This is a genomic window from Micromonospora acroterricola, from assembly GCF_003172955.1.
GTDB classification, from domain to species: Bacteria; Actinomycetota; Actinomycetes; order Mycobacteriales; family Micromonosporaceae; genus Micromonospora; species Micromonospora acroterricola.
Genome location: NZ_QGKR01000186.1, coordinates 114,034 through 154,661, shown reverse-complemented (window position 1 = coordinate 154,661; position 40,628 = coordinate 114,034). Strand labels below are relative to the sequence as shown.

At 68.8% G+C, this 40,628-nt stretch carries 29 protein-coding genes, 1 tRNA gene and 4 pseudogenes (1 of these 34 running past the window's edge); 21 read left to right on the top strand and 13 right to left on the bottom strand.

Annotated elements, in window-relative coordinates; all coding sequences use genetic code 11:
• A pseudogene (locus DKT68_RS13960) lies at positions 1-1,160 on the bottom strand (fibronectin type III domain-containing protein); the annotation flags it as partial.
• A 153-nt stretch (positions 1,161-1,313) separates the two neighbouring features.
• Positions 1,314-4,184 carry a tetratricopeptide repeat protein gene (locus DKT68_RS31970; protein WP_236646883.1) on the bottom strand — a complete coding sequence of 957 codons (2,871 nt, stop codon included), beginning with the start codon at positions 4,182-4,184 and terminating at the stop codon, positions 1,314-1,316.
• A 234-nt stretch (positions 4,185-4,418) separates the two neighbouring features.
• Here DKT68_RS31970 and DKT68_RS13945 point away from each other — a divergent pair.
• The 4 genes from DKT68_RS13945 to DKT68_RS13925 all read left to right on the top strand — a co-directional run bounded on the left by DKT68_RS13945 (position 4,419) and on the right by DKT68_RS13925 (position 9,266).
• Positions 4,419-4,502: transfer RNA gene (locus DKT68_RS13945), tRNA-Leu, on the top strand.
• A 107-nt stretch (positions 4,503-4,609) separates the two neighbouring features.
• On the top strand, positions 4,610-5,098 hold the full coding sequence (locus DKT68_RS31965; protein ID WP_236646882.1) for a hypothetical protein: 489 nt from the start codon (positions 4,610-4,612) through the stop codon (positions 5,096-5,098).
• Positions 5,099-5,984: 886 nt separating this feature from the next.
• A complete protein-coding gene (locus tag DKT68_RS13930) occupies positions 5,985-7,958 on the top strand; it encodes an alpha-L-rhamnosidase C-terminal domain-containing protein (protein ID WP_161556663.1) in 1,974 nt (657 codons plus the stop codon).
• 312 nt (positions 7,959-8,270) lie between these two features.
• The gene (locus tag DKT68_RS13925; RefSeq protein ID WP_236646881.1) at positions 8,271-9,266 is read left to right on the top strand and encodes an alpha/beta hydrolase family protein; all 996 of its coding nucleotides are present in this window, start codon (positions 8,271-8,273) and stop codon (positions 9,264-9,266) included.
• 318 nt (positions 9,267-9,584) lie between these two features.
• On the opposite strand, the gene DKT68_RS13920 is transcribed toward DKT68_RS13925, so the two are convergent.
• On the bottom strand, positions 9,585-10,445 hold the full coding sequence (locus DKT68_RS13920) for an alpha/beta hydrolase (RefSeq protein WP_109817833.1): 861 nt from the start codon (positions 10,443-10,445) through the stop codon (positions 9,585-9,587).
• Positions 10,446-10,483: 38 nt separating this feature from the next.
• On the opposite strand from DKT68_RS13920, the gene DKT68_RS30910 reads away from it, so the two are divergent.
• A complete protein-coding gene (locus tag DKT68_RS30910; RefSeq protein ID WP_146218363.1) occupies positions 10,484-10,888 on the top strand; it encodes a hypothetical protein in 405 nt (134 codons plus the stop codon).
• On the opposite strand, the gene DKT68_RS13915 is transcribed toward DKT68_RS30910, so the two are convergent.
• On the bottom strand, positions 10,857-11,882 hold the full coding sequence (locus DKT68_RS13915; RefSeq protein ID WP_109817821.1) for a LacI family DNA-binding transcriptional regulator: 1,026 nt from the start codon (positions 11,880-11,882) through the stop codon (positions 10,857-10,859). The genes DKT68_RS30910 and DKT68_RS13915 overlap by 32 nt on opposite strands.
• A 244-nt stretch (positions 11,883-12,126) precedes the next feature.
• Between DKT68_RS13915 and DKT68_RS13910 the strand changes: the two genes are divergently transcribed.
• From DKT68_RS13910 to DKT68_RS31460, 9 genes are all read left to right on the top strand, one after another.
• On the top strand, positions 12,127-13,062 hold the full coding sequence (locus DKT68_RS13910; RefSeq protein WP_109817820.1) for a carbohydrate ABC transporter permease: 936 nt from the start codon (positions 12,127-12,129) through the stop codon (positions 13,060-13,062).
• Entirely contained in the window at positions 13,059-13,880 is an 822-nt protein-coding gene (locus DKT68_RS13905; RefSeq protein ID WP_109817819.1) for a carbohydrate ABC transporter permease, read from the top strand. The genes DKT68_RS13910 and DKT68_RS13905 overlap by 4 nt, the downstream gene beginning before the upstream one ends.
• Entirely contained in the window at positions 13,877-16,513 is a 2,637-nt protein-coding gene (locus tag DKT68_RS13900) for an alpha-L-rhamnosidase (protein WP_109817818.1), read from the top strand. The genes DKT68_RS13905 and DKT68_RS13900 overlap by 4 nt, the downstream gene beginning before the upstream one ends.
• A gap of 45 nt (positions 16,514-16,558) precedes the next feature.
• Positions 16,559-17,794, top strand: a complete 1,236-nt coding sequence (locus tag DKT68_RS13895) for an ABC transporter substrate-binding protein (RefSeq protein WP_236646879.1) — start codon at positions 16,559-16,561, stop codon at positions 17,792-17,794.
• Positions 17,795-17,859: 65 nt separating this feature from the next.
• Positions 17,860-19,065, top strand: coding sequence for a glycoside hydrolase family 1 protein (locus tag DKT68_RS13890; protein WP_109817816.1), 1,206 nt, complete (start codon positions 17,860-17,862; stop codon positions 19,063-19,065).
• Positions 19,062-21,242 carry a glycoside hydrolase family 3 C-terminal domain-containing protein gene (locus tag DKT68_RS13885; RefSeq protein WP_109817815.1) on the top strand — a complete coding sequence of 727 codons (2,181 nt, stop codon included), beginning with the start codon at positions 19,062-19,064 and terminating at the stop codon, positions 21,240-21,242. The genes DKT68_RS13890 and DKT68_RS13885 overlap by 4 nt, the downstream gene beginning before the upstream one ends.
• A gap of 213 nt (positions 21,243-21,455) precedes the next feature.
• Entirely contained in the window at positions 21,456-24,491 is a 3,036-nt protein-coding gene (locus DKT68_RS13880) for an alpha-L-rhamnosidase (protein WP_236646878.1), read from the top strand.
• 57 nt (positions 24,492-24,548) lie between these two features.
• Complete coding sequence (locus DKT68_RS13875) at positions 24,549-26,159, top strand: carboxylesterase/lipase family protein (protein WP_109817813.1); 1,611 nt, start codon at positions 24,549-24,551, stop codon at positions 26,157-26,159.
• A gap of 55 nt (positions 26,160-26,214) precedes the next feature.
• On the top strand, positions 26,215-26,364 hold the full coding sequence (locus tag DKT68_RS31460; RefSeq protein ID WP_201749023.1) for a hypothetical protein: 150 nt from the start codon (positions 26,215-26,217) through the stop codon (positions 26,362-26,364).
• Between the two features lie 13 nt (positions 26,365-26,377).
• Here DKT68_RS31460 and DKT68_RS31960 read toward each other — a convergent pair.
• The 3 genes and pseudogenes from DKT68_RS31960 to DKT68_RS13860 all read right to left on the bottom strand — a co-directional run.
• A pseudogene (locus tag DKT68_RS31960) lies at positions 26,378-26,692 on the bottom strand (transposase); the annotation flags it as partial.
• Between the two features lie 298 nt (positions 26,693-26,990).
• Positions 26,991-27,839, bottom strand: a complete 849-nt coding sequence (locus DKT68_RS13865; protein WP_109817812.1) for a helix-turn-helix domain-containing protein — start codon at positions 27,837-27,839, stop codon at positions 26,991-26,993.
• The gene (locus DKT68_RS13860; RefSeq protein WP_201749022.1) at positions 27,836-28,258 is read right to left on the bottom strand and encodes an SRPBCC family protein; all 423 of its coding nucleotides are present in this window, start codon (positions 28,256-28,258) and stop codon (positions 27,836-27,838) included. The genes DKT68_RS13865 and DKT68_RS13860 overlap by 4 nt, the downstream gene beginning before the upstream one ends.
• A 503-nt stretch (positions 28,259-28,761) precedes the next feature.
• Here DKT68_RS13860 and DKT68_RS32685 point away from each other — a divergent pair.
• Positions 28,762-29,249: pseudogene (locus DKT68_RS32685) on the top strand (SpoIIE family protein phosphatase).
• Between the two features lie 119 nt (positions 29,250-29,368).
• On the opposite strand, the gene DKT68_RS13845 reads toward DKT68_RS32685, so the two are convergent.
• The 3 genes and pseudogenes from DKT68_RS13845 to DKT68_RS13835 all read right to left on the bottom strand — a co-directional run bounded on the left by DKT68_RS13845 (position 29,369) and on the right by DKT68_RS13835 (position 31,758).
• On the bottom strand, positions 29,369-29,617 hold the full coding sequence (locus tag DKT68_RS13845) for a hypothetical protein (RefSeq protein ID WP_109817808.1): 249 nt from the start codon (positions 29,615-29,617) through the stop codon (positions 29,369-29,371).
• 289 nt (positions 29,618-29,906) lie between these two features.
• A pseudogene (locus tag DKT68_RS13840) lies at positions 29,907-30,178 on the bottom strand (transposase); the annotation flags it as partial.
• A gap of 281 nt (positions 30,179-30,459) precedes the next feature.
• Positions 30,460-31,758: a PP2C family protein-serine/threonine phosphatase gene (locus DKT68_RS13835; protein ID WP_236646877.1), complete on the bottom strand. Its 1,299-nt coding sequence runs from the start codon at positions 31,756-31,758 to the stop codon at positions 30,460-30,462.
• Between the two features lie 235 nt (positions 31,759-31,993).
• Here DKT68_RS13835 and DKT68_RS32400 point away from each other — a divergent pair, with 235 nt between their 5' ends.
• The 4 genes from DKT68_RS32400 to DKT68_RS13820 all read left to right on the top strand — a co-directional run bounded on the left by DKT68_RS32400 (position 31,994) and on the right by DKT68_RS13820 (position 34,694).
• Positions 31,994-32,119, top strand: coding sequence for a hypothetical protein (locus DKT68_RS32400; protein ID WP_269089853.1), 126 nt, complete (start codon positions 31,994-31,996; stop codon positions 32,117-32,119).
• Positions 32,079-32,555, top strand: a complete 477-nt coding sequence (locus tag DKT68_RS13830; protein ID WP_456238185.1) for a recombinase family protein — start codon at positions 32,079-32,081, stop codon at positions 32,553-32,555. The genes DKT68_RS32400 and DKT68_RS13830 overlap by 41 nt, the downstream gene beginning before the upstream one ends.
• 29 nt (positions 32,556-32,584) lie before the next feature.
• Entirely contained in the window at positions 32,585-32,857 is a 273-nt protein-coding gene (locus DKT68_RS13825; RefSeq protein WP_146218362.1) for a hypothetical protein, read from the top strand.
• Positions 32,858-34,421: 1,564 nt separating this feature from the next.
• A complete protein-coding gene (locus tag DKT68_RS13820) occupies positions 34,422-34,694 on the top strand; it encodes a hypothetical protein (RefSeq protein WP_109817806.1) in 273 nt (90 codons plus the stop codon).
• 287 nt (positions 34,695-34,981) lie between these two features.
• Here the strand turns inward: DKT68_RS13820 and DKT68_RS13815 are convergent, their stop codons facing one another.
• The 3 genes from DKT68_RS13815 to DKT68_RS13805 all read right to left on the bottom strand — a co-directional run bounded on the left by DKT68_RS13815 (position 34,982) and on the right by DKT68_RS13805 (position 37,139).
• Positions 34,982-35,632, bottom strand: a complete 651-nt coding sequence (locus tag DKT68_RS13815) for an arsenate reductase ArsC (RefSeq protein WP_109817805.1) — start codon at positions 35,630-35,632, stop codon at positions 34,982-34,984.
• A gap of 74 nt (positions 35,633-35,706) precedes the next feature.
• Positions 35,707-36,783 carry an ACR3 family arsenite efflux transporter gene (arsB, locus tag DKT68_RS13810; protein WP_109817804.1) on the bottom strand — a complete coding sequence of 359 codons (1,077 nt, stop codon included), beginning with the start codon at positions 36,781-36,783 and terminating at the stop codon, positions 35,707-35,709.
• Positions 36,780-37,139, bottom strand: coding sequence for an ArsR/SmtB family transcription factor (locus DKT68_RS13805; protein ID WP_109817803.1), 360 nt, complete (start codon positions 37,137-37,139; stop codon positions 36,780-36,782). The genes arsB and DKT68_RS13805 overlap by 4 nt, the downstream gene beginning before the upstream one ends.
• Before the next feature lie 201 nt (positions 37,140-37,340).
• Here DKT68_RS13805 and DKT68_RS13800 point away from each other — a divergent pair, with 201 nt between their 5' ends.
• Both DKT68_RS13800 and DKT68_RS13795 read left to right on the top strand, forming a co-directional pair.
• Entirely contained in the window at positions 37,341-39,440 is a 2,100-nt protein-coding gene (locus DKT68_RS13800) for a PhoX family protein (protein WP_109817802.1), read from the top strand.
• Positions 39,441-39,753: 313 nt separating this feature from the next.
• Positions 39,754-40,628, top strand: partial view of a PstS family phosphate ABC transporter substrate-binding protein gene (locus tag DKT68_RS13795; RefSeq protein WP_330848938.1) — the 5' portion only. Its footprint extends 91 nt past the window's final position; the window shows 875 of its 966 coding nt (coding positions 1-875); the start codon lies at positions 39,754-39,756; its stop codon lies beyond the right edge, outside the window.

Below are 40,628 nucleotides of genomic sequence, written 5' to 3'. Positions count from 1 at the left end.
TACTTGTTGACCTCGCGCACCTGGTGCTTGTCGTCCACCACCCGGGCCGTCGCCGCGTCCGGGGAGTTGATGAAGAGGTGGTTCTCCCGCACCTCCAGCTCCAGCGGCCCGTTCGCCCGACCGCGGATGGTGTCGACCAGTTGGCCGCCCGCGTCGAAGGAGTAGATGGTGCCGGTGGCCTCGTCGGCGCAGTAGAAGCGGTCCGCCCAGGCCACCGCCGGGCTGAGCCCGTCGCCGTCGCCCGGCACGGTGAACGCCCGCTCCTCGCCGCTGTCACCCACCACCAGCACCCGCCGCTCGGCGGACACGGTGACCGGGACCCGCGGTCCGCTGGTGCGGGCTGGCAGCGCCGCCGGGCCGCTCAGCGTCAACGGCGTGAGGTGGACCTCGCCACGCCGCACCCGCACCAGCTTGCCCGCCGTGCGGTCGAGCACCGCCACCCCGTCGTCCAGGGTGGAGACCACCAGCTCGTGGCTGGCATCGGCCACGTCGTACGTCTCAACCCGCTCCGGGCTGAGCCCGCCGCCCGCGGGCGCGGCCGAGGCCGGCGCGGACGGCAGCTTCGCGGCCGTGACGGCCGACACGGTGCCCTCGCTGGGCACCGCGATCCAGAGCCGGCCCTCGCCGTCGAAGGTGCCGCCGGTGATGCCCGGCGGATAGCGGACCGGCTCGCCGACCGGGGCCAGCGACCGCGGGTCGAGCTGACGCACGATGCCCTGCACGGCGTCGACGACGAACGCCGCGTCCTCGTGCAGGGCGACGCTCACGCCCAGGCCCGGGGTGGTCCGGGTGGTCGCGGTGAGCTGAAGGGTGGCCAGATCCAGTGAGCTGACCTGCCCGGTCTGCAGGTCACGCAGGATCAGCAGCCGGTCGGTCTGGGTGACCTGCATCGGATGCCGACGGGCCCCGGGGACCTCGGTGCGGGTGTCGACCCGCGCGGTGACACCGTTGACCCGGGCCAGCTCGCTGCGCGCCGCGCTCCACAACCAGGAACTCGCGTCGTAGTTGGCCACGGCGTTGTCCGCCGCGCCCAGCCCGAGGACGGTCAGCCCCATCGCGGCCAGCAGCGCGGTCACCGTGCCCACGGTCACCAGCCCGCCGCGCAGCCGGGACCGGGAACGGGGAGCGTCGGTGTGCGCGGCGTCGTCGATGCTGGCCACAGCCGGCTGCCTCCCCTGAGTCGTGGCAGGTGGCGCGCGCCTCGCGGCGACCCCTCCCCTGAGCCGGGTGCCATCATATGGCGCGGTCGGTGCCGGGGGAACCCGCACGGTCACCCCTGTGGATACTGAGCGTGTGCGGTGTGGACGCCCAGCTCAGCTCGGCGGAGTGGCGCGTTCGCGCTCAGTGCAGACCTGCCCCGAGGTGGCGAAGCTGTCGGTGGAGTAGACCGCCAGCACGGTGAAGCAGTAGTCCACTCGCGAATTCAGCCCGTTGACCGTGTAGCTCGTCCGTCCCGGGTCCACGGTGGCCATCACCCCCAGCGCCTGCCCGGCCCGGCCACCGGCGACCATGAACGGAACCGCGCCCCCGGACGGGTCCGTCCAGGTCAAGGTGATCGTGACAGAGTCGTCCCGCAGCTTCAGGTCCCCGGGTGGAGGCCCGGCCGCCGTCGGCGCCGCCGTCGCCGTCGGCGCGGTCCCGGTCGCCGGGGGCGGGTCGTCGCGGTTGAGCACCACCACCCCCAGGCCGGCCACCGCCACCACGGCCACCCCGGCCGCCACCGCGGCGCCGATCAGCGTCGCCCGGCCGCGGCTGGGCGAGGCTTCGTCGGCGTACGTCGGCCGGTACCCGTCGGGTTGGTGGTGCTGGCCCGGGTGCACCTCCTGGCCCGGGTGGTACTGCTGGGCCGGGTACCGCTCGGGAACCGGCTGGGACGCCAGCTCGGTCGGCGGCGGGTAGGCGGGGGCCACGAACGGACCCGGAGGCTGCGGGGTTGGTATCGGGTACCCACCGGTCGGCGTCGCGGGACCGGTGACCGCCGGCGGGGCCGGGTGAGCCGGCGTCGCGACGGGGCTCGACTGTCGATCGGCCGGCTCCGGCTGGGCCTTGTCCGGCTGGCCGAGGTTCGCATCGAGCCTGCCCGGATCGCTGCTGGCCGGTCCGGCTGGCGGGAACACCTCGGTGGTCTGGGTCGTCGTCATTCCCGTCCGCTGCGCCGGAGGGCTCGGCGGCACCGCCGCAGCCGTCAACCCGCCCGGCTCGGCCCAGGGCTCCTCCATCGATGATCGGCCCGTCGGGTCGTTACCGGCCGTGGGTAGCACCTGCGGCGGCGCGGTGCTGCTCCACGGTGGCGCGGTCAACCCCCACGGCGGCGCGCTCACCGGCGGCGCGGACTCGGGTTGGTTGTGACCAGGTGGTGCGGAGACCGGGTAGGGGTGGCCGGGTGGCCCGGAGACGGGCTGGTCGTAACCGGGCGGTGCGGAGACCGGGTAGGGGTGGCCGGGTGGCCCGGAGACGGGCTGGTCGTAACCGGGCGGTGCGGAGACCGGGTAGGGCTGGCTCGGTGGTGCGGAAACGGGCTGGCCGTAGCCGGGTGGCCCGGACACCGGGTAGGGCTGGCTCGGTGGTGCCGAGACGGGCTGGCCGTAGCTGGGCGGCGCGGATACCGGATAGGGGTGGCTCGGTGCTCCGGATACCGGGTACGGGTGGCTCGGCGGCGCCGAGACGGGCTGGCCGCGGCCAGGCGGTCCGGACACGGGGGAGTGGTGGCTGGGTGGTGCGGAGACGGGCTGGCCGCGGCCAGGTGGCCCCGACACCGGGAAAGGTTGGGCCGACGGCACGGAGGCGGACCCGGGTTGGATCACCGGGTCGGGACGGCGGGGCGGGCTGCCGAGCTGCGCCGGTGTGCCGGCCGACACCGGCGGCCCGGGGACCGGCTGTGGTGCAGAAGGCGGGCCGTTCACCGGGTCGCTGGGTGGTGCGCTCACCGGGTGCATCGGCCCGGGAGGGGTACTCGTCGAGGTCGGCCCGTCCGGCGCTGTCGCCGCTCCGCCCGACGCGGTGGTCGGCCCGCTCGCGCTGGTCGGCGTGCTCGCGGCCCGAACCGTTTCCTCGGCCAACAGCGGCTCAATCTGCTGTACCTGGATCGTCGGGGTGTCCCACCGGGGAGCCGGAACCGGCACCGCCGTAGCTGGCGGCGGGGCGGCCGACACCGGGAGGGCCGCGGTCGGCGAGGCTGGCGCGTCGACGGCCGGCGGGGGTGGTTGGTCGCCCGCCCGCTGGCGTGGCGGTACGACTGATCCGGACGGTGGCCGCGGAGGTTGCTCCTGTTCGGCCAGGCGGGTGGGCTCTCCCTGGCCTTCGATTGGCGGTCGAGGAGATGTCACCGCCGGTCGAGCCGGCTGCGGTTGCTGCGCCTCCGTGCGCTGGCGTGGAGGCACGGGCGGGGGCGGTGGACCGGGCTGCGGTGCCGCCGGCGTGACGGGGGACGGCACCGGCCGGGCCGGCGTCACCGGGGGAGCGGGAGCCGGCGGCGTGCCGGCGTCGGCGGGCGGTGCCGGTGGGGCGGGTACGCGTACCGCCAGAGGGGTTGACTGAGGCGTTGCCGGCGGTGGCGGTGGAGCCCAGGGCGACGCGGCGGGTGGTGGGCTGCCCGCCGACGGCCGCATCGCGGCCAGCGTCGCCAGGGACAGCGTCGGACCGGACAGGGCGGCCCGCGCCCCGGCATCGTCCGCCGGAACAGGATCGGTGGACCGGTCGTCCGGCGCTGGGCGGGGTGTCGGTGGCGATGGGTGCCGCACTGCCGGCGCAGCGGGAGCGGCGTCGCCGAGGTAGTGGCGGGCGGCGCGTACCGCGGGGTGGTCCTCGCCGAGCACGGCGGGCCCGGCGGTGGCGACGCGGGTGTAGTTCCGCCGGGCCTCGTGCCGGTTGCCCAGCTCCTCGGCGACCTCGGCGAGCTCGAAGGCGAGCGCGAGCAGCACGGGATCGGAGTGCTCCCAGCGCCGCTCGCCCGCGGCGAACGCCTCCTCCAGCACCCGGCGGGCGGCGAGCGGATCGTCCGCCTCGCGGTGCAGGCGGGCCAGCAGGTGCGCGGTGTGCAGCACCTCGGGGTGGTCCTCGCCGTAGGGCGGACGGGCGGACTCGACGACCTCCGCGAGCAGCTGCCGGGCGGCGCTGAGGTCGCCCGCGGCGCGCAGGGCGAGAGCCCGGTGCTGGGCGGCTGCCAGAGGAGAGGGATGGGACACGTGGCAATGCTGCCGTCAGATGGCCGTCCGACGCTACCCGGACACGCCTTCGGCGGTACGTCGGTGACCCCTCGCGAGGCGGTCTGAGCAGCGGCGGGAACACCTCCACGGAGGGGCTCGACGGCGATGTGCATGATCCACGAGTGGCGTGTACAGTAACTCCCCGTGCGGCCCCCCGGGCCGGCCATCGGGTGTCAAGATCATCCAGGTCGGCGAGGTAGGCTGAACGAGCAAGTCCGGGTGGCGGAATGGCAGACGCGCTAGCTTGAGGTGCTAGTGCCCGTATAGGGCGTGGGGGTTCAAGTCCCCCCTCGGACACAAATTTGAAGCATCCCTGCTGTATTTGACGTACTGGTGGTCAAGCCCGCTTGACCACGCGGAAGGTATCTCCGCGACAGTCTCGACGGATGCGACGCTCGGCGGCGGTGACCGCCGTGGCTGATATGACCGTTGCTCCTCTTATTCCACCGTTGACGCCTCCCGCGCAGAGCAAGGGGACGGACCGGCGGCTAGGCACGCTGCGGCGCCCACCATTGCCCCTGCCTGACCTTCCAGCAGCCCGGAAAAGCGCGTCGGTCTACGGCCTGGCTGCTATTGATGTCAGTGGCCGGATCGCTGATCGAATGATCGTCCGCGCTCTCGGATCGGGCTGCGGTACGCGCCTTCAAATCCGCGAGAGCGCCGGCCTCATTGTCGTCCGTCGGGACCCGCAGGGCGTCTTTACCCTGACAGGGCAAGGTCATCTACATCTGCCGGCAGCCGCCCGGAAATGGTGCGGCCTCCAGCCTGGCGACCGGTTGCTGCTGGCGGCGGACCTCATTGCCGGCGTGCTTATCGTGCATCCACCCGCAACCTTGGACGCGGTGGTCGCTCAGATACACGCTGCTGCTCTCGGCGGTGAGCAGCATGAGTGACACGGCGAGCCAGGCTGAGTTGGACGCCGCTCGGTTGTTGCTCGCGAGGATGGGAATATCCCCCGGTGACCTCATTGAGGCGGCGACGAAGCGCCCGCAGGCGCCGACGTTCGCAGATTACGTACCAATCGTGTCGGCGGCGGTCAGCGATGGAACGCGGCGTGCCTACGGATCGTATTGGAAGCGGGTCTTGGAACAGTGGGGGCAGAGGCGACTCAATGGACTCGTGCGTGATGGTTCGGAAACGGGTAGGCAACCTTGACGGAACACTGAAGCGGCTCGTATTCTGTGCGCAGCGAGTGCATTGAAAGGTTTCAAAGTCACTCTCAAGTCTCCCGCCTTCCTCCACGAGGCACGTGTACGTGGGCACACGTCATCCGGGAGGGCACCGCTCGAACTGTTCCATCCGGTTCCTGGTGCTCGTCGCACCGCACCTTCAGGGGGCCGACGTGGGCAGGCAACGTCGCATACCGCTTCGCTCTTGACCAACGGGAGCGGGGACCAGAGTCAGATCCAGTAGGAAATCGCGGCGATGGCCGCTGCCCCGTCTCACCAACCACCACCGTCACCACGCACCAGCATGCGGGGCACACGAACACCACTGTCGTCAGGGGACGGTCTCGGGCGCCAACTCCGACGTCTGAGCCAGTCACAGACAGCGCCCCGAACACCAATACCTTGTCCGATGACATCGCTGGCAGGCACCGGCATCGGACAAGGTCGCTGCACCCAAAACGGCTCGGGCCGTGGCGCTGGCGAGCCAGGCGACCGCAGAGCAGCTAACCCGAGACCCCTCTAGGCAAGCCACAACCAGAGGAGGATCCAGATGCACCGTGAGAGTAGCCCACCATCTGCGCCCAAGCAGCGAAGGGCCACTCGCTGGTCAGTGTGGGCGCTGGTCGTCGCGACGATCTTCGCGGTCGTCACGACGAGCCTGCCGAGCACTGCGGCGTGGGCCGCATTGCCGACCTGGCCGTCCAACCCGAACTGGCAGGCCCTCGTGCCCGGGCCGACAACCGACAACCCCGAGGCCGTCCGCATCACGCGGACGGCAGGAACGGTCACCAATGCCGCCGGGCTGACTGCCACGGGCAGCGGCTCGACCGTGCTGACCACCTCCTCCGGCGGGACGCCGGCGACCGTGGTCCTCGACTTCGGCAGGAACGTGAGCGGCACACCGTTCGTTACCGTCTCGGCCTCGAGCGGCGGTTCCGCCAGGACGGTGCGGATCGCGACCAGTGAGGCGCTGCCCTTCCTCACGGCCAACAGCACCGGCATCTACAACAACGACCACGGTTCGGTCATCTCCCTGAACGTGACCAGCGCGCGGACCTATACCGGCGCACTGCGCGGCGGCTTCCGCTACGCCGCGATCCAGCTGACGAGTGCCGGGTCCGTGACGCTGACCGGTGCTGGCGTCAACTTCAAGGCCTACCGCGCCACGCCAGCCCAGTACAAGGGTTGGTTCATGTCCAGCGACGACCAGCTCAACCGCATGTGGTACGCCGGGGCCTACACCGCCCAACTCGACATGGTCCCGGCCGGTGTCGCGTCGTGCTTCAACGTCCCGGTCATCTTCGACGGCGCAAAGCGGGACCGTGCCATCTGGTCCGGTGATCTGCTGATCAGCGATCCGGTGGCGCAGCTGTCGCTCGGCTCGAACGCCGCCCCGTACATCAAGGGCTCGATCAACAGCATCTTCAACCTGCAGGACTCCAACGGTCGGCTCACCAGTGCGGTGGGCTTCCGCGGATGCGGAAAGTTCGACTACGCGGTGACCTACTCGGCCTACTCGGCGATCATCGCCATCCAGTACTACCGCTACACCAAAGACACGGCGTTCATCACCGGTCTGCGAACGAGGCTGGAGAACGCCGCCGCTTACCACCACACGCGGGTCAACTCCAACGGACTGGTGGTCACCAACGACAACGACTACTGGCAGACCACCCAGAGCGGCGAGGTCACCGAGTACAGCCTCGCCTACTACGAGCTGTTGCAAAACATGATCTGGATGGAGGGCAAGGTCGGCACCACAGCCAAGGTGACCGAGTACACCAACAAGGCGAACGCGCTCAAGAACGCGATCAACAGCCGTCTGTTCAACACGTCCGCCGGTCTGTACGTCCACACCAACACCCGTACCACTGTGTATCCGTTGGACGCCAACATGAACGCGGTCCGCCTCGGGGTGGCGCCTGCCGACAAGGTTCAGGGCATTCTGAACTACTTCAGGTCACGCTGGCTGGCACGGGGCAGCCAGATCAGCCAGCCCTCCCCGAGCATGGCCGACCCTTACGGTCACACGATCGAACCGCTCAACAACACGTGGGAGGTCATGGCCCGTTTCGGCAGCGGTGACACCTCCTCCGCGTTCGACCTGCTCAGGCGTCTGTGGGGCCTGCAGGTGGACACCGCAGGTTCCTACTACACGGGCACGTTCTGGGAGTTCGTGAACAGCAACGGCCTTCCGGACCGAGGGTTCGACAGTCTAGCGCACGCCTGGGCCGCAGGCCCCACGCAGGTGCTCTCCGAGAACGTCCTCGGGGTCACGGCGGTGAACCCCGGTTACACGACGTGGCAGGTCAAACCGCAGAAGGCCGACGTGACGTGGGCCCAGGGGCAGGTGCCCACACCAAGTAGTTCGATTGCGGTGAAGTGGGCGCAGGACAGTGCCGGACAGTTCCAGATCGAGGTCACCGCTCCGGCGGGCACGAGTGGTCAGGTGTGGGTGCCGCTGGCGTCGTCGTCGGCGACCAGTAGCGCGTTGACGTCGGGTGCCACGTTCGTGCAACGCAACGGCCTCTACGACATCTACAACGTGGGTGCCGGCACGTTCCGGTTCGGAGCCACCGCCTGACGAACAGCCGTCTCCCGGCGCAGGTGCGGGAAGCAATGCCGCTTCCGCAGTGACGGGTGGGTCTCGACGGCAGCCGGCTGCCGCCGAGACCCACCCATGACAGCCATGCGTGGGTGAGCCGCGCCCGCGGCAGGTCCGGGGCGAGATTGAGCGGTGTGAGGAACGTTGCCCATAGGAGCTCCGGCACCCGCAGACCCGGCGAGGTTGTCTCACCGGCCTCCTCCGATTCAAACGACCCCTTGCCTGCCCATTGACCCGGCTAGATATCGACGGATATCTTTCTGCTGTCATGGGGAACGTTACTCGTTCAACATGAAACGTTTCATGTTGAACCAGAAAGGAACGCGCATGTCGAACGACGGAGAAGCGAGACGGTCCGACCGCAAGTCCACCGCCCTCCGCATCCGGGGGGCCGTATCGGCCGCCGTGATCGCCTTCGCTGCGGTTGCCGCCACCGCAGTGGCGGGTCCAGCGTCCGCCGCCGCCAACCCCTACGAGCGGGGTCCAGCTCCCACGGCGGCCAGCATCGCCGCCACCACCGGTCCCTTCGCCGTCGCCTCGGTCTCGGTGCCCCGCGGCAACGGGTTCGGGGGAGGAGTCATCTACTACCCGACGAGCACCAGTCAGGGAACCTTCGGGGGGGTCGCGATCTCACCCGGCCTCAACGGCACCTGGGCTGGCATCGCCTGGCTAGGCCCGAGACTGGCCTCCCAGGGCTTCGTCATCTTCGGGATCGAGACGAACAACCTCAACGACAGTCCCGCCAGCCGCGGAACGCAGCTGCTGGCGGCACTGGACTTCCTGACCCGGAGTAGCTCGGTACGCACCCGGGTCGACGCCAGCCGGCTCGCGGTGGCGGGGCATTCCATGGGCGGAGGCGGAGCCCTGAGCGCGGCTCTGCAGCGACCCTCGCTCCAAGCCGCGATCGGCAACGCGCCACACCTGCCCTCCGGCAGCCTGGCCACCGACCGGGTGCCGACGCTGATCTACGCCATGCAGAACGACACCTTGGTGACGCCGTCGCGTCTGACGAGTCTCTACAACAGCATGCCGGCCACGACCGAGCGGGCCTACATCGAAGTCGCCGGAGCGGGGCACAACTACATCGGGCAACCAAGCACCACGCTCGCCCGCACGATGATCCCCTGGCTGAAGATCTTCGTCGACAACGACGCCCGCTACAGTCAGTTCCTCTGTCCCTTGAGCAACCAGTCCGGCATCTCGCAGTATCGCAACAGTTGCCCGTTGATCTCGACCACGACGCTGTCCACCGGTGTCGACAGCACCTCGGGGCTGGCTGTCAGATGAATGAGATGCCAGGCCGCCCGGGCTGAGGCTGCCGCACGCCGGCCTTGATCGTCTCCCGCTGCCGATTTTCAGAAGGCGCCGCTGTCGTCGAACGGCAGCGGCGCCGGCCTGCTCTCGCGCAGCCTCGCTACCGGCTCGGCGACAACCGAAAGGTGGCTGAAGCCCGGACGTAGGCGGCGCAGTCCCGCGGCGAACTCCGAGGTCAAGGATCTCCAAGCTGCGGAGCCGAGCAGCGTGCCCGGTGGCAGACGCCGCCGCGGGGACTACGGCGAAGCTGTCGTCAGCGGGCGGCGAGGGTGGCGGAAAGCGTCACCTGGGTTATGGGCAGATTGTGGATCGGGTCAGCCACTCCGCGATCCGGGTGATGCTGCGCAGCGCCGCCGGATCGTCCGGATCGTTGAGGTGGCCGTGGCTGGTGCCGGGCTCACGCATCACGATGACTTCGACGCCCGCGGCCGCGAGTTCGACGCCGAACTGCTGCCCGGACGCCCGAAGGCTGTCGGAGTCGCAGTTGAGGATGAAGGCCGGCGGCAGCCCGGACAGGTCGTGACCGCCGGGAAACGCGTAAGCCTCGGCCAGGGCGCCCGGCTCTTGCACATAGGCCAGATTCATCGCCGCGATCTGCTCCGCGCCGAAGTTGAACGGCGGCGGCAGGGCTCGCACTTTGGCGACCAGCTCCGTCGGCACCGGCGGCAGTGCGGCGTGAAGCACTGGGTAGGCCAGCATCAACGCACGTGGAAGTGGGCGGCCGGTGTCACGCAGGCGCAGGGCCGCGCCCGCGGCCAGGTTGCCGCCCGCGCTGGCGCCGCCGAGGGCCCAGTTGGCGGCGGGGACAGTGGGGTCGGAGGTCGTGGCCCAAGTGAAGGCCGCGGTCACCTCTTCGGACGCGACGGGGTAAGGGAAGCGCCGCACCTCCGGCATCCCGGTGCTCTCGCCGTCCGGAAGCGGCGAGAGCCGGTAGTCCACCGTGACGACCACGAGTCCCCGTTGCGCGAGCTGTCGAGCGACCCAGTCGTTCTCGGGCATGTCGAGGTCGCCTCCGGCGAAGCCGCCCCCGTGTGCCCAAACCAAACCCAGTCGGGGACTGACTGACCGCTCACCTGCCGTGGGTGCGTAGACGCGTACCGGTATCTCACCGTGCGGGCCGACAATCTTTCGTTCCGTCGTTGAAACATTCACCACGCGGGTGCCTTTCGAGGTCGCATCGCTGATGGTTCGTGCTGGACGAGGTCGGGTGCCTTGACCCCGACCTGCATCGATGCGTGTGGTCGTCTCAAACCCGGAAAGCCCTGGCCGCCTCGGCGATGGCTCTTGCCGCGCTCGTCGCCGCCGTGCCGAACCCAGCGACGACCGGACGCGCCTACATCGAGGTCACCGGTGCGGGCCACAACTACATCGGGCAGCCGAGCACGATCCTCGCCCGCACGATGATCCCGTGGCTGAAGATCTTCGTCGACGACGGTGCCGTGGCCCTGCCACCCTCCACGATTCCTGAGCGTCGGCCGCCGTCGCGTCAACGGCGGGGGCATCGTGAGCTCGCGCATCGGGATCAGCACGCTCGACGATCGTGGAATCTCTTCGATCTGGAGGTTAGGGAATCGGTGCGGTGGTGCGCCGAGTGATCAGGGTGGGTGAGAGCTTGATCTGGGCGGTCGGCCTGCCTCGGCTGGCGACGCGATCGAGCAGCAGCCGGACCGCGTTGAGGCCCATCTGGTGTCCGGCCTGGTCCACGGTGGTCAGGGAGATCGGGCCGAAGGCGGCGAACATGGTGTCGTCGTACCCGGCGACGGAGATGTCCTGGGGCGCGGACAGCCCGGCCTCGGTGAGGGCGTCAAGCACCCCCATGGCGACGATGTCGGCGCCGGCGAAAATGGCGGTTGGGCGCTGCGGACGGGCCAGGAGCTGCTGGGCTCCGAGGTATCCGCCTTGCTGCGTGTAGGTCGTGGAGGCGATGTCGATGTAGTCGCCGAGTCCGTGGGCCTGCATGGCGTGGCGGTAGCCGTCAGCGCGTTGGGCGTTCGGCATTTCCTTGAGGCGTACGGGATTCTTCTCGGCGTGCTCGATGTGGGCGATGCGCCGGTGGCCGAGCGCGACGAGGTGGTCGACGACGAGCCCGGCGCCGGCGAAGTCGTCGTCAGTGACCGTGTCGTAGTCGGGGGAGTGCCCGTGCCGGCCGACTACCACCGTGGGCACGGCGCGGGCGACCTTTTGCAGGTGGCGGCGTGAGGAGATCGGGGCGATGAGGATGATGCCGTCCATGCTCCGGTCGATCATCGCCTCGGTGATGCGAACTTCGCCCGCCTCGTCGTTGCAGCAGGCGGCCATGAGCACCTGGTAGTCGGTGCCACCGAGGTGTTCGGTGACGCCGTCGAGGATGTCGGCGAAGAACGGGTTGCGCATCTCGGGCAGCATCACACCGATCGTGTACGTCTGCCCACGCAGGCCCCGGGCTGCGGCCGAGGGCCGGTAGCCGAGCTCCTCGATGGCCGCGCGGACCTTGATCTGCATCTCCGGGCTGGCGCCGTACGCGTTGCGCATGACCTTGGAGACGGCAGTGGTGGACACCCCGGCGTGCCGGGCGACGTCGATGATCGTGACGCGGCGGGATGGGTGCATACGAGCTCCTAAGCGCGAGAAACGTTACCCACCTTAGATCAGACCCGGCGCTAGCAGGAACCTGCGTGACCCTTGAATAACGTTGATCAGGGATGGTCTTGACGAGGTTGGCATCTGCTCGTAGTGTCGGCGAAACATCGTGGAAAACGTTACTCACGTCACACGGCATAACCCTCCCCTGCTCTCCTTCGAAGGCAGCCCCGTCAGCAACTGTAAATGAAACGATTCAGTCAAGTGGGTTCTCGTGACAGCTGATCTCAAGGTTCGCCCTCCCGGCCGGGCCGTCTCCGCTGCGCCGCCACTGCGGCGTAGCCGGGTCGCGCCGCCGTGGTGGTTCGTCCTGCCGGCGCTTCTGCTCTTCGCGTTCGTGGTGCTGGTGCCCAGCGCCCGCGGCGTCTACTACGCCTTCACCGACTGGGACGGCCTCGACCCGGACTTCGCGTTCATCGGCCTGCGTAACTTCATCGACATCCTCGACGACGGTGACGCGTTGCAGGCGGTGTGGCACACGCTGCTGATCGCGGTCGCCGTCACTGTCATCCAGAACGGGATTGGCCTGCTGCTTGCCCTCGGCGTCAACAGCATGATCAAGACGCGGAACTTCCTGCGGGTGCTGCTGTTCGCCCCCGCGGTGATCACCCCGATCGTCACCGCCTACCTGTGGCGTAATTTGCTTGGTCCCGACGGCGCGGTTAACAGCCTGCTCGGCACGGTCGGACTGAACAGTTGGCAGCAGGACTGGCTCGGCGACCCCGATCTCGCGCTCTGGATGGTTGTCCTCGTCGTGGTGTGGCAGTTCTCGGGCTACTCGATGGTCATCTTCCTGGCCGGCCTGCAGTCGATTCCTCGTGAGATCTACGAGGCCGCCGCGATCGACGGCACCGCCCCCGTGCGCCGCTTCTGGTCGATCGTCCGGCCCCTACTGGCGCCCGCCATCACCATCAATCTGATGCTGTCGATCATCGGCGGGATCAAGCTGTTCGACCAGGTCTACGCGCTCACCGGTGGTGGTCCGGGGCACGCCACCGACACCATCTCGACGTTGATCTACAAGGACGCCTTCACCCTCGGCGATTTCGGCTACAGCATCGCCCTCGCCGTCGTGCTCACCGTCATCGTCGCGGTCGTCTCTGCCGGTCAGTTCACCGTGCTCAACCGCAACGAGAAGGCGGCGTCATGAACCGCTACACGAAACGTACCTTTGTCCTCGAGATGGTGATGGTCGCGGTCGGCATCGTCTTCGCCTTCCCGGTGTACGTGCTGGTCAACCTGGCCATCCGGCAGCCCTCGGATACGTCGTCGCCGATCCGCCCGACGACTTCGCCGACGTTCGACAACTTCACCGGCGCGTGGCGCGAGGCCGGTCTCGGCGGCGCGCTGATCAACAGTGTGCTGGTCACCACCGTCAGCGTGTTCATCGTGCTGGCCGTGTCCGCCCTCGCCGCGTACCCGTTGGCGAGGAGCGCGGCCCGCTGGTCGCGCGGCACCTTTCTGCTGATCATGCTCGGTCTGATCCTGCCGTTCCAGCTGGCCTCGCTGCCGCTCTACCAGACGATCCGGGACCTCGGACTGCTCGGCTCGATCTGGTCGCTCGTACTCTTCTACGCCGGCTTGCAGGTGCCGTTCACGACCTTCCTGTACGTGGGTTTCCTGCGCGCCCTGCCACGCGACTTCGAGGATGCCGCCTCGATCGACGGAGCCAGCCCCTTCAAGACGTTCCGTTACGTCGTGCTGCCCATGCTCAAGCCCATCACGGTCACCGCGCTGGTGCTCAACGCCGTGGCGGTGTGGAACGACTTCTTCACACCGCTGCTCTATCTGAGCGGCAGCGACCAGCAGACCGTGCCGGTGGCCGTCGCGGGCTTCGTCGGCCAGTTCGTCTCGGACTGGAACCTCATCTTCGCCGCCCTGCTGATCAGCATCGTGCCGGTCCTGGCGGTCTACCTCGCGCTGCAGCGCAGCATCATCAACGGCTTCGCGGGAGGGCTGAAGGGATGACTCCGTACGGCTTGACGACCGAACAGCGCACCGAGCCGCTCGGCCTGGGTGAAACCCGCCCGCGCCTTTCCTGGAAACTGCGCAGCGACCGTCGTGGCGCCGCTCAGACCGCGTTCCGGATCACCGCCGCCCTGCGCGAGCAGGACCTGGACGAGCCCAGCCGGCTGATTTGGGACAGCGGGCGTCGAATGAGCGACGACACGCTGCTCGTCGCCTGGGACGGCCCGGCCTTGCAGTCGGCCACCCGCTACCACTGGCGCATCGAGACCTGGGACGAGTTCGGCGCAATGTCCGGTGCCGCACAGACCTGGTTCGAGACCGGACTGCTGCATCGCGACGACTGGAGCGCCGTCTGGATCGGCCGCGACCCGGTCAACCTGCCATTGGTCGACCCACCCACCGACGAGGAACGGTCCTTCCCCGATCCCGCCGGAGCGCCCCTCTACCTACGGCAGTCGTTCGACATCTCGGCGCAGCCGGTACGGGCTCGCCTGTACGCCACCGCGCGCGGCGTCTACGAGCCCAGCCTCAACGGGCAGCGGGTCGGCGACCTCGAACTCGCTCCGGGCTGGACCGAATATCACCGTCGTCTGCAGTACCAGACGTACGACGTCACGAAGCAGGTGCACGCCGGGACCAACGTCCTGGCCGCGATCGTCGCCGACGGCTGGTGGAGCGGCCACGTCGGCTTCGACCCGAGCCGCCCCGCCCGGCACTACGGCGTCACGCCCGCCTTTCTGGCTCAACTCGTCCTGGACTTCGCCGACGGATCCCGGCAGGTGATCGTCACCGACGGCGGATGGGGCGAGCGGCCGGGCCCGATCCGCGCGGCCGACCTGCTGATGGGACAGTTCGTCGACGCCCGCCGGTCCTCGTGGGACGACGACGGCTTCCAGCCCGTCGCCGTGCTCGACACGGAGCCCGGCCCACTGGTCGCCGAACCTGACGATCCGATACGCATCACCGCTGAGCTGCCCGCGACAATCGTGGACCACCGTGAGGACCGCGTCATCGTCGACTTCGGCCAGAATCTGGTCGGTCGCGTGCGGCTGCGCGTCCGCGGCGCCGAACCGGGCCGGCGGATCGTGCTGCGCCACGCCGAGGTCCTCGCCGACGGCGAGCTCTACCTGGACAACCTGCGCCGAGCCGCGGCCACCGACACGTACGTCACCGCCGGCGGCGACGAGACGTTCGAGCCGCAGTTCACCTTCCACGGCTTCCGCTACGCCGAGATCAGCGGCTACCCGGGTGAGCTGGACCCAGGTGACGTGAGCGCCCGGGTGCTGCACAACGACACCTCCTTCACCGGTCGGTTCACCTGCTCCGACCCGATGGCCGAGCAGTTGCAGGCCAACATCGTGTGGGGGCAGCGGGGCAACTTCCTCGCGGTGCCCACCGACTGCCCGCAGCGCGACGAGCGGCTCGGCTGGCTCGCCGACGCCCAGGTCTTCGCGCCCACCGCGACCCGCAACGCCGACGTGTCCGCGTTCTTCGCCCGCTGGCTGCGCGACGTGGTCGACGGGCAGGACGCCGACGGCGCCTTCCGGGACGTCGCACCGATCATGGTGCTCGACCGTGAAGGTGCCCCGGCCTGGGGCGACGCCGGCGTCATCATCCCCTGGCTGCTGTGGCGGACCTACGGCGACCGGCGGACGCTCGAGCGCAGCTTCGACTCGATGGCCGCCTGGGTCGAGCACATCAGGCGACACAACCCCGATCTGCTGTGGCGGCACCGCACCGGCAACTCGTACGGCGACTGGCTGCAGGTCGACGCCGAAACCCCACGCGACGTCTTGTCCACCGCCTACTTCGCCTACAGCACCCGAATCGTCGCCGACGCCGCCGACGTGCTCGGGCGGACCGAGGCGGGCGAGTACCGGGCCCTGCACGACAAGATCCGCTCAGCCTTCATCGACGCGTACGTCGGCCACGACGGCACCGTCGAAGGCGGCACCCAGACCGCGTACCTGCTGGCCCTGGGTTTTGACCTGCTGCCGGAAGAGCTGATAGCCGCAGCGGCCGATCACCTGGCGGCCGACGTGGAGAAGCGCGGAAACCGGCTCACCACCGGGTTCGTCGGGGTGCCGCTGCTGTGCCCGGTACTGACCGAGCACGGCCGCGAGGACCTCGCCTACGCGTTGCTGCACCAGCAGGAATTCCCTTCCTGGGGATACTCCATCCGGCACGGCGCCACCACGATCTGGGAACGCTGGGACGGCTGGACCGAGCACGGCGGGTTCCAGTCCGCCGCGATGAACTCCTTCAACCACTACAGCCTCGGCAGCGTCGGTGACTGGCTTTTCGGCCGCGTCGCCGGCATCGACCAGGCACCCGGCTCGGTCGCCTACAAAGAGCTCCTGCTGCGGCCCACACCCGGCGGCACGCTCACCTGGGCGCGCGCCGAGCAGGAGACCGCCCGAGGGCTGGTCCGTTGCGGGTGGAACCTCGACGGCGGCCAGCTCACCGTCGAGGTGACGGTGCCGCCCGGCAGCACCGCCGTTCTCGAGATTCCCACCCCCGACCCGGGCAGCGTCTGTCACAACGACGCTCCCGTCACGGCCGTGCCGTCCGCCCGTGGGGCCACCCTGCGCCTGACGTCCGGCCGGTACACGTTCACCGCCACCTCTTATTGATCTCCAACCGCAGGAGCGATCATGAAGGCTCGTAGATTCGCGGCAGTGGTTTCCGCCTTAACGGCGGTCAGTTTGGCCGCGGCGTGCAGCAGCGGCACCAACGCCAGCGGCGACGACATGAAGACGTTGACCCTCGCCTCGGTCGACCAGGGCTCCATCGAGGACGTTGTCAAGGCCTTCGAGGCGGCCAACCCCGGTGTGAAGGTCAACTTCACGACCAGCGGCGCCGATCAGTACCAGGCCCAGATCCGTACCCAACTGTCCTCCGGCACGGCGCCCGACGTGATGACCGTGTGGCCGGGCAACGGCAACCCCGGTGCGACGTTCGTTCTGTCCAAGCCGGGCTATCTGCTTGATCTGTCCGACCAACCGTGGGCGTCAAAACTGCCCGAATCGTTCAAGCAGGTCGCCCAGTACGAGGGCAAGACCTACAACGCTCTGTTCGGTCTCAATGGCATCGGCGCGGTCTACAACGACGAAGCCCTGAGTAAGTCGGGCCTGAAGGCGCCGACCACCTGGACCGATCTGATGAGCTTTTGCCGCGACGCGGCGAGCAAGGGAACCCCCGCGTACGCGCTGGGCATCCAGGACAACTGGGTCACCCAGCTCGTGCTCTACGCCCTCGCCGCCACCGTCGTCTTCGGCCAGGACAAGGACTTCAACACCAAACTCGCGGCCGGGCAGACCACGTTCGCAGGCTCCGCCTGGACCCAGGCGATGGCCAAGTACACCGAGATGAACACGGCCGGCTGCTTCCAGAAGAACCCCCTGGGCACCAGCTACGAGGCCAGCCAGACCCTGGCCGCGACCGGCAAAACCCTCGGCATCATCCAGGGCAACTGGGTCATCGGCCTACTCAAGGGCAAGAACCCGAACGGCACGTTCACGATGACCGCACTGCCGGCCACCGACGACCCCGCCACCTTCCTCGTGCCAGCCGCCGCTGGCGCCGGCTACGGCGTCAACGCCAAGGCCAAGAACAAGGAACTGGCGCTCAAGTTCATCACCTACGTGATGTCACCCGAGGGCATGAAGCTGTTCAACGAGAAGCAGGGCAGCCTCCCGACCCTGCCCGAGGCCGGCACCATCGTCGACCCCGGACTCAAGCAGCTAACCACCTTCGTCGCGGAGAACAAGACCGTGCCGTTCCCGGACCAGTTGTGGCCCAACGCGAAGGTGCAGCAGACCATGCTCAGCGGCCTGCAGGAGGTCTTCAGCAACCAGGCCACCGCGGACGACGTGCTCAAGGACATGGACACCGAATACAAGAAGGGCGAGTAGCCACCACGCGGCCTCCGTGCCCCGCCCCGGCACGGAGGCCGCCGGCCCCTCTCGAAAGGACACCCGTGACCGACTTCCCGGATGACTTCCTCTGGGGCAGCGCCACCGCAGCCCACCAGGTCGAAGGCGGCAACACCAACAACGACTGGTGGGACTTCGAACACGACCCGACCAGCGCGGCCGTCGAATCCTCCGGCGACGGCATCGATCACTTCCACCGCTACTCGGAGGACTTCGCCCTGCTGTCCTCGCTCGCCCACAATGCGCACCGCCTCTCGCTGGAATGGTCACGCATCGAACCGGCACCCGGTGAGTTCAGCCAGGCCGCCATCGCCCATTACCGGCGGGTCCTCACCGCCCTGCGCGACGAAGGTTTGACCGCTTTCGTGACACTGCACCACTTCACGTTGCCGCGCTGGTTCGCAGCCCGCGGTGGCTGGCTCGCCCCGGACGCCGCCGCGACGTTCGCCCGCTACAGTGCCCGCGTCGCAGCCGAGCTGGGCGAGCTGATGCCGTACGTCTGCACCGTCAACGAACCGCAGATGGTGGCCCTGCACGGCTACCTCGAGGGCTACCACCCACCCGGCATCGCCAACCCGGTCCTCTGGAAACGGGTCGGCGGAGCGCTGTTCGGCGCCCACTTCGAGTGCGTGCGGGCCGTCCGCAAGGAGGCCGACAGCCTCACCGGCCTGGCGCTGCAGTTGCCGCTGCTCGCCCCGGCCCGCGACGACGAGGCCTGCCACACGCTCCACGAGCTGATGCAGCACGAGATCGTCGACCGCTATCTCGACGGGCTCACCGGACCGGACCGTGGCGACTGGCTCGGCGTGCAGTACTACCGCAAGCAGTGGGTCGACCCGTCCTCACCCACCTGGTTCGGCCTGCCGCCCGAGGGCACGCCGACGACGCAGATGGGCTGGGCCGTGTACCCCGACGGTCTGCGCCAGATGCTGCACCGGGCCGCCCGCACCGGCCTGCCGCTGTACGTGACCGAGAACGGCATCGCCACCACCGACGACTCCGAACGCGTCGCCTACCTGCACAGCCACCTCGCCGCAGTCGCGCAGGCCCTGGCCGAAGGCGTCGACGTGCGCGGCTACCTGCACTGGTCGGCCTTTGACAACTTCGAGTGGAGCGAAGGCTATCGACCCACGTTCGGGCTGGTAGCCGTCGACCGGAACAACGACTTCACCCGCCACCCCAAGCCCAGCGCCCATGCCTTCGCCCGCGTCGCCAGCACGGGCGGGCTCGACCTGGAGGCGCTCCGATGACCCTGCTGTCACAGCTGACCGTCGAAGAGAAGGCTTCGCTCTGCCTCGGCTCGACCTTCTGGCAGACCGCGCCGATTCCGCGCCTCGGCCTCCCCGAGGTCATGGTGGCCGATGGCCCGCACGGCCTGCGCCGCCAACCGGAAGGTAACCAGACCAGCATCTCCGGCAGCCTACCCGCCACCTGCTTTCCGACCGCGTCGGCGCTCGGCTCCTCCTGGGACCCCGATCTCGTACGCCGGGTGGGGGAGGCGATCGGGGCGGAGGCGCGCGCCCAGGGCGTCGCCGTGGTGCTCGGGCCGGGCGTGAACATCAAGCGGTCCCCGCTGTGCGGTCGCAACTTCGAGTACTTCGCCGAGGACCCGTTGCTGACCGGGGTGCTCGGCGAGGCGTATGTCGAGGGGATCCAGAGCCAGGGCGTGGGGGCGTGCGTCAAGCACTTCGCCGCGAACAATCAGGAGACCGACCGGCTGCGGGTGAGCGCCGATGTCGATGAGCGGACGCTGCGCGAGATTTACCTGCCGCATTTCGAACGCATCGTCACCCGTGCCCGGCCGTGGATGGTGATGTGCGCCTACAACCGGGTCAACGGCGTGCATGCCGCGCAGAACCCGTGGCTGCTCACTGACGTGCTGCGCGATGAGTGGGGTTTCGACGGTGTCGTCGTCTCCGACTGGGGCGCCGTGTACGACCGGGTCGCGGCGCTGGACGCTGGCCTCGACCTTGAGATGCCCCCGAACCTCGGCGTCAGCGACACCGCGCTGGTGGCCGCGGTCCGCGACGGCTCCCTCGACGAGGCCGTCCTGGACCGCGCCGTCGAACGTGTGCTACGCCTGGTCGAGCGGGCGCCGAAGGACGTGCAGCCCGCCGAGTTCGACGCGGCAGCACACCACGCGCTGGCGCGCGAGGTGGCCGCCGACTGCGCGGTGCTGCTGAAGAACAACGGCGGCCTGCTACCGCTTCAACCGTCCGAAGATGACATCGTCGCCGTGATCGGTGAGTTCGCCCGAAGCCCGCGCTTCCAGGGGGCCGGCAGCTCACAAGTCAATCCCACCCGCGTCGACATCCCCCTCGACGAGCTGCGCGCGGCCGGGATGCGGGTGGAGTTCGCCGCCGGCGACGACCCGGCCGAGGCCGTGGCTCTGGCCCGCCGCGCCAGCACCGTGGTGCTCTTCCTCGGGCTGGCCGCCGGCGACGAGTCCGAGGGCGCCGATCGCGAGCACCTCGACCTTCCGGCCGCCCAGACTGCGCTCGTGGAACAGCTCGCCGAGGCGAACCCCCGACTCGTCGTGGTCCTGTCCAACGGCTCGGCCGTCCGGATGACCCCGTGGGACAAGCACGTTCCCGCGATCCTGGAAACCTGGCTCTCCGGCCAGGCCGCCGGCGGCGCCATCGCCGATCTGCTACTCGGGGCCGCGAATCCAAGCGGACGTCTCGCCGAGACCCTGCCGCTGCGCCTGCAGGACGTCCCGTCCTACCTGAACTTCCCCGGCGAGCAGGGCCATGTCCGTTACGGCGAGGGCGTCTTCGTCGGCTACCGCGGCTACGACGCCGTCGGCCGGGAGGTCGCCTACCCATTCGGGCACGGCCTGTCCTACACAACCTTCGAATACCGGGACCTCGTCGCCGGGCCCGGTATCGCGACCCTCACGGTCATCAACACCGGTGGCCGGCGCGGCAAGGAAGTCGTTCAGCTCTACATTGCCGCGCCAAGCAGCCGGGTGGCCCGTCCGTTGCGCGAGCTCAAGGCGTTCGCCAAGGTCGACCTCGCACCCGGCGAAGCAACCATCGTGACCTTCATGCTCGACGAGCGGGATCTGTCGTACTGGTCTCCCGCCGATCGGCGCTGGGTTCTCGAAGGCGGCACGATCGAGATCAGCGTGGGCGCATCGTCGCGGGATCTACGCGCCACCGCCACCCTCGACGTGCCGGCGCCGCCGATCAGGGCCGCACTCGACACCAACGCGACCCTGCGCGAGTGGCTCGCCGACCCCGAAGGCTCCGCCGCGCTGCGCGAAGCGGTCGGCGTCGGCCCGGACGGCACACCCAACGGCATCCTCGGCGACGACGACACCCTGACCGTCCTCGGTGACTTCCCCCTGCACGTCCTCACCGTCTTCCCCGGCCTCGGCATCGACCGATCCGTCCTCGACAAGGCGACCGCAGGCCTGCCGTCCTGAGGAGGTCTCCGTGAACCCGTAATCGCTCAACTCTCTGCTCGACGTCGCATCCCCGATCCCCCAACCAGGACTGTTCGTCACCAACGACAGAGAAGGAATCTGATGCCCCCGATCAGAAAAACCGCGGCTTTCCTGACGACAGCGTTACTGCTCACCCTCGGAGCCGCCGTGCCGGCCAACGCCCACTCCGGATCCGCAGGCGACGTCCGCGTCGTGCAACTCAGTGTCGACGGCCGCTACGACTCGCCGCTCGGCCTCGACACCATCCGTCCTACCCTCGGTTGGCAGATGGCCGATACCGGCAGCTGCAAGCAGCGGGTCTGCGCCGCCGACCGGCAGACCGCGTATGAGGTGCAGGCTGCCGCCACCGTCGCCGACCTGCACACCGGTCGCCTGGTGTGGCGCACCGGTAAGGTCTCCGGCGACAGCCAACAGGTTCGCTTCGGTCGGGACCTGCGCTCCCGCGACACCGTCGCCTGGCGCGTACGGGTCTGGGACGCCCACCGAAAGCAGTCCGCCTGGTCCGCCCCGTCCACATGGAGCACCGGTCTGCTCAACCCGTCCGACTGGGGCACGGCGCGCTGGATCGACTACCCCGACCGGGCCGAAAACCAGCCGATGCCGATCTTCGCCCGCCAGTTCGCGGTGCCGAAGCACAAGAAGGTCGCCGACGCCCGCCTCTACCTCTCCGGTGTCGGCCTGCACCACGCCACCGTCAACGGCCGGGAGATCACCGACGAGGTCCTCGCCCCGGGCAACTCCAACTACCAGCTCTCCAGCGAGTACCGCACCTATGACCTGACGTCCACGCTGCGCTCAGGCGCCAACGCGCTCGGGGTCGAGCTCGGCAACGGCCCGGCCTACGTGCGCCGCAGCGTCACCAACCCGGCCGTCGGGCGCACATCCCCGTACTCCTGGTGGCAGAGCCAGCTCAAGGGCAGCGGCACACTGGCTGCCGACGTCTCGGCCGGAAACACGGTCATCGAGGTCAGCGACGTCACCGGTTATCACGTCGGCGGCACGGTCAACGTCGACACCGGGGAAGGGGGCGACCGGCTCGAGTCGCGAACCATCACCGCGATCGGGACCACGAGCATCACCTTCACGCCGGCGCTCACCGTGGCGCACACCGCTGGGGCGAAGGTCACCGGCTCGGGTAACAGCATCGCCGCCAGCGACGCCTCCGCCGGGGCGGCCGTCACCCCGCGGTTCATCGGCCGCCTGGAGATCCGTTACCGCGACGGCAGCCGCGAGACGATCGTGACCGACCGGTCCTGGCGTACGGCGCTGGGCCCGCTGGTCACCGACGCCTGGTATTCCGGCTCCGACTACGACGCCCGCCGCGAGCAGCCCGGCTGGAACACCCCGGGCGCCGACCTCGGCCCGTCCGCGTCCCGCCGCGACGGCACGGCGACCGGCTGGATCGCGGCCGGGATCGCACCGCCGCCGAATCTGGCCACGAAGCTGGTCGCCCGCACCGCTGAGCCGATCACGGTGCAGGAGGAGTTCACGCCGGTCTCGGTCACCAACCCGACGCCCGGCACCTGGGTGTTCGACTTCGGGCAGAACATCGTCGGCTGGCCCCGCCTCAAGCTCGACCGCCTCCCGGCCGGTACGACGGTGAAGGTGGCGCCCGCCGAGTCGCTCAAACCCGACGGCACGGTCGACCAGGCGTCGCTGATGGGCGGCGGGGGATCTCGCGGCGTCGACCTGTTCAACACCTACACCACCGCCGGCGGCCGCTCTGAGTCGTGGCACCCGAACTTCAACTACTTTGGCATGCAGTGGGTCCAGGTCACCGGCCTGCCTGAGGGTTTCACCCCCACCAAGGATCTGATCACCGGAGTACGCCTGCAGGCCGACACCCCGGTCGCCGGCACCTTCTCGTCGTCCAACGACCGCGTCAACCGGATCCATACGATGTCGCGGTACTCGTTCGCCGCGAACATCATGAGCGTGTTCACCGACTGCCCCGGCCGCGAGAAGCTGTCCTACCCGGCGGACTACACGATGCCGATGGGCGCGATTCACCGCGACTTCCAGCTCAACGCCTTCATGCGCACGACCATGCGGCACCTCGTGGAGGGTCAGTCCCTGGCCGACACCCCGATGGCGGGCAACGTCGCTCTGAAGACTCCGGTCTACGACTGGGGTTACAGCGGCCGATTCGGCGACGAGATCAACTGGGGCAACGCGATCGTGCTGGTCCCGTCGATCCTGCACCAGCTCTACGGCGACACCGCCACCATGAGCGCGTCCTACGACCGGCTTGTGCTCTTCGTCGACTACATCCAGCGGCAGAAGGTGGTGGACGGGTACTTCGTCGATGCGGCCCTGGCCGACTGGGTCGGTGCCGAGACAACCTCCGGCCGCATCACCGGCACCTGGGGCTACTACCTGACGATCCAGTCGATGGCCCAGATCGCCACGCTGACCGGCCATGCCGCCGATGCCACCCGGTACACGGCGCTCGCCGACGAGATCAAGGCGGCGTTCAACCGGGCATTCTTCAACGAGTCGCTCGGTCGCTACACCAACGCCGGCAGCGCCGGCACCGAAGGCGCCACCCAGGCCGCGCAGGCCCTTGCCCTCGATGCGGGCCTGGTGCCGGCCGACAGCCGGGGCAGGGTCCTCGACGCGCTGGTCGAGCTGATCTACGCCTTCCACCCGAACGGTACCGGCCCGCACTTCAGCGGCGGCACCATCGGCATGGGTCCGATCGTGCGGGCGCTGATGAACGGCGACCGCGACGACGTGCTGTGGGAGGCGCTGCAACAGGACGACCAGCCCAGCTACGGCTACTTCATGCAGTCGACCCCGGCCAACCCGGGCGGCATGACCACCATGGGCGAGCGCTGGAACCGCGGCGACTCCAAGAACCACATGATCCTGGCCCAGATCGAGGAGTGGTTCCACGCCGGCATCGCCGGCATCCAGGCGGCCCCGGGCTCGACGGCGTACGACCGACTGGTCTTCAGGCCGAAACCCGTGGGCGACCTGACGAAGGCGAGCGGCTCCTATCAGACCCCGGCCGGGTGGGCCCGATCGGCCTGGACCAAGACGGACGGTCGCTTCTCGCTGTCGGTCACCGTTCCCGCCAACACCCAAGCCGAGGTGTGGGTGCCGGCGGCGGACAAGCGCCTCGTCGCGGCTTCGAACCGCGCGCTGTTCCAGCGCTCCGAAGGTACGTACGTCGTCTATACCGTCCCGTCCGGGTCGCACTCCTTCACGGTGCGCACCGGTTCCTGATACCCATGCGCCGCCCGGGGCTCCGATGCCCCGGGCGGCGCCGAACCGGGAGGTCTGATGAGTTCGGGAATGACCCGCAGAACACTGCTCGGCGGTTCGCTGTCCGCGGTCGCCGCGATGAGTCTGCCGTTGCCGGCACACGCCGGCGGACACGGGAGAAGCGACGAGGCGGCAACCCGATACGGCAAGGTGCGCGGAAAACGCGAAGACGGCATCGTCAAGTTCCTCGGCGTGCCCTACGCCCAACCACCGCTCGGCGCGCTGAGGTTCAAGTCCCCGAAGCCCCCCGCACGGTGGTCCGGCGTTCGCGACGCCGTCAGTTTCCCCAACCCGGCGTTCCAGGTGGTGGGCAGTGAGATGGGACCGACCGGGAACGGCCGCATGCCCGCACCGTCCGAGGACTGCCTGTACCTCAACATCTGGACCCCCGGCGCCGACCGCAAGCGGCGGCCAGTGATGTTCTACAACCACGGCGGCGGCTACATGATCGGCTCGGCCTCGGCCACGGGCCAGGACGGCACCCGTCTCGCGCAGCTCCACGACGTGGTGGTGGTCGAGTCCAACCACCGGCTGGGCCTGCTGGGCTATTTGTTCCTCAGCGATCTCGCCGACGGTGACTACGCCGCGAACCAGGGAATGCTCGACATCTTCGCGGCGTTGCGCTGGACCAGCGAGAACATCGGCAACTTCGGCGGCGACCCGGACAACATCATGATCTGGGGCGAGAGCGGCGGCGGTGCCAAGACCGCCGCCATCTACACCATGCCGACGGCAGCCCGGCTGTTCCACAAGGCCTCGATCGAAAGCGCCGCCCCGCTGCGCTTCCCCACCCGCGACGGCGCCACCGCACGCGCCGAGCGCACGCTTCACCTGCTGGGGCTGAGCAGAAGCGACATCCCGAAGCTCTCCGACATCCCGGCCGCGCGCCTGCTCGAGATCCAGGTGTCCGAGGCCGCGAACGGCGTCGCACCCTGGGGTGACCCCGACCCGCTACCCGGGTTCGGCGCCTTCGTCGACGGAGGTGTCATCCCACGGCACCCCTTCGACGACGGCGCCCCGCCGTGGTCGGGCGACAAACCGTTGATGGTCGGCACCTGCCGCGACGAGACGGTGTTCTTCAGCCTCTTCGGGCCGCCCGACGTCTTCCGCATCGACGAGGCCGGCCTGCGTAGCCGGCTCAGCGGCACCTACCAGGGCGCCGAACTCGACCAGATCATCGCGACTTTCCGTACGTCGCGACCGGAAGCGACACCGGCCCAGCTCTACTTCGCTATCACCACATCACCGATCTGGCGTGACGCGATCAAGATCGCCGAGGCTAAAGCGGCGCAGCACACCGCACCGGTGTTCATGTACCAGCTCGCGTACCAGGATCCAACCGTGGTGCCGGGCACCGTGTTCCCGCTCGGCTCGCCGCACGCCTCGGACATCCCGATGAAATTCGCCAACGTCGGCACCGACCAGTTGCCGGGCAAGCGGGCGACCGCCTGGCACATGAGCGCTCTATGGGCCGGCTTCGCCCACCACGGCCACCCCACCGCGAGGGGCGTGCCGAGATGGCCTGCCTACACGCCGAAGGACCGGGCCACCATGTGGATCGACGCTGACTGCCGGATTGCCTACGACCCAGACAGAGAGGAAAGGCTCTTCTGGCAGCGCCGGGACTGAACAGCGAGGTACCGACCGATGAGTGTCACTGGCTGCGCCACACCACCGCACCTGGGTGGAACGCCACTTCGGCTACGGCATCGCCCGCGTCTACGCCGGCCACACCGACAGCCCTGGATCCTCCACCACCACCTACATCAAAGCTGACCTGCACGACGCGTCGACGCCGGCTGAACTTTGGCCCTGGCACACATTCTGTGAGTGATCTTGGTGGTAGCTCACGGGGTGGCGAGGACGCGTTTGCGTAGGAGGTCGAGATTCGCGCGGCCGTACATCTGTCGTTTGATGGCTTTGATGCGGTTGACGTGGCCTTCGACGGGGCCTGAGCTCCAGGGTTGGGTGAGGCCGGCGACGACGGCGTCGCGGTCGCTGATCAGGCCGGCGGCGAAGCCGCGGACTTCGGGGTACCCGGCGTGCCGGGCACGGTCGGTCCAAGCGTCGAGGTGCTGTCCGGTGCCCTGGTGGCGAACCAGCGCGGCAAACCCGCGAGCAAGGTCGGCAATGGTGTCGAGGTCTGGGCAGCGGCTGCGGGCGCCACCCGGCCGGGCACGACGAGGTCAATGCCCACACGTGCAGCCCATCACGTCCGGGGAGCGGTTGCCGGCCGAACTCGTGAGCGTGCAGAAATACGGGCTCGTGTGCGACTGCGGCTAGTGGGTCCTGCGATCTCACTGTCGCGCCCCGGTGCGGGAGCCGGACCGAGTGCCGAAAAGTCGTCGTTGACGTCCGGATGCCTCCTACACACACCGACAAGGGCCGTGCTTTGGCACCCCCGCAGGATGTTTGCGATGAACGGCCAGATGCCGAATGAGTTCCTCAGCGCCCCGACTGTCAGCGGGCTTCGCTGAACCGGGACGCACGCATGAGATCGAGTTGGTCGGCGCCGCGGGTCCCCGGGGCCGCCGTGTAGGTGACGATGCGCAGGTCGACTCCCGGCAAGGTCAGCACGTCGCAGTCCAGGGTGACGTCGCCAAGCTCGGGATGGCTAATCGTCTTCAGGTCCCCAGTCAGCTGCTCCATGCCCGCCACGGCCCACAGTTCACCGAAGAACGGCGAGACCGTCCGCAACCCGTCCACGAGCGCGGCCAGCTCCGGGTCGGCCGGATAGCGGGCGACCGCTTCGCGCAGGTCCGCGACGATCGCCGTCTCGAACGCGTACGGTCCGGCCGCCGATGAGACGGGGCGCAGGTGCCAGCGACCCTCTCCCGTGCCGAAGAGTGCGCGTGCGAGGTTGCGTTCGACGGGCGGCAGGCCGGACGGGTCGCCGTGCAGAGCCGTCCACATGTCGTTCCACCACAGCAGGCTCCAGTCGGCGGCGAACACGCCGATCGGGAGGTCACCGAGGCGGGCGACGAGGCGGCGGATGCTCGGCGGCACGTGAGTGCCGACGGCGTGGTCGCGCGGGGCGAGCAGGCCGGCGGCGCGGAAGAGCTGATCGCGTTCGGCCGCGGTGAGCCGCAGCGCGCGGGCGATGGCCGAGACCACCTGCCCGGAGGGACTCGTGGCCCGGCCCTGCTCCAAGCGCAGCACGTACTCGACGGACAAGCCGGCGAGCTCGGCGAGTTCCTCGCGGCGCAGGCCGGGGGCGCGGCGGCGGGCCGACCGGGCGTAGCCGGCATCGGCCGGGTCGAGGCGGTCGCGCCAGCTTCGTAGCAAGGCGCCGAAGCTCAGGTCGCTCACTCCTCTATGATGCCACCGGGCATTTCCTGCACCACCGTCACCATCCTGGTGAGTGCAGCGCGCATGTAGCGGGTCCAGAGCAGCTTGAACGGCCCCGCGACGATCCAGCGGCGGCCTGGCAGCGGCCGGAAGTCGTACGTCCACCGGATCGAAGTGCCGGTGCCATCGGGCAGGAACGACCACTCGCCGCGCACCCCGGAGATCAGCTTGGCCAGCACGTTGGTGAAGCCGCTCAGCTCATAGGCAAACCCGTGCCCCTCCGCGATCTCGGTGAGCCGCTCGTGGGCCTTGGAGCCGTCGGTGAACCAGGTCTGGCGCGACGTCCCCGGCCGGTCCCAGGTACCGGTTTGGTCGCGCACTTCCGCGACGCCGGGGAACGGTCCCCACGGCTTGAACACCTGGGCGAGGTCGATCGGCACGATGACCTGGTAGGTGTACGCGGGGCTGGACGTTGTACGGGCGAAGACGGTGATCGGAACACTCGTTCTGGTCATGCCACGAGCATCGCGGCCAGCGCCTGCCCGAGGCAGACACCTGTCAGTACATACCCTCACATACCCACGCGGTCTCGTCGTGTTCGCCGCCCATCCGCTCTCGAATGCCGCGCGGGGGCAGGTGACAGACCCCGTCCGTGAAAGCCTTCGCGTGCCCTGGGAACGCGTCGATCACAGCGCCCCCTCGGACATCAGTTGGTGGGCGCCATGCAATGAGGGTTTTATCGACGTAGCGCCGAGATCGCCTTTACCGCTGGAGACCCGGTAATGGCTCGCGAGGCGTCGGCGGCATATGGCGGCGTGTTGCTGGAAATTTGGAATTGGGCGAAGGCTGCCGCCGTACTACGGGCGGGCCTTCCCGTTTGGCGGGCTTTAAGCAGAGACGAAATGCTGGTGCAGACACTAGCGAATATCGGTACCGCTCATCTATGGGCTGGACGATGGCGCTCGGCGGAAGCCTATCTGCTGAACGCCCAGCGCTTGGCCGTACGCCGGCAGATGTCGTCGGGCAGGGCGTGGCCGCCTCGGCGACTATGGGGCAGCTGCGCGGGCTGCTACGGGAACGCCATGCCGCCACCGCGGACGTTGCCGCGGCGATGTCCGCGCTGAACGCCGCCGCCACCGAGACACGGGGGGGCGGGCGGCCACCGTCTGCGTGGTGCTGCTCGACCCGGACAGCGGGGCAGTGGAGTACTGCACCGCTGGTCATCCACCGTCGCTGGTGGTGTCCACCTTGGGTCCTGCCAGGTACCTGCCGGCGACCGGCGCGGGACTGATCGGCGTCGGTGGAACGTTCACCGCCGCGTCCATCGGGAGGGACGGAGTCGCCGACGGCGAACTGGTGCTGCTCTACACCGACGGGCATCCTGGAACGTCCCGGCCGGGACCTGTCGGGCAGCACGGTCGAGCTCGCTGAGGCCGCGGCCGACATCGCCGCGGAACCGGCGTTCCAGGGTGACAGCGACTTTCCCGCCGAGCGCGTGTGCGCGCAGACGCTGGAACTGCTGACCCGGGCCACCGGGCATGCCGACGACATCACCCTGCGCGCAACGCGTCGCGCCGCCACCGCCGCCGGAGCTTTCCGTGGTGGGCCGAGCACGAGTCGCTGGCGTCGATGCGGGAGCGGGTGCGGGCGTGGTCGATGACGTTGGTGGCCAGCTCCACGACCGCGTGCAGGAGGGCGGCGTCGGACCCGCCGACATGCGAATCGCTCAGCCACCGGCCTGACGGCAGCCCACGTAGGCGATCACCACGCTGGTCCCGGACGCCGTCGGTGCGGTCCACTGCGGTGAGCTGACGTGAGCCCTCCGCCTGCAACCGTCCCCGGCCAGTCAGATCTACACTGTGCGGCTGACCTACCGGCACGGCCGATGCCCCGAGGTGATGGTCACCGACCCGCCGCTCGCCCCGCAGTCAGGGGCAGCCGCACCCACGTCTACGCCGGCGACGAGCTCTGCCTGTACTACCCACCAAGATCGCCGGAAACACCCTTAGCGAGACAGGCCCGGACTGTTGCGTGATTGGGCGAGCCAGCGCGGGGCTGTCTCACGTTTGGTGGTGACGGAGGGTTCTGCTATTCGATGAGGATGCGGTGGCGAAGCAGGGTGAAGCCCGCTCGTCCGTGCATTTGGCGTGCGATTTCGTTTGGTCCTGGTGTTGACGCCTTCCGTGGGGCCGTTGCTACGGAAGCGTGAGCGCTGCGTTCAGGGCGTCGCGGTCCCGTTCCAGGCCGCGGGTGAAGGCGTGCAGATGAGGTGGGTCGGCCGCGCGGACCTGAACGATCCAAAGCGATTGCCGGTCGGCGTTTCCCGGCTGAGGCCTCAGGAGTTCGGCGAAGCGCCCGACAAGGGCCCGTCTGGCAGATCACGCCGACCGGTGGTCGCAGGCCAACTGCGCCGTCTCACCCACGACCGAGTAAGCGGCCGGTAGTCGCGTGCGGTGCTCCGGGTGAGGCGGCTGCGGGGTGCACCGCACTCGGCGAGGACCCGCGAGCGACGCCCTACCTCGGTCGCGGCACCTGCCTCGCGCCCGTTGTAGACGGGTTCCGGTGGTCCTGGCGGAATAACCAACGCATACGGCTGACCTGCTAGAGGTTCGGTCTTGGCAGCGCATTCGTGGTGCGTCTCTTACCACGTTCCCGTTGCCTGAGCTGGTCGTTCGACCGGTGAGGCGGGTGGTGTGCTGGCCCGGTGGGGGTCGGCGCCGGCTGCGGTGCGGCGGGTGTCGCCGTGCCCTGCGTGCCAGTCGAGGACGAGTAGGCAGGCGTCGTCGGGCAGGACGGGGCCGGCCGCTTCGAGGACGAGGTCGCCGAGGAGGCGGACGACCTCCCGCGGGTGCAGTGCGCTCAGGTGCGGCAGTCGTGCGGGCAGGTCCAGGGCGGCGGCGCTGCGTTCGAGCATGCCGTCGGTGAGGAGCACGAGCCGGTCGCCGGGCTGCAACTCGATCTCGGCGGTCTGGTAGGGCTTGTCACGCAGTATCCCGAAGGGTCGGTTGGCGGGCAGCGCCACGGGCTGCGCCGTGTGGTCGCGGACCAGCAGCGGGGTGGGGTGTCCGGCGTTGACGACGGTGAGAATTCCGGTGGCCAGGTCCAGGCGGCCGAGCAGCCCGGTGGCGAAGGGCGAGCCGGCCGGGGCGTTGGCGATGAGTGCCTCGTCCGCGGCCTGTGCCTGTTCGAGCAGGGTGCCGCCCCGACGGCGGGCGTTGCGGAGCCCGCTGACGCACAGGGTCGCGGTGAGCGCGCTGTGCACACCGTGCCCGACCGCGTCGGTGATGCTCAGGTGCAGCAGGTCGCGGGCCACACTGTAGTCGAAGGTGTCGCCGCCGATGCTGGCTGCCGGCTCCAGCCATCCCGCCAGGGTGAACGAGTCAGCCTCGCAGGTGAACGATGCGGGCAACAGCCGCCGTTGGATCTCCGCGGCGAGGGTAAACGGAACGGTCCGCTGTCCCCATTCGAACAGGTCGGTGTGTCGGCGGTTGGCGATCACCACGAACGCCAGCGTGTGCGCGGCACGCGACACTCGCTGCACGATCGCGTCGGTCGGTGCGGCCGGCAGAGCGATCTCCAACAATCCGATGGCTTCGCCGCGCTGGGTGACCGGTGCCCGCACCACGAACATGTCATCGACATGCTCGACCAGCACGTGCTGCGCGCGTAGTGCCTGTTCCTGCGGGCCGCCGTCGAAGGGCAGCACCATCGCCATGTCGTTGTCCTGCCGGCGGCCGCCGGGCAGGTCACCGATCGGGACGTGGACCAGACGGACCAGGGCACGGCCGCTCATGTCCGCCACGAGGAACGACACCCACGACGCGTCGAGGTTCACCCCGATGCTGCGGGTCACCGCCTGCACGGCGTCGACGGGGGCGGCTTGCTCCACCGCGAACAGCACGTCGTTAAGGTCCACGCCGCTCATCTCGTTGTCGCTCACTCGGCGGAGCATAAACGGGAGTAGGGGATAGCGGTGGCACCGCAGCCCACGTCGCTGATCATGACCTGGGGCGGCGAACCGGTCTGGAGGCACCTGTGCCGAGTGTCCCGTTAGGGATCGTCCACCGGACACCCGCCAGGGCGGTCGGCCCGCCCGTCGCGCCGCTGGTCGGCGAGTCCCGTAAGACCTGCCCCGTGACGTGCCCGGTGGGCGGGCCAAACGGTACAGTGGCGCCGTGAAGGGTCTCAAGATCGGTAACGCCCGGGTGTCCACCGACGAGCAGGATCTGAATGCACGACTGGCCGCGCTCGCCGAGTTTGGTGTGTCGGAACCGACCGAATTTACGTCGACAAGGGCCTGACCGGAACCAACCGGGCCCGGCCGAGCCGGGCCGGGATCAGTTGGTCGTGACGAAGCTGAAGCGCCTCGCCCGCTCTGTCCGCGACGCGCACGATGACATCGCCCAGGAGTTGACCGCCCGGCAGGTCAAGCTCAATCTTGGCGGGTCCATCCACGACCCGACCGACGCGATGGGCAAACTGCTGTTCACCACCCTGGCGATCATCGCCGAGCTCGAGGCGGACCTGACCCGGCTACGGACCCGCGAAGACATGAAGATCGCCAAAGCCAAGGGCCGGCTGCGGCGCAAGGCACCCAGGCTGAGCGTGAGGCAGGAAGCGCACATGGTCGCCCTGCACCGTGCGGGCGAACACACCGGCGCCGAGTTGGCCGAGCTGTTCGGCGTGGCCCGCTCGACGGTGTATCGGGCGATCGACCGGGCCGCGGCTCCGTTATGACGTCCGCGTCTGCGGGTAGGAGCGAGCGGGTGGCAGGTCAGCAGTTCAGCGGCCCGGAGTCGGCGCGTACCGCTGCGGTGATGCGGTCGACGGCGCGGCAGTTGCGCCGCGTCGCGGCCGGGATGTATGCCAGCGCGGCGGCGGCGCGCAGCGAGACAGCAGCGGCACGGTTGCGGGCTCTGGGCGACTCGGTGCTGGTGCAGGCGGACGCCATCACGCAGCGTGCCGACCAGTTGGCGCGGCAGGTCCAGGACGGCACGGACAGGCCGTCGCCGGCTGCCGACGACGACACTCTGCCTTGACCTGGAAAGCACCAGGGGCGATCGGGGCCCATTAGTGCTGGCGCGAGTCGGGGTGTGGTGGTTACCGGGGTTGGCGCGACTGGTGGTGGGTGGTGCAGGGCTTCCTCGAGTTGGTCTTCGAGGATGATGATGCGGCGGGCTGATGCCACGTCGGTGCCCTGGTCAGGCGCGTGCGGCGAGGTTGACCCATGAACACCTCCATCACGAGGGCCCCGGCGCTGCAAGCGCCGGGGCCCAAGGGTTGCGGGTCTAAACACCATCTACCGACAGGAACGTCGGATTGTCGTTTCCGCACCAGCCCAAGGTTCGGGCGGTATCCGCGTCCGGCCCGTCAGTGCGGCCAGTGGCGGGCGATCCAACGGTGCGCGGCCCTCCCTTTCCTCTGCTACCACTTTCACTTACCTCGTTCCGGTCCGCCGGTGACTGAACCCCACGCGACTTCATGGCCCCGAACACGTGCGACGAACGTCCTCACCTGCGGCGAAGCCCCGAACCTAACATCGGCCCCGCCACCTGGTGCACCCGGAATTACGCACAAACAACCCGGGATACCGCAAACTTTCCTGTCTATTGCGACATGCCTCGCACGTCAAACCACGACGTGCCGGAGCCGGGTCGTCGCTGGTCCGGCTCCTTCGCCTCAGCAGGGCGGTTCTCGTCAGCGTCTATTGTGTTGCTTCATTCTCGACCAAAGAACTTAACCGACGAGGGCAAGCATGTCTAGTAACTCGGACACAAATTTCCTGAACGTCGGCGCCCAGCGTTGGGAGCCCCTCTCGACGTCGTCACCGTCGAGGTCGAACGCGTCTGACCGCACCCCACCAGGTCACCGCGGCGGCCTGCCCACCTGAGACCGATCGCCGCGGCGGCGTCTGTGTCGCCCTCGGCGGCACCCCACCTGATCTCTGGTCGCCCGTTCGTTAGCAACGCCCCGTTGTGCCGCAACAGCCGGCCCTTGCACAGGCCCCAGAAATCCGGCGCTGAGCGCCCGGGCTAGCGACGCTTAGCTTCGTGGGCGGGTGCAGTCCTTGCGTGGGGGCGGTCGGTTCGTGGGTGGCGCCGTCCGATCGGCGGGCGCGGGGCCCTGGCTGACCGTGTGCCCGTTGCGGCCAGCCGAGGTCGTCCAGCCGCCGCGTCGATCGGCCAGGGGCGTGCGTCGCTCGTCGAGCAACCGCCACAACGAGACGCCACAGTCGGTGCAGCGGCCGCGTTGAACCCAGACGCCGCAGGGGTGGGCTGATTCGCCGGTTATGAGCACCACGGCACCACATAATGCACATCCGACGGCACGGGACGCGCTCACCTGGCCACCGTAGGCCTCTGCCACGCGGAGCGCGACCCGAGTGGCATCGATACGCGACGAGGACAGGAAGTCCCCGACGGCAATGGTGTCGCCTGCGTCCTGCAAGATCTGGCCTGACGACCTAGACGGCGTGAGCGCGTTACGTCGCCCTGCGGCTCAGCGCGGCGGCCAATGCGCGTCATAGGCTGGGCGGGCAACCGCCGCCGCTGCCGCTAGAAAGGTAGTCGCCCGCTCAGAGCGTACGACGAAAGGCCTTCACAGATGACTGCCACCGGCCACGAGGTCGCCGAGACGCTCAACCGCGCCTTCGACGAACCGTCCATGACGATGCCGATCCTGCTCGCCGATGTGGTCCCCGCATTGGCGGAATTCGACCAAGACGCCACCACCGCGGCGGACCCGGAGGGCTACCGCGACCGGATCGTCCTGCACGACGGCAGCATCATCCTCTACGACAGCCGTACCGAACGGTGGACGCTCAGCAGCACCGAGGAAGTCGCCGCATCCGACCAGCGACGTACCGCATCGTCCTGAGCAATCACCCGGCAAGCCGGCCCTTCACCGTCACAGAACCCGCGTCGAAGCCGAATGCCCGCAGCAGCTGCACGCCGTGCTCGTTGAGCTTAGCCAGCTCCTCACCGTCGACGTCGACCGTGATGGTCCCGAAGAAGTTGACGTTCTCGCTGTGCGCCGCGGAGATGTGCGCCAGCAGCTTGTCGAGAATGGTGCGGCCGGCGGCGCGGGGGCGGTGTCGGCCGGCATGCTACCGGTCAGGCTGCCCCGAGCATCGAGTCTCGGCAGGCGTCGTGCGATCGCCGGGATCAACCCATGGTCAGGGTGAGATCGTCGACCAGCGCTCGGACGCGGGCGTCGATGTCGTCGCGGACGGTCCGAACGAACGGCAGGTCCCTTCCGGCGGGGTCGGGGATGTCCCAGTCGAGGTAACGCTTGCCAGCGAGGACTGGGCAGGCGTCTCCGCAGCCCATCGTCACGATCACGTCGCTCGCGCCGAGGACGTCCGGCGTCAGGGGTTTGGGGTACGCCCGGTTGATGTCGATGCCCCACTCGCCGAGCGCCTCGAAGACGTTCTGGTCCAGCCCGTCCGCCGGGTGCGAACCAGCGCACCGTACGTGCACCCTGCCTTGCGCGTACCGGTCGGCGAGCGCGGCGGCGAGTTGGGAACGGCCGGCGTTGTAGGCGCAGAGGAAAAGCACCTCGGGTACCGGCTTGTCGATGCTGCCCTCGACCTGCGCCAGGGCGGTGAGTCGTTCGGTGGCGAAGTTCTCCGTCAGTGCTGGCAGGTGGGCCTGGAGGCGGACGGTGCGGTGTAGGTACATGTAGGACTCGAAGACGTACCGTTCGACGGTCTCGGGGCCGAATACGCCGGTGAACCGGCTGGAGAGCCGTTTGGCGATCTGCCCGAGCACGTAGTCGACATCCCGGGTGTCCATTGCGTCGAACGGTCCGTCCATCACGTCGTCCTTACCGTGCCAACCGCTGCGCGGCGAGCTGAGGCGATCGGCCGGCGGCTACTTCCTGCGCACCGCTAGTCATTGGTGACCTGGGTGGGGAAGAACCGGCGGCGGGCGGCGAGGCTGACGTAGACGAGGGCGACCAGGACCGGTACCTCGATCAGTGGTCCGACGACTCCGGCGAGGGCTTGGCCGCTGGTGACGCCGAACACGCCGATCGCGACGGCGATGGCGAGTTCGAAGTTGTTGCCGGCGGCGGTGAAGGCGAGCGTGGTGGTGCGTTCGTAGTTCAGGCCGATGGCCCGACCGATGGCGAACGAGCCGAACCACATGATCGCGAAGTACGCGAGCAGGGGGAGCGCGATGCGGGCGACGTCCCAGGGTTGGGCGGTGATCGCTTCGCCCTGCAGGGCGAAGAGCAGCACGATGGTGAACAGCAGCCCGTACAGGGCGACCGGCCCGATGCGGGGCAGGAACTTCGCCTCGTACCAGTCGCGGCCCTTGGCGCGTTCGCCGAATTTGCGGGTGAGGTAGCCGGCGGCGAGAGGGATGCCGAGGAAGACCAGGACGCTGCCGGCGATGTCCCATCCGGAGACGGCCAGTCCGGCCTGCTCCAGGCCGAGCCAGCCGGGCAGGACGGTGAGGTAGAACCAGCCGAGCACGCCGAAGGCGAGGACCTGGAAGACGGAGTTGAGGGCGACCAGGACGGCGGCGGCTTCCCGGTCGCCGCAGGCGAGGTCGTTCCAGATGATGACCATGGCGATGCAGCGGGCGAGGCCGACGATGATCAGGCCGGTGCGGTACGCGGGCTGGTCGGGCAGGAGCAGCCAGGCCAGGGCGAACATGACGGCGGGACCGATGAGCCAGTTAATCACCAGGGAGGAGATCAGCAGGCGCCGGTCGGAGGTGACGGTGTCGAGGCGGTCGTAGCGGACCTTGGCCAGGACCGGGTACATCATGATCAGCAGACCCAGGGCGATAGGTACGGAGATCCCGCCGACCTTGACGTGGTCGAGGGCATCGTCGAGTCCGGGGATCAGCCGGCCCAGGAGCAGCCCGGCGACCATGGCGGCGCCGATCCAAACCGGCAGGAGCCGGTCCAGCGTCGAGAGCCGGGGCGTGGTGCGCGCCGGTGTGGCCAGTGTCGTCATGTGCCTGGTTCCTCTGTTGGTTTCTCGGTGGGTGCGTCCGGGCCGCAGGGCCGTCTGCCCTCGGCGCCGGTGGGCGCATGGTCGGCGAGAGCGGCGATGCCCTGACCGAGTGCGCGTACCGCTTCGGGGCGGAGCCGGTAGTAGGTCCAGTAGCGGTGACGTTCGGTCTCCACCAGCCCGGCCTGGCGCAGCGCCCGCAGGTGGTGGCTGATCAGCGGCTGGGTGACCCCCAGGTCTTCGACCAGGTGGCACACGCACAGTTGCTCCCGCGCCAGCGCCTGCATCACCCGCCAGCGCAGCGGATCAGCCACGGCCCGGAGCGCCGCGAGCTGCGTCTCATTCGTATCAACTGTCATTGAATTAAATCCTCGCTGATATGGATCGGATCGTCAACCTGCGGCCGGTGCTGAGTGAACGATTCGCGGTCCTGAAATTTGATGTCCATGTCGCGTTCATCCGCTGGTGGTGGGTTCGTCGCCTCGGAGTTCGCTGGCGGTCTATCTGACGTTTCTAGCGTCCGCAGGTGTCCGCATCTCCGATCTTCCCTGGGAGGACCGATGACGGCCTCGCCCCGTCCAACTCGTTCGCTGCCGCTACTGCCCGGTCACGGCGGTCGCAGTGCGATGACCTGCCTGTACCGCTGCGGGAACGCCTGCTCGCACGCGGCCCCCAATAACTCGGACAATCCGTACTTCGCTGACGTGGTCACCGCTGAGGTGTCCCGTCGCGGCCTGCTGCGCGCCGGTTCTCTCGGCGCCCTGGTCATCGGCGCCGGCGCCGCTGCTCTGGCCACCGATGCCGCCCCGGCGGAGGCCGTGGCCCCAGCGGGCCATACCGGGCCCCGCCCACCAATCAACGGCGCAGGGCTGACGTTCAAGCCCATCCCGCCCAACACCCTGGACACCGTCATCGTGCCCAACGGCTACGACAACGCGGTCATCCTCCGGTGGGGCGACCCGGTCGTGCCGGGAGCGCCGGCCTTCCGGGCCGATCGGCAGAGCGCCGCAGCGCAGGCCAGGCAGTTCGGCTACAACAACGACTGGCTCGTGACCCTGCCGCTGGACCGGCACGGCCGCCGGGCGCTGCTGGTGGTCAACCACGAGTACACCAACGAGAACCTGATGTTCCCCGGTTACACCACGCCGGAGGCGCTGACGGTGGAGCAGGTCCGGGTGTCGATGGCCGCCCACGGGCTCAGTGTGGTGGAGATCGAGCGGGTCGGTGACACCGGGCGGTGGGTGCCGGTTGCCCGCGGGACGCGGCGGTGGAACCGGCGGATCACCGCCGGCACACCGATGCGGTTCACCGGCCCGGCTGCCGGCTCGGCGCTGCTACGCACCGCGGCCGACCCATCCGGCACCATGGTGCTCGGCTCGCTGAACAACTGTGCCGGCGGACTCACCCCGTGGGGCACGATCCTGTCCGGCGAGGAGAACTTCAACCAGTACTTCGTCGGCGGCGAGGCCGTCCCCGCCGGGGCCAAGCCTGCCCTGACCCGCTACGGCATCGACACCGTCAACCGCTACCCGTCCGGGTCACGCAAGTGGGAGCGCGCCGACGCCCGGTTCGACCTGAGCGCCCACCCGAACGAGGCCAACCGGTTCGGCTGGATCCTGGAACTCGACCCGCACGACCCGAAATCCACCCCGCGCAAGCACACGGCACTGGGTCGCTTCAAGCACGAGGGCGCGGAGATCATCCTCGCCCGCGAAGGCCGGGTTGTGGCCTACATGGGCGACGACGAGCGCTTCGACTACCTGTACAAGTTCGTCTCGGACCAGACGATGCGCCGGGGCGACAAGCCCTCCGACCGGGCACACAACATGACGTTGCTGGAGTCGGGAACGTTGTACGTCGCGTCGTTCGGGTTCAGCTCCGCGTCTGAGATCGACGGTTCGGGCGCGTTGCCCGCCGACGGGGCGTTCAACGGCACGGGCCGGTGGATCCCCCTCGCCCAGGGTCGGCAGTCCCTGCTTCCCGGCATGAGCGTCGATGAGGTCCTGGTGCACACCCGGCTGGCCGCCGACGCGGTCGGTGCCACGAAGATGGACCGCCCCGAGGACGTCGCGCCGAACCTGCGCACCGGCAAGGTGTACGCCGCGTTGACCAACAACACCCGCCGTGGTGCTGCCGGGCAACCGGCCGCTGACGAGGTCAATCCTCGATCGAACAACCGGCACGGCCATATCCTGGAGATCACTGAGGACGGCGGCGACAACGCGGCGACCACGTTCACCTGGACGGTTCCGATCGTGTGCGGCGACCCGGCCGACCCGTCGACGTACTTCGCCGGCTACGACAAGACCAAGGTCAGCCCGATCTCCTGCCCCGACAACCTCGACTTCGACGCCCACGGCAACCTGTGGATCTCCACCGACGGTAACGCGCTCGGCTCCAACGACGGCCTGTTCGCCGTGCCCCTCGACGGCCCCGAACGCGGACACGTGAAGCAGTTCCTCACCGTCCCGATCGGCGCGGAGCAAGCGTCCGCGTCCCTGAGCGACGACAATCGCACCGCGTTCGTCTCCGTCCAGCACCCCGGCGAAATCGATGGTGCGAGCATGGACAACCCCGCCTCCACCTGGCCGGATGGCGACTACGCCCGCCCGGCCGTGATCAGCGTCTGGCGTCTCGACGGCCGACAGATCGGCGCCTGAACTGCCCACCAATTGCGGGCGCCCCGACCACCACGGTCCGGGCGCCCGCCCTGTCAGCTCATGCGAGTCCACCCCGAGGTCAGGGCTTCTGCTGCATGTTGAGAGTGAACGAAGAGTGAACGGCAAGGGAATCGATGCGTAGCTTCAGGCATCCTGGCAAGGGGAAATAAACACTCGCTTATGTTCAGCTTCCGTTCACCTAGTCGACGATATGCGATCACATAAGCAATCTTTTATGAGCTCGTCGGTGAAAGACAGCCGACCCCGAACGAGCACCGGCGATACCCGCCGGCCTGTCTGAAGAGGACGAATTGTGATCAAGACGGTGCGTGGGCTGGGCCTGGCGTCAGTCGCGCTGGTCCTGACGGTCGGTCTGGCTGCCTGTGGCAGCGACAACAACGACGGTGGCACCGGGACCGGTGCCGCGGCTGAGCTGTCCGGCGACGTGAAGGTCGACGGGTCGAGCACGGTCGGTCCGCTGAGCAAGGCGGCGGCCGAGCTGTTCGCCGACGAGCAGGCCAAGGTGAACGTCACGGTGGGCATCACCGGCACCGGCGGCGGGTTCAAGAAGTTCTGCAACGGCGAGACCGACATCTCCGATGCCTCCCGGCCGATCAAGGACACCGAGAAGGCCGAGTGCGACAAGAACGGCGTCAAGTACGTCGAGTTGATCGTGGCCAACGACGCGCTGTCGGTGGTGGTCAGCAAGGACAACACCTGGGCTGACTGCCTGACGGTGCCGCAGCTCAAGGCGATCTGGGAGCCGGGCTCGAAGGTCAACAACTGGAACCAGGTCGACCCGAAGTTCCCGAACGAGCCGCTGAAGCTGTTCGGCGCCGGTACCGACTCCGGCACCTTCGACTACTGGACCGCCGCGATCAACGGCAAGGAGAAGGCGCACCGCACCGACTACACCCCGACCGAGGACGACAACGTCACGGTGCAAGGGGTGAGCGGCTCCAAGGGCGGGCTCGGTTACTTCGGGTTCACCTACTACGAGGAGAACGCCGACAAGCTGAAGCTCGTCAAGGTCGACGGTGGCGCCGGCTGTGTCGAGCCGAGCGTGGCCAACGCGCAGGACGGCAGCTACAAGCCGCTGTCCCGGCCGCTGTTCATCTACGTCTCCGACAAGGGCATCGCCAAGAAGCAGGTCAAGGGCTTCGTCGACTTCTACATCGAGAGCATCGA

Coding starts and splice junctions, on each gene's coding strand:
- DKT68_RS13885 (WP_109817815.1), top strand. CDS start 19,062: ATGACCCTGCTGTCACAGCTGACCGTCGAAGAGAAGGCTTCGCTCTGC.
- DKT68_RS13905 (WP_109817819.1), top strand. CDS start 13,059: ATGAACCGCTACACGAAACGTACCTTTGTCCTCGAGATGGTGATGGTC.
- DKT68_RS13820 (WP_109817806.1), top strand. CDS start 34,422: ATGACTGCCACCGGCCACGAGGTCGCCGAGACGCTCAACCGCGCCTTC.
- DKT68_RS13800 (WP_109817802.1), top strand. CDS start 37,341: ATGACGGCCTCGCCCCGTCCAACTCGTTCGCTGCCGCTACTGCCCGGT.
- DKT68_RS13925 (WP_236646881.1), top strand. CDS start 8,271: ATGAAACGTTTCATGTTGAACCAGAAAGGAACGCGCATGTCGAACGAC.
- DKT68_RS13915 (WP_109817821.1), bottom strand. CDS start 11,882: ATGCACCCATCCCGCCGCGTCACGATCATCGACGTCGCCCGGCACGCC.
- DKT68_RS13875 (WP_109817813.1), top strand. CDS start 24,549: ATGAGTTCGGGAATGACCCGCAGAACACTGCTCGGCGGTTCGCTGTCC.
- DKT68_RS13815 (WP_109817805.1), bottom strand. CDS start 35,632: ATGGACGGACCGTTCGACGCAATGGACACCCGGGATGTCGACTACGTG.
- arsB (WP_109817804.1), bottom strand. CDS start 36,783: ATGACGACACTGGCCACACCGGCGCGCACCACGCCCCGGCTCTCGACG.
- DKT68_RS13805 (WP_109817803.1), bottom strand. CDS start 37,139: ATGACAGTTGATACGAATGAGACGCAGCTCGCGGCGCTCCGGGCCGTG.
- DKT68_RS13900 (WP_109817818.1), top strand. CDS start 13,877: ATGACTCCGTACGGCTTGACGACCGAACAGCGCACCGAGCCGCTCGGC.